This is a genomic window from Comamonas sp. MYb396, from assembly GCF_037479555.1.
In the GTDB taxonomy this organism is placed as follows: Bacteria; Pseudomonadota; Gammaproteobacteria; order Burkholderiales; family Burkholderiaceae_C; genus Comamonas.
Genome location: NZ_JBBGYU010000004.1, coordinates 113,146 through 159,269 on the forward strand (window position 1 = coordinate 113,146; position 46,124 = coordinate 159,269).

Here is a 46,124-nt window from a genome sequence, read left to right on the forward strand (position 1 = left end):
GTGGCGGTGCACCGTAGGCGCAGCCAGCGCTGATCTGCACGGGCCGCTGTGGGTGCGAGCCTGCACTGCAAGTGCAAGCTTGCGCAAGCCCAGCCAAACCGCATGGCTTCCCCGCGGCCCGCTTGCGGCAGGTGCAAGCACCTGTTGGTGGCGAGATTGCGCGATGCTGCTTTGTTGATACAGCACAAAGACTCGCCATTGCGCTTGGCAACTGCGTAGCCCAAAAAAATGCCGCCCCAGTGGGGCGGCAGTGCATTCAAGAAGAAAGCCGATCCTGAAAAACAGGGTGTCCATGCAAATCAAGAGAGGGAGGGAGGGTACGCATGAACTCGGCGAAAGCGATGGTCAAATTCTAGGACGGCTATCGCGGCTCAATGGGCTAACGCATGGCGCAATCGTCAGCAATTGACAAAAAAAAGAGCCCGCATGACTGCGGGCTCCAAGGTCGTTTTCCTTTTCTTCTACTTCTACCTCCCTCCAGAGGAATCGAGATCATATGTCAAAACTATGACTAGCTGATAATCATAAATTCAACAAATGTCAGCTTCTTGAAAGCTAGAGAATTTCAAGCAGAAATTCACCAATCTAATGCTAAATGCTATCAACCTGTCAAATTGATAAATGCTGCAGTGGTTGCCTGTGCGGCAGCCGGATTTTCCATAAACAGCGGCGTCGAATCAGCAGGTTGCACGCGCCGCTAGTTGGTGTCAATCGTTACCGGATGCATTGCTGTTTAGCATGCACTGGGCGCAACTGATTGTTGACCGTGCAATATTATGTACTAATTTTGATAGCGAAAAGCCGCAGCTTGCCGAGCGCGTGACAGCATGAAGAAGCGCGTTGGTGCGGCGGGGCGGGCTTGACGGCGGCATGGAGGGCCAGCGAAGCAGGCCAGCCCTACCAGAGGGCTGGCGTCAAAGGCAGATTGCGTCTTTGAACAGACTCTTAGGCCACCGGCTTGCGGCCCACCGTGCGGATCAGCTCACCCACGCGCAGCATGTACTGGTCAAAGGCCTGGTTGGCAGCAGCCTGGCTGCCGGTGGGCTGGGCAACGGTGCGGCCTTCGGCCTCCAGGCGGGCGCGAATCTCGGGGTTTTGCAGTGCCGCGCCAATGGCATTGCGCAACAGGCTGACCCGCTCGGCCGGGCAGCCTTGCTTGACAAAGTAGCCGCCGCTGATGGTGTAGGCAAAGTCAGGCAACTGCTGGCTTTGGCTGATCAGCGGGATATGGGCCAGGGGGGTGGGCAGTTCCTTGGAAAAGCTGGTGACCACCTTGAGCCGGCCCTGGGCCTGCATCGCATCAAAGCTGGTCTGGTAAGGCAGGATCGCCAGGTCCACCTCGCCACCAGCCACGCCTTGCAAGGCGGGGGCGCCGCCCTTGTAGGGCACATGCAGCAAGGGCGCGCCCACACGCGTTGCCAAGGCCTCGCCCATCAGGTGGTAGATGGAATCAATGCCGACAGTGGCGTAGGTGAGCGGCTTGGCGCTGCTTTGCTTGGCCAGCGCAATCACCTTGTCCAGCGAATCGGCCTGCAGGCCATTGCGGGCCAGCAGCACGATATGCGCTTCGCTGATTGGCGCGACCAGGCTGAAATCCTTGGGTGCGTAGCGGGCCGAGGGGTTGAGCATGGGCGCCAGAAACACCTCGTTGATCGAGCCATGGAAGAACGTATAGGCATCGGCCTGCGCGCTCAAGACCTTGTTGGCGCCGATGAGGCCGGTGCCGCCGCCGTAGTTCTCCACCACGACCTGCTGCTTGAGCGTCTTGCCAATGGATTCGCCAAAGATGCGGGCGGCGGTATCGCTGGCGCCGCCTGCTGGGTAGGGCACCACCAGCGACAAGGGCTTGCTGGGGTAGCCATCGGCGGCCCAGGCCGGTTGTGTGGCCAGCCACGGGGCGCCTGCCAGCAGGCTGGCGTATTGAAGGAACTGGCGGCGATGGGTTGCGGTCATGGTGCTCTCGCTAGGTGGGGGTTATTGCAGATAGCTGTGTGCCAGGCTGGCCCAGAAGGCCGCGCCGATGGGCAGGGCCTTGTCATTGAAGTCATACAGCGGGTTGTGCACCATGCAGCCGCCGTCCTGCCCCAGGCCATTGCCCAGCCGCACATAGGCGCCGGGGCGGTGCTCCAGCATGTAGGCAAAGTCCTCGCTGCCCATGACCGGGCCGCGCGTGACCACGTTGTCGGCGCCCAGCAGTTTTGCGGCCACTTCGCGGGCACGCTCGGTTTGCGCGGCATGGTTGACCAGCACCGGGTACTTGCGCTCATACAGCAGATCGGCCTGGAGCTGGTAGCTCTGCGCCTGGGCGCTGACAAAGTCGCGCAGCCGGGTTTCAATCTGGTTGCGCACCTCGGGGTTGAGCGCGCGGATGCCGATCTTGATCGTCGCGATCTCGGGCACGATGTTGTAGGTAGCGCCCGCCTGGATGGAGCCCACGGTGATGACGGCCGATTTGAGCGCATCGACCTCGCGGCTGACCAGCGACTGCAGGCCCAGCACGATGCTGGCAGCCGCCTGCATCACATCGATGCCATGGTGGGGCATGGCGCCGTGCGCCGAGCGGCCGGTCAGGGTGACGGTGGCGCGGTCAAACGAGGCCATCGCCGGCCCGGTGATCATGCCGATCTGGCCCACCGGCAGGCCTGGCGTGTTGTGCAGCGCATAGATTTCATCGCAGGGGAACTGCTCGAACAGGCCGTCATCGACCATGCGCAAGGCGCCGCCTTCGTTCTCTTCCGCTGGCTGAAAAATCAGGTTCAGGGTGCCGCTGTAGTCCACCGATTCGGCCAGGTAGCGCGCTGCGCACAGCAAGATGGCCGTGTGGCCATCGTGGCCGCAGGCATGCATCTTGCCGCTCAGGGTGCTGGCATAGGGCAGGCCGGTTTTTTCCTGGATCGGCAGCGCGTCCATGTCGGCACGAATGCCCAGGCTGCGGCTGCCCTGGCCTTTTTTGAGGCGGCCCACCACGCCGGTGCTGCCCAGGCCCCGGTGCACTTCATAGCCCCAGGACTGCAGGCGCTCGGCCACCAGGTCGCTGGTGCGCAGCTCTTCAAACGCCAGCTCGGGGAATGCATGGATCTGGTGGCGGATGCCGACAAACTCAGGCGCAAGGGCCAGTACGGCGGATAGCAAGGAGGGTTTGATGGGTGCGTTCATGGTGGGGCCGTCACAAAAAAGTCAAACCATTATCGAAAGCGCCATCCGTCGCGTCCATGACAACGCCGGCAATCAAACGTTGCAACAATCGCAACAATGGGCGGAGGCAAGCGATGTTGAACCTGGGGATGGACGATGTGCTGGACCGCAAGCGGGCGCTGTGCCTGCTGCAGATCCTAGAGACCGGCTCGGTGCGGGGTGCGGCCGATGTGCTGGCGGTCGACCCGTCGATGGTCAGCCGCACGGTGGCCCGGCTGGAGCAGGACACGGGTCTGGTTCTGCTGGAGCGGCGCGGCCGGGGCGTGGTGGTGACCGATGCCGGACGCATGCTGGCACTGTTTGCCCGCCGCCAGCAGGACCTGCACGACACCTTTGTCGCCGAGGTCAACAGCCTCAAGAACGCGCAATCGGGCCATCTGGACTTGGTGCTGGGCGAGGGTACCTTGGACATGGTGATGGGCCCGGTGCTGCAGGATTTTGTGCGGGCCCATGGCGAGGTGCGCTACCACATCAAGGTGGCGGGCACCGAAGAGGCCGTGCAGTGCATTCTGGAGGACCGTGCGCATATCGGCATCGTGTTCCAGCCGCCGGCCGATGCGCGCCTGCGTTCCCACCATGCCCGGCTGGCCCCCGTGCGGGTGTATGTGCGCAAGGGCCATCCGCTGGCCAGCCACCAGGGCCCGCTGAGCCTGGCCGATCTGGCCCCTTACCCGGGCGCGGCGCTGGAAGAATCCTTTGGCGTGCGCAAGCACATCCAGGCCGCCGAGCTGGAGGAGAACATCCGCCTGCAGCCGATGCTGACCACCAACTCCTTCAAGGTGCTGTGGGATTTTGCGGTCATGGGCCTGGGCTACATCATGACGCCGCGCTCCATTCCGCTCCAAGGCGTGGCGCTCGATACCTTGGTGTCGCTGCCACTGGCCAGCCCGGTGCTCAACCACAGCCAGCTGCATGTGGTCACCCGCAGCGGTCGGCCGCTGTCGCCGGTGGCGTCGCAATTGCTGCGCCATATGCTGGCGGCGTTTTCGGCGGCTTGATGTGGCGCCGCGACGGGACGGGCGGTGCAACGGGGCAGCGCAAGCGGGCGGCCTACCGGCCGCAAGCCTCGGCTCTGAGCCTTAGCCTGGCCGCCGTGCCAAGAGCGCCCAGACCCCGGCGGCCGACAGCAGGCCACCTCCCGCCATGTTGAACCAGCGCAGCGACCTGGGTGAGGACAGCAGCTTTCTGGCAGACGATGCAAAGGCGGCATAGAGCGTGGCGTTGAGGGTGGCCATCACGACAAAGGTCAGGGCCAGAATCCAGAGCTGGCGCGCAAGCGGTGCCTCGGCGCTGATGAACTGCGGCAAAAATGCCACGAAGAACACAATGCCTTTGGGGTTGAGCGCCGTGACCAGGTAGGTATTGGCAAACAGCTTCCAGCGGGAGCTGGAGGCAGGCGCGGCAGCCAGCTCGGACGGCGAGATGCCCGCGCGCAAGAGCTTGATGCCCAGGTAGAGCAGGTAGAGCCCGCCTGCCCATTTGACGACGGTGAACCACCAGGCCGACGCCGCCAAGAGCGCCCCCAGCCCCAACAGCGACACCACCAGCGCCGTCGAATCGCCCAGCGCCACTGCTGCGACAAGCGGTACATTGGCGCGGCGCCCCTGGGCCATCGAATAGCTGATGACCGTGAGAATCGTCGGTCCCGGAATGATGAGCAGCACGGCAGATGCTGCGACAAAGGCAAACCACAGTTCGATCGGCATGGAGGCTCCTGGTGGCGGCGTGGCAAAGGGGGATGGGGCGGGAGTCACGCGCCGGGTACTGGCGACTATGTTGGTGAGCGGGCCCTGGCGCTGTGCCATGGTACGGCGAATCGCCCCCGGGCGCTGTCTGTCGTGCGTCCCTGCCTGCGCAACCAACCATCCACTACCAAATATCCTGGGCTGGTGTGCCCTGGTGGTAGCGCAGCTGCCAATGGCCATCTGTCAGCAACCAGATCGACGAGCGCAGCGTGTGCTTGCTGCGCAGGCCCTGCGCATCGCGCTGCGCGCTGCGGTAAGTGAGCAGCGCCACGCCGGGTGCCAGCTCGGACGCCGCATAGCTGTCTGCCACGATCTCGGCGGCGTCCAATTCGTTGCGCAGCGCCTCCAGCACCCGCTCTCGGGTATAGCGCTGGCCGGAGCGGCCTGTCTCTTCAAACGCCGGGTGCAGCAGCTGCGACACGCGCCCGGGCTGGTTGCGGATCTCCGGGTGCTGGAGCAGGGCCTCCTGTTGTGAAAGCTGCTGTGTCAGGGTGGGGTCCATGCGCGCGTGCCTGTAGGTGTTGCTGGTGTGGATTGCCCGCGAGGGGGCAGCAGGCATCCTAGCAGGCGCGCCATGCCAACCCACCAGCACCAGCACTGGCACGAGGACCAGAACTAGCCAAACGTAAACGCATAGCCCTGCGCACCTGCATCCAGAAACTCGATCTCCAGCGTGCGTTGCTTCACCGGGCCCTGCTGGCGCACCAGTTGGTAGAGCCGCGTGGCATCGACCTGGCCGTAGCCCTGGGCATCGACATCGCTGCCGTGGTGGATGCCTGGGGGCTGGCCGTCGATGCTGAGGCGAAAGCGCAGCGGGCCAGCACCGGCAGCGCCCAGCACCAGGTTGGCATCGCGGGCCTCAAAGCGCAGCGCCAGGCGGCCGCCGGCGTTATTGGCTTGTACCCACTCGGGCTTCAAGGTCCAGTTGCCCTGCAAGGTCCAGGTGTTGAGGCGCAGCGACGCGGGCTGGTAGTCCGCTGCCTTGTCGGGGACGGGGCGGCCTGCCAGGCGCAGGCTGCCGCCTTTGTCATAGCCCAGGTAGAGCTCCGGGCTGCGCAGGCTGGCGGTGTCGGCGGCCATGCCCAGGCCTTGGGTGTCAGGGACCGTGTTTGCAGTAGGCGCAGGTGCCGTTGCAGCCGATGGCGCCTGGGCTTCGCGCAGCAGCTCGTTGAGCGCACGCTCGGTAGCCGCATAGCCGCCTTCGCCAAACTGGTGGTGGCGCACCCGCCCTTGCGCGTCGACCAGGTAGAGGGCCGGCCAGTACTGGTTGTTGAAGGCGCGCCAGATGCGGAACCCGTTGTCCTGCACGACGGGGTAGCTGATCTTGAGCTGCTGCAAGGCCTTCTCGACATTGCGGCGGTCCTTCTCGAAAGCGAACTCGGGCGCATGCACCCCCACCACGACCAGGCCGCTATCGGCATACTTTTGCGCCCAGGCCTTGACATACGGCAGCGTGCGCAGGCAGTTGACGCAGGAGTAGGTCCAGAAATTGACCAGCACCACCTTGCCGCGCAGCGCGGGGATGGACTGCGGCTCGGCGTTCAGCCATTGCGTGCCGCCGTCCAGGCTGGGGCGGGTCGATTCCACCGGCAGCGGGCTGGTGTAGGGGGCGCCATCACCCAGCTGTGCTGCGGTACTGCCCGCCCGCTCGGCCGCTTGGGCCGAAGGCATGGCCGCTTGCAGCAGGCTGCTTTCCAGCCCGTTGCTGCCCAAGCCGTTCAATGCGCCTGATTGTGCGAGCAGGCGGCTGTCCAGCCCGGTGGCAACGGCCAGCACCGCCGCCAGCATCGCGGCGCCTGCGGCGCGCCGGCTGCGCTCGCCCGGCAGCCAATGGGCCCGCAGGCGTGCCATCGTGCCGGCGCTGATGCGCAGGGCCGCCCACAGGGCCAGGCCGGCACCGGCCGCATAGCTCAGCAGCAGCAGGCTGGTGGCGGTGCCCGGCCCCGCCAGCGCAGCACCCGACAGCAGCAGGCCCAGCACCGGGCCGGCGCAGGGCGACCAGATGAGGCCCGTGGCCAGGCCCAGCAGCGCGGAATGCAGCCAGCGGTTCTGGGTTTGCTGGGCGGCCAGCTTTACACCCATCTGCACCAGCGGCCGGCTCCACCAGGCGGCCAGGCCGGGGAACAGCAGGGAGGCGGCAAACACGCCCAGCGCCAGCAGCGCCAGGCCCCGGCCAAATTGGCTCAATTGCACTGCCCAGGCGCCAGCGGCAGCGGCCAGCGATGCGGCGGCGGCAAAGGCCAGCGCCATGCCGATCAAGAGCGGCAGGCTGCCGTGGCGGCTGGGTTGGCCCTGGCGTGCAAAGACAAAGGGCAGAACGGGCAGGATGCAGGGGCTCAGCACGCTGAGCACCCCGGCGGCAAAGGCAACAAGGTACAAGGCCATGGCAGCTCCATTGGTGGCTGGTTAAGGACGGGCTTACAAGCGGGTGACGTCGATCACGGCCTGGGCAAAGGCCGCCGGCGCCTCTTGGGGCAGGTTGTGGCCAATGCCGCCCTCCAGGTTGCGGTGCTGGTAGGGGCCGCTGAACTTGGCGGCATAGGCAGCAGGCGCGGGGTGTGGCGCGCCATTGGCATCGCCCTCCATCGTGATGCTGGGCACGGCGATGCGGGGCGCACTGGCCAGCCGGGCCTCCAGCGCATCAAAGCGCGATTCGCCCGGTGCCAGGGCAATGCGCCAGCGGTAGTTGTGCACCACGATGGCGACATGGTCGGGGTTGTCAAAGGCCTGGGCGCTGCGCTGGTAGGTGGCATCGTCAAACTGCCATTGGGGCGAGGCCTGCTGCCAGATAAAGCGGTTGAAGGCGGCGGGGTTGGCGGCATAGCCGTCGCGGCCCCGGTCGGTGGCGAGGTAGGACTGGTACCACCAGGCGTATTCGGCAGCAGGCGCCTGGGGCTTGGCATTGGCCTGGGGGTTGCCGATCAGGTAGCCGCTCACCGACACCAGACCACTGACCCGCTCGGGCCAGATCGCCGCCATGATGCAGGCGGTGCGCGCACCCCAGTCAAAGGCGCCCACGACCGCCTGGCGCACGCCCAGCGCATCCATCAGCGCAATGATGTCCTGCGCAACTGCGCCCTGCTGGCCATTGCGTACGGTGCTGGCCGACAGAAAACGCGTGCCGCCGTAGCCGCGCAAGTAGGGCACGATGACGCGGTAGCCCGCAGCCGCCAGGCGCGGTGCCACATCGACAAAGGCATGGATGTCATAAGGCCAGCCATGCAGCAGGATCGCCACGGGGCCGTTGGCGGGGCCCGCTTCGGCGTATTCCACCCGCAGGTCGCCGGCATCGATCTGCTTGAGCGGGCCAAAACCCGTGGCGCCGCTGGGGCTGGCTGCATGCGCGCTGCTGGCCAGCAAGCTGCCCATGGGCGCCAGGACCAGGCCCAGGGCGGCATGGCCCAAGAAGCTGCGGCGGGAGGAGGTGGTGATCGGGTTCATGGAGGGCCTTTGCATGATGAAGGTGGTTGGGGTGCTGGGTGCCGAAACTTGTGTGTCTTGGCTGTTAGCTAGTAGACCGCCGTCATGTATGTGGCATGTGTCATGCGCACCCCCCAAATGCATGGCCGTGTAGCGCCTGGGCCGGGCTGGTACACAGCGATACAAAGCGATGATTGCGAGCCCCGAAAACGCCACCGCCACCTCAAAGGTGGCGGTGTTGGGGGTGGCGGGGGTTGCTCGGGCGTTTTAAGCGCGGGGCCCGCGCTTGCGCAGTGGGGTGCTGCTGCTGGCCAAGGGGCAGGGGCGGCCTGCGGGTGAGGCTATTTCAGCAGCCGCACAGCCCAGCAAGAACATGCAGGCATACAGCCATCTGCGAACCCTAAACATCCTGGGCCTCCACCTGGCTGGCAAACACATAGCCCTCGCTGCGGACGGTCTTGATATAGCGCGGCTCGCGGGCATCGTCGTTCAGGCATTTGCGCAGGCGGCTGATCATCAGGTCGATGGAGCGCTCAAACAGCTCGGCCTCGCGCCCCTGGGTGATGGACAGGATCTGGTCGCGGCTGAGCACCTTTTGCGGGTGGTCCACCAGCACGCGCAGTAGCCGGTATTCGGCGCCGCTCAGCGACACCATCACACCTTCCCGGTCCAGCAGCACGCGCTCGGCGGTGTCGAGCCGCCAGTCGCCAAAGGCCAGAAAGCGCGCCTCCTCGCTGCTGCGCATATTGGGCGGCAGCATGCGGGTGCGCCGCAGCACGGACTTGATGCGCGCGAGCAGCTCCCGCGCGGCAAAGGGCTTGGGCATATAGTCATCGGCGCCCATCTCCAGGCCCAGCACCCGGTCGGTCTCGTCGCCGCGTGCGGTCAGCATGATGATGGGCGTGGTCTTGAACTTGGCGGCGCGCAGGTCGCGGCACAGGGTGAGCCCGTCTTCGCCGGGCAGCATCAGATCCAGAATGATGAGGTCAAACGGGCCGGCCGTCTCCAGCAGCTGCCGCATATGCCGGCCCGTCGGTGCGGTGGTCACGCGCAGGCCATTTTTTTGCAGGTAGGCGCTGACCAGGTCGCGGATATCCCGGTCGTCATCCACCAAAAGAACGTGGTCGCTGGCAGGGGAGGTGCTTGTCATGGCAGAAGGGGGTGGTGGTGTCAGTGGATGTCGGTGGGTTTCAGAGGGTTTCAGCTGGTAGCCGGCAGCTGCAGGCTGGCGCGAAGGCCGCCTTCGGGGCGGTTGTGCAGGCGCAGCGTGCCGCCCAGCGACAGTGCCAGCTGGTGGGCAATGGCCAGACCCAGGCCCGAGCCGCCGGTGTCGCGGTTGCGTGAGGCCTCGACCCGGTAAAAAGGCTGCAGCACGGCTGCAAGCTGCTCCTCGGGGATGCCGGGCCCGGCATCGCAGACATCGATGCACAGATGGCCCGCTTGCAGGTGCAGATGCACATCGGCGCGCTGGCCGTATTTCAAGGCGTTGTCGATCAGGTTGCCCAGAATGCGGCGCAGCGCATGGGGGCGGGTGTGGATGGGCTGGCCCGCAGCGCCATCGAGCGTGACCGGGCTGCCGGTGTCGGCATAGTCGTTGACGATGCTGCGCAGCAGCGCATCCAGGTCCAGGCGCCGCACTTTCTCGTCGGAGCCTTGCAGGGTCTTGGCGTAGTTGACGCCTTCGTGCACCAGGCTGCGCATGGCCTCGAGGTCCTGGCGAAACTTGTCGGCATCGGGCATGTCGTCCATCAGGTCCACCCGCAGGCGCATGCGCGTGATGGGGGTCTGCAGATCGTGCGAGATGGCAGCGAGGATCTGCATGCGCTCGTTCAGGTAGCCGGCAATGCGCTGCTGCATGGCGTTAAAGGCACGCGCTGCGCGCACCACCTCGGCCGGGCCCGCTTCGGCGACAACGACGGGCTGCAGGTCCGGGCCCAGCTGGTCGGCCGCCGTTGCGAGCCTCTCCAAAGGGCGAGTGACCAGGCGTACCGCCAGCCAGGCCAGGCCCGCCAGCACCAGCAGCTGGCCCACGAGCAGCCAGGTGACCCAGCCCGACACGGGCATAGGCACGCGGCGCGCGACGATGTAGAGCGGCGAGCCATCGCTCAGCCGCAGCTGCATGCGCACGGCATCGGGCCGGTCGCCGAGCTGCCCCATCGCCAGCACCGGAAAGGGCTGCAAGGCATCGGCCACCACCTGCGCAAAGCGGGCCAGCGCCGGGTCGGTGGGCGCAGCGTTGCTGACCGCACCTTCCAGAGAAAAGCTGTAGTTGGGCCGCTCCAGCTTGGGGAACCAGTCCTGGCGCTCGCCGGCCGGCAGCCGGTCGATCAGCGCGACCGAGCTGGCGATATCGCGCTCGACCCCGCTGACCATCAGCCGCATCAGCGCTTGCTCACGCTCATGGCGAATGGCCATATAGGTAAGCAGCTGGGCGACACCCATGCCCAGCACCACCAGCAAGGCGACGCGCGCCAGCAGGGTGGAAGGGACAAGCCGTTGAAGAATGCTGCGCATGGGGGTCAAGCCGGGTGGGGAGCCAAGGGGCGATCAGGCCACGGAAAGATCAACCTGGATATTGCCGCGTGTTGCCTTGGAATATGGGCAGAGTTGGTGCGCCGCCTGCACCACGGCCAGTGCCTGGTCATGCGCCACGCCGGGCACCTTGACGTTCAGGCGCGCGGCCAGTGCAAAGCCCTCGGCGTTTTGCACCAGGTCCACCTCGGCATCGACCGCCAGGTCTGCTGGCAGCTTGACGCCCAGCGGCTGCGCCGCCCGGGCCATCGCCCCCATAAAGCAGGCCGACCAGCCTGCCGCAAACAGCTGCTCGGGGTTGGTACCCGTGCCTGCCGTGCCAAACTGGGTCAGGCGAATATCCAGATGTCCGTCATCGCTGCGCGATGCGCCGGAGCGGCCGCCGGTGGTGGTTGTGCGGCCGGTGTAGAGAACCTTGTCTTGTGCTGCGCTCATGGTCAAATCCTTGTGGAGCTGTTGTTTTGTCAAACTGACGGAGCGATTGTTCAAGCCAGCGGCGCTTTGGCAAAGGGGTTTTCTGACCGAATGTAGCGCTGCGAGAGGCAGTGTACAAAACTATACAAAACGCCTGGGCTTGGGTGGCGGGTGGCGATGTATCCGCCTGGCAGGGCCTAGCAAAAAGCTCGCCTGCGGCTGCTGGAGTGGCGCGGCAGCTTGCCTGGTGGCAGCGCCGATGGACGCGATCCACCAGCAAGAAAGCGCCCGACCTGTGCCGATGCACCAAGGGCCTGAGCGCTGCGCCTGGCGCAGGCGAAGGCAGCCATCACAGCGCACACCAGCGCCTCTAGGGGCCAGGATGGCATTGGCACAGGCAGAGCAAGGAGTCACTGGCGGATAGCCAGTACCAGCGCGAGCGCAGCGCACAGCGTCACCACGATGACCAGTAGCTCGGCCCATACCAGCCGGCGCTCCTGGCGCGTGTCCTCGGTTTGCAGCTTGGAGAAGCGAGACGATGGATCGGTCATTCGAGAATCCGGCCTTTTCCAGTTTTGATGGTCTTGTCCCAACGGCGATCCGCTCCCTTGGCTTCTGCCAGGATGGCAGCGAAGGCGACGGCACCGTTGAGTGCGCCGTATCCGATGGTCATGACCAGCAGGTTGCGCAGCCAATGGGGCAGCAATCCACGCTTTTCTGCGACATAGAGTGCCCATATCGCCACCATGCTGAGGCTGCTCCAGCTATAGGCAAGGAACATCAGGCTAGCCGTATAGGGCCCGGTGCTGTGGCGGCTGAACTCAACGATGGACGCCCACATGAAAAACAGGCTGATGAGTCCCGGATAGGTCAAACCCTGCAGCCAAGTCCGTCGCCCCGTGGGTGGGTCGATCAGCATGGCGAAAAGCGTAATAAAGAAGTAGATCAACGCGCTGACCATCCAGAAGTGCCTGAGCGTGCTGCCCGCCAGGCCCGGATTGACAAAATGCAGAGCCCACAAACCCAGTGACGACAGGATCGCCAGCAAAGGCACGGCCACCGTTGACATCCAGACTATGCCAAACCATGGCCCACCCAGGCGCGGATGCACGGAAGGGCGAAACCACAGCTTGCGGTAGGTTCGGGTCAGTTGAAGGTTGCCCCGGGCCCAGCGCAAGCGTTGCTTCCACAGGGACTCCAGGCTTCCCGGCTCTTCGGCCCAGACGACGGCGTTGCCATCGAACACGGCCTTGCGCCCGTTCAACTGCGTTCTGAGGGTGGTGTCCGTGTCCTCGGCGAGCGAGGAGGTATCGATGCGGCCACCCATGTCCAGGAGGTTCTGCCGCGTGTGCAGCTGAGCGCCCCCGGCCATGCACAGCAGCGCGCCGGTCACATTCTGCGAGCGCCTGGCAGCCGCCTGTGCGGCAATGTATTCAAACGCGATGAACCGCGTCAGAAGATTGCCCGGCCGGCTGCCTTCCTTGATGTAGGCCGTCACAGCACCTACTTCGGGATCGGCCAGATGCCGGGCCATGCGCCGCAGCGTCAATGGCGGGAACAGCACATCGGCATCCATGATGACGATGGCTTCTGCCCAGGGCTCCTGCAGCACCGTCTCCAGCCCGAAATTCAAGGTATGGGCTTTGCCTTGCCCGCCATTTTCCCGCCGCAGATGAAACACCCGGCCCGCAAACTCGCGCTGGGCCTGTTGCAAGATCTCAGGGGTGTCGTCGGTGCTGGCGTCATCGACCACCATTACCCGTATGCACTGCACCGGATAGTCCAGCCGCATCAGGCATTCGATGGTGGCGCGAATGCTGGCGCCTTCATTCCATGCAGGCACGATGAATGCGACATTGGGGGTGGTGTCTTGGCAGCGTGCATAGGGCTTGCCAAGCCCATGCAGGCCTACCAGCACAAACTGAATGAAGGAGACGAGCAAGGGAACGGTGCCGGCAAACACCCACGCTATCAACAACCATTCAACACCAGGTCTCATCAGTTCCATGTCGTTGGCACTTCAGCTCTGAACCAGAATAAGATAGTACTTTTTGCAAGCTCCATTCGCTCATGAAAATCTTGATCACCGGTGCTGGTGGACCTTCGGCCATCAGCGTTTGGAAGAGCCTCCACAGCGATCATCAACTGTTCATGGCGGATATGGATCCGTGCGCAACGGGGCTCTATCTGGTACCCGCTGCGCAACGTCTGATTGTGCCTCGCGGCGATGATCCTTTTTTCTCGCAGCGTCTTTTGGCGCTGTGCCAGCAGCACCACATTGAACTGGTGATTGCCACGGTCGACGCGGAATTGGTTCCGCTGGCCATGAAAAGCCAGGAGTTCCAGGCCCAGGGGATCCAGGTGCCCTTGTCGCCGCTCAAGGCGCTGGCGCTGTGCGCCGATAAGCTGGCGCTTCTGCAAGCCGCGCAAGCTGTTGTGGCCGTGCCGCAATTTGAGCCTTTTGTGGGTGCCTCGGGCCTCTTGCAGTCGGCCACTGCTCCGCTGTTTATCAAGCCGCGCCGAGGGGCCGGCGGGCGGGGGGCGCAGATCGTCAGAGGTCCGCAGGATCTGGCCGCCATCCCTCGCGATGGCTCGTATCTGCTGCAGGAATGGCTACCCGGCAATGAGTACTCGGTGGACGTGTACCTCCGCGCCGATGGCGTGGCCATCGCTGCAGTGCCCAGGCTCCGCATGAAAATTGACTCCGGCATTGCCATGGCGGCACGCACGCAGCACTTGCCGGCATTGTCCCAAGTCGCGATCGATGTGGCCCAGGCCATGGGGGTACGGTTTGCGGTCAATGTGCAGTTTCGGGAGGATGCAGACGGCGTGCCCAAGCTTTTGGAGATCAACCCGCGCTTTCCTGGCACGCTGCCACTGACCCAGGCCGCGGGCGTGGACATGCCCGCCTTGCTGGTCGCGGAGATGCAAGGGCAGCCCATGCCCGATGGGCTGCAGCCGTTCAAGGAAGTCATGGCGGTGCGTTATCTGGTAGAGCAACTCGTGGAAATCAAGGAATGGGAAACACTGAACAAGGCCTGAAGCTGTGGATCGTGCGCCACGGTCAAAGCACGGTCAATGCAGGGGCGGTGGCGCATCCGGACGCACCGCTGACTGCGCTGGGCCATGCCCAGGCCCAAGCCCTGGTCGAGCGCTTTAGCAGCGCCCCCGATCTGGTGATCACGTCGCCGCTGCTGCGCGCAAGACAGACGGCTGCCCCCTTGCTCGGCCACTGGCCGCGCACGCCAGCGGAGGTCTGGCCCATTGAGGAGTTCTGCTACCTGAGCCCATCGCGTTGCGCAGGCTCCACGGTCGAGACCCGCCGCCCCTGGGTCAGCGCCTACTGGGACCGCTGCAGCCCCGACTACGCCGACGGAGCGGATGCCGAGTCCTTTGCTGATTTCATGGCGCGTGTCAGCGCATTCCACCAACGCTTGATGGCGCGGGGCTCCGGCTTTGTCGTGGTGGTCGGCCATGGGCAGTTTTTGCGTGCCTACCAATTGGCGCTGACCCATGGCTTCGCCGCCAGTGCCGATGCCATGCGCCGCTTTCGCCAGAATGAAACGACCCATCCGTTAAGGAATGCCGAGATCGTCGATCTTGGCAGCGTTCTTAACGATCGAGCTGCCGAATGATCTCCAGGGGCTCCACCAGCCCATAGCCAGCATGGCGCCCCCAATAGCGGGCCGTTGCAGAAATGTACGCAGAATCGAGCCCAGCGTGCTTTGCCACCTGGCTGTGGTACTTCTGGATCATCTGCACCTTCTTGTCCATGTGATGCGTGATGTCCACGAACAGGTTGGGGCGGAAGTCCGTCGTCGATGAGGGCGATTGGTAGCAATAAAGGTTCGGTGTGTGCCTGGCCGCTACCAAGGTGGCCAGGTGCGCATTGCGGTGGTCCTGGTGCGAGTCATGCGAGGAGTGGGTGTAGATATGGGTCGGTGCGATTTCACGCACGACGCGCTCGATCAGCTCAATCGTCTGGGCCCCTTCTGGAACCTGCGAGTCTGGCAGATCCCCCACCTTCAGCGTCGCATTGAGCAGCATCGATGCCTGTTGCGCCTCCTCCAGGCGCAGATTGACATCCCCCCCTTTGGCGCCACGGCTCAGTATCAGCACGACAACCTCATGGCCCATGGCGCGTTTTTTCAGCAACGTGCCGCCGCAGCCGATCTCCACATCGTCCGGGTGGGCACCCACGGCAAGCGTGACCTGGCGCTGGCGTGCACGCTGCTCGCGCTTTTCATGGACGAGGGTGTAGATCTGATCGAGTAGTTCAGTGCAGGAGTAGGTTCTGAGCAGGACATTGTCCACTTGCTGGCTCAGCGCTGCGCGGATGTTCATGACCCCGAGTTGGCGCACGATGCCAAGAACAGGCACGCCCCAGCCACCCAAGCGCGGCAAAGCGGTCGGCAGCGCCGCCAGCGCAACCTCATCGAGGTTGGCAATGATCAAGTCCCAGGGGTCTGCGTACAGCACACGCTGCAAGTCTGCGCCCGGCGCGCAGCAAGTCAGTTGCATGTCTGCGCGGTCCGCAAGCCATGCCGATACCTGGCGGGCATGCAGTTCATCACAATCGATCAGCAAGATGCGGAACTGGGCCGCTGCCGGCGGGGTGAACTGCGCCTCGCCTAATTCCAGTATTTGCGCCACCCTAGCTCCACCTGCGTTTCACGGTTGAGGGAAAGGTGCCGAATCGTTGCCAGAATGGCACCTTGCTGACCAACGGGGAGTACCGCTCGCCCATACACATCCGTTGCATTGGGAGAGGTCCCATGGCTGGTTCCAAGCACCCAGAGCATGTGACCGGGTCCTTGCCGTACCGCCTCCAGCGCCAAGGCGCGGCGGTGGCTGTCCTGGTCGATGTTGTGCTCCGAGTAGAGGCGCACCACCGCTTGCCAGCCCGCGCCCAGGCCAATGCCCAAGCCCAGATGGCGCAATTGCGACCGCCAACCAGAACCAAAGCTCTGCCGCAGCCCTCCGGACAAGAGCAGCCCCTCGGTGATCTGGTACTCGCCTTCCACGCCCAGGCGTCGCTGCGTTGCAGTGTCATCGCGCTCAATGTGCTCTGCGCTCAGCCGGATGCTGTAGTACGACGGCACCTGCCACCGGTAGCCGACGGCGACCGAGGTCGAGGGTAGCAAGCGGCTGTCTGTCGGCTGGTCCAGAAGCCCGACATCGACGCTGTTGCGGCGTAGGTCCACATCCAGAACCTGTCTCGCATCGATGGTGGTGGAAAAGCCCAGGCTGCCACCCCAGAGCTTGCCGACATCGTTGCGGAGATAGCTGCCTTTGGCATCCAGTTGGTAGCGGAACACGTTGTCGGACTGCGCAAGCCCTGCGAGGGCTTCTGCATTGTGCGGATGGGCCTCGAGCGTTTGCCCAAAACCTTGCCGGGCCTGCGCAACGTCATAGTCCGCCAGCAGCACCCAGGCCATTCCATTTTTCGCCTCCGGGTCCGCGGGATCCTCGGCGAGGATTTGTGCGTAGATGCCGCGCGCCTGCGAAAGCTGGCTCTGCGCCCTGGCCACCCGCGCAAGCCCCAAGAGCGCCGCACGCTTGTCGCCCGGATTGCTGGAGGCTGCACTCTCGCTATAGATCTCGCGTGCAAGCTCGAACTGGCCGGAGTGCTCCAAATTCTGCGCCCGCTCAAGGGCTGGCTGTTGCGCTGGTGCTGCAAAAACGCTGGCTGCAGCAAGGGCGATGGATCCAGCCAACAGGGGTTTGAGGAACATGGCGAAGGCGCGGTAGGTCAGAAATCGAAGTGCAAAAAATTATTTCAGAAAATATGAGAATTGTTCATTTCTTTACAATTTTCTATGGACTGAATGGTGAACAATTCTTTCCTGCACTGCAGCATCGCTGCCAGCGCTGGGCCCAGGCCTGCCATCCCGGCGAATGGGATGTCAGCCGGAATGGCGAGGTGTGAGGCTGGGCAGCATCCGGCTTGGCCCTGCTGCGCAAACAGGGGCTACGAGCGACTGCGATCGGCCGCTGCAGAGGCTCCCTCGCCCCGCTTCTTTCTGCGGACAAACCCCGCTGCGCCGGCCACCAGGCCTGTGAGCAACAGGGCGCCCAGGCCACCGAGTGCAGGCACGGGTGTGGCGGCGCGCGGCCCGGAGGGTGATACCACCGCATTGACGACCACCGTCACCTGGGCAGTGGCACAGGTCCGGATCGGCTCTTCCTGGCAAACCTCGTAGCTGAAGCTATCCGTGCCGGTAAATCCAGCATGGGGGGTGTAGACGGCAAGCCCAGAGCCATTGATGGTGACCGTGCCATTGGCTGGCTGCTGCACGATGCTGGGATCGGTCAAGCCAGTTGCTGGCGAGGCGGCGCTGTCATTGGCTCGCAGGTCGATCGTGACTGGCTGGCCCTGCGCAGTGCTGGCGCTGTCATTGACTGGTGCAGGGCTGGGGGCCGCTGTGCAGTCGGCCGACCAGGGCGTACTCCTCGTCGCACTGTCCCAGACCAGGTCATTCGCCGAGCCCGTAGACGGAGAGAGAAAATTCGGACATACCGCGCTGTTTGGCTCGAAGTAAGTCGCAAATGACGGGTTCGATGGTGCAACAGGAATGCTTCCGCTCAAGCGGTTGTAGCCCACACGGAAACTTACCAGCTCAACCGCATCGGCAAAAGAGGGGATCGCGCCTGTCAGCTGGTTGTATTCAGCCGAGAAAATGCGCAAGCTGGCAAGTCCAGGCCCCGTTAATTCTGGCAGTGGACCCGTCAACTGGTTATTGGCGACGTTGAAGGTGTTCCATGCCGTTTGCCCCGTCAGCACAGGAATGCTGCCCGTCAGCTGGTTGCCGGCAACATTGAATACCTCCAAGTCGGGAAACCCTGTTAATGGCGGAATGGTGCCGGACAACTGGTTGTTTTCAGCTGTAAATCCCCGCAGCTTGCTGTTTGGCCCGAATGCAGGAATGCTGCCCGTCAATTGATTGCCGGACACATAGACTTGCTCAAGATTGGGAAAGCTATCCAAGGAGGGCAGGGTCCCCGTCAAATTATTCCCTGCCAGGTAGATCCCTCTCACCGATGTTCTATCGCTAGTGCATAAGATCGAGTACCAGTTATTGTCACAGGGGTCACCGACCAGCCATGTCCCTTGAAAGTCCCAGCCGGGGCCTCCAGTACTGTTGTACAGATCAATCAGCGCTGCACGTTCAGCCGGGTTCATTGCCGCCTGCGCCACCGCAGGTAACGCCCCGGCTGCCATGAGGCACAGCGCTGCGATGGCCTGTTTGGCCCCTGCAGCCCCGTCTTTTGACACCCGCTCAGATGTGCATCGCTGCACGCTTGCGAACCAATCAGGAATACGCATGGCCTCATCTCCAATCTCAAATTTATACACAAGGACACGCGGTGCTGAGACAGACGTGCCAACCATGCCATCGCACAGCGACTTGGATACCATTGCTTACATTGGGAAATAATAGCCATTAAGCGGTGGATTTTGTTCAAGCCCCTTTTTGTTAACGGTTTTTCAACATTGGCGTTGTATTTTGTGAGTTTTATAGTTAATTGCTTATTAAGCAATAATATTTTTATAAAAACAAAGAACCATTTTTGCAGTTGTGCTAGCTGATTTTTATAAGGCTGCGTTTATGAAAATAGGTCGCCTGCCATGGGCGGTGATATATCAGCTCTTTAGTGATTTTCAACTGGGCGCGGCCTTTGCAAGAGGGGGTGCTGCATATTCAAGCGCAGGTCAGATTGCGTATGCGCAGACGACATGGATTTTTTCTTTTCGCTCTGCGACGCTGCCCTTGAAGATGCAGAACTAATGGCGCTGAAACTGGCGCTGGCGCCCGTTACACCGGGGCCACCCGCGAGCAGGGCAGCAGCTTGTCTCTGCCCGGCTATGTGCTGTTCGATGCGATGGTCAGCTACACCACGGGGCCCTGGAAGCTGGCCCTGAACATGAAGAACCTGGCGGACAAGCGCTATGTCACCTCCTGCTCGTACCACAGCTGCTTCCTGGGCGAGCCGCGCACGGTGATCCTGTCTGCGGCGTACCGCTGGTAGCGGATGCCCGGGCCGCCTGGCCACAGCGATGTGGCCGGCGGTCTGTGAAGGATGCCTATTTTGGCCTCTGCTAGATAAGATGAATTCTCATTTGCATTTATAATGCTCGGCTTACCGTCTCGCTACGCGCTACAGATCCAGCGGCCGCCACATCTTGCTTGCCACCTGACGGGCAATACCAATGCAAGGGATGGGGCTCGATTCGCTGTGGCTGCGCATGCTTACTACAAAGAACTGCTGAACTTCTGCGCCCGCACTTTGAAAAACCGCGACTCGGCGGCCGATCTGGTGCAGGAGGCCTATGTGCGCCTTTTTGGCGTGCAGCAGTCGGGCACCCAGGTGGCAGATCCGCGCGCGCTGCTGTTCCGCACGGCGCGCAATCTGCTGACGGACGAGTACCGGCGCGAGCAGGTGCGCAGCCACCAAAGCCTGGAAGCGCTGGACGAAGCGCAGCAGCCGCTGGCGCCCAGGCACCTGCAACCCGAGGAAGTGCTGGCCTTCAGCCAGTATGCGAGGGCCGTTTACGTGGCGATTGAGAGCCTGCCACCGCGCTGCCGTGAAGCCTTTGTGTTGAACCGCTTCGATGGCCTGTCGCACCAGCAAGTGGCCGAGCACATGGGCATCTCCCGCAATATGGTGGCCCAGCATGTGATCCGTGCGGTCTTGGTCTGCAAGGCCTGTGATGACCGTTTCCATGGCCGTGCCACCGCAGCAGCGCACGCTGGCCATGGCGCCGATACAAAGGTTCAGCGCCCATGAACCAGCCAGAGCTCCACCACCGCTACAGCGCGCCCAGCCCATCCTTGCCAGCTTCCCCCCAGGAGGCGGCGGATGCGCGCGACTATGCCGAGTTCATTGCCGGCCAGCATCCGCTGGAGGTCGAGGCCATCGGCTGGATGGTGCGCCGCCAGGACGGGCTGACCGCCGACGAAGAGGCCGAGTTGCAAGAATGGCTGGAGCGCGACCCCGAGCACGCCAAGGCCTTGGAGCAGGCCGAAGGCGTGTGGGGCCGCATGGATGAGTTGCCAGAAGAGGGCGTGGATGCGCTGAAGGCGGGCTTGCCACCCAGCGCTGAAGGCCCAGCAGCCTTGGCGCTGCCACCGATAGCGCACCGTGCCGCTGCGGGCGAGAGTCGCCGCCCATTGGGTGCACCAAGCTCGCCCGGCCGCCGCGCCTGGTTGGCCAACCTGGGCTGGCTGCTGCCCCAGGCTGGCGTGGCCGCTGTCGCGCTGGGTGTGGTGGGCAGCGGCTGGTATGGCTGGAATATCTGGCAGCAGCAGCCCAGCTTTACGCAAAGTTTGGCGACCGCCCGTGGCGAGCAGCGGCAGCTGGCGCTGCCCGATGGCAGCACCCTGTGGCTGGACACCGCTACGCAGGTGGAGGTGAGCCTGTACCGCCAGCGCCGCGAGGTGCGGCTGCTGGAGGGGCAGGCCTTCTTTACCGTGCAGCCCAACAGCGCCCAGCCTTTTGATGTGCTGGCGGGTGCCACCCGTGTCACCGTCGTGGGCACACGCTTTTCCGTGCGCAACACGCGCAGCGGGCTGGGGGAGGAGGGGCGCGTCAGCGTGGCGGTGGAGCAGGGCCGTGTGCGTGTGGCCAGCCGCCAGAGCACGCAGGAGCTGGCGGGTACAGCGGTGGAGCTGGTCGCAGGCCAGTCCGTCAGCACCGATGCCAGCGGTCTGCCCGGGCCGGTGCAGCACGAGGCCGCACCTGCGGCCAACTGGCGCGAAGGCCGGGTCAGCTTTAACGGCAGCACGCTGGCCCAGGCAGTGGCCGAGTTTGAACGCTATGGCGATACCGGTCTGGTCATCCGCGATCCGGCCGTCGGCGCGCTCAAGGTGCATGGCAGTTTTGAGCTGCGGCAGCTGGCAGCCTTTGCCCGGGCCTTGCCCCGGGTGCTGCCGGTGCGCCTGGTGCCCAAGGATGGCAAGACGGAAATCACCGCTGCACGCGGTGGTTGAGGCGGTGGAGGCGGCGATTGAGACAGCGTTGGATGCAGCGGGAACAGGGCAAATGCACGGTATGGCAGGGCTTGCAGCAAGGATGCAAAAAATTTTCAAAAAATTTGCTTGGCGACCTCAACACCTGGGCCCCTCATGCGTCAGCACAGCTAGGAACCTAACTTTCTACTGTGGAGATCGTATTCATGCCGCAACCGCGCTTTCAACTCGCGCCCCTCGCTCTGGCCACCGTGCTCACTCTGCCGTTGCTGGCGCTCAGCGCCTTGCCCGCCCATGCCCAGGCAGCGGCCAACTTGGCCATCTCCTTGCCAGCGCAGCCGCTGGGCACGGCCTTGAACGAGCTGGCGCGCCAGGCCCGCTTGCAGCTGATGGTGCATCCTGACCTGGTCGCCGGCAAGCAGGCTCCGGCCGTGGCGGGCAACCTGACGCCCCGGCAGGCGCTGGACCGGGTGCTACTGGGCAGCGGCCTGGTTGCGGAGCTGCAGGGCGCCGAGGTGATCGTCAAAAAAGCGCCTACCGCCGATCCCCGCGATGCGGCTACCTTGTCGACGGTGACGGTCACGGCCCAGTCCGATGCGAGTGGCGTGACCGAGGGCACGGGCGCCTACACCACCCACAAGGTCCGCACGGCCACCAAGATGGATCTGTCCATCCGCGAGACGCCGCAGTCGGTCAGCGTGGTGACGCAGCAGCAGATGCGCGACGCCAATATGCAGTCGCTCGATGATGTGACCGACGCGCTGCCCGGGGTGACCTACAGCAAGCTGGGCACCGAGCGCTCGTATTTCTATTCGCGCGGCTTCCAGATCACCGACCTGCAGATCGACGGCCTGTCCACCAGTATGGCCGAGAGTTTTTCCGCGGATGCCATGTCGCTCAACAACATGGCGATCTATGACCGGGTCGAGGTGGTGCGCGGCGCCAATGGTCTGCTGCAGGGCTCGGGCAATCCGTCGGCCGTCATCAATCTGGTGCGCAAGCGGCCTACGCGCGAGTTCCAGATGAGCGCCGAGCTGGGCGCGGGCTCCTGGGCGGACTACCGAGCGCAGCTCGATGTGTCCGGCCCGCTCAACGCTGCGGGCAGCGTGCGCGGCCGTGCCGTGGTTTTCGACAACCGGGCCAACAGCTTCAAGCAGGGGGCCGAAGCCGACAACCGCATGCTCTACGCCATCGTAGAGGCCGATTTGGGCAGCGCAACCACGGCCAGCCTGGGCTTTAGCGCCCAGCGCGACAACCACCAGGGCTATGACTGGGGCGGCTTCAACACACGGGCCGATGGCACCTTTTACGATCTGGACCGCTCGGCCTCGCTGTCTGGCGCGGGCGCGCACCTCAACCGCGACAACTACAGCGTCTTTGGCGACATCAAGCACCGCCTGGGCAATGGCTGGAACCTGACCGCCGCCTTCAATGCCGTGCGCTCCGACGCCAGCTTTGTCGCCAACTACCCGGCGCGCGTCTCTGACACCGGCCAGACCCTGTCCTGGGTGGATGCGGAGTACCAGGACAAGCAAGTCGCCTTTGACCTGCATGCCACTGGCCCCTACACGCTGTTGGGCCGTGAGCACCAGCTGATGCTGAGCCTGAGCCGCCGCCGGGACAATTTTGACTACGACATCTTTGCGGCCCAGGGCTCGCAGACGATCGATATCAGCAGTTTTGACTTCTCGTCGATCCGGGTGCCGGGCTTTAGCAGCACACCCACCACCTATGCGCTGGAGCGCAACGAGAAGGGCGCTGCCGTGGCCACGCGCCTGCGCGCCACGGATGCGCTGAGCTTTATCATCGGCAGCCGCCTCAGCTGGTCGGACTATGCATCGCGCAGCCCCTACACCAACGCGTCATTCGACTCGGGCCGGCAGGTGATTCCGTATGCCGGCGCGGTCTATGACCTGAGCGCTGCGCATGCGCTCTACGCCAGCTACACCGACATCTACTCGATCCAGCAGTACTACAGCCCCAACGGCCTGCTGGCGCCGGTCAAGGGCAAGAACTACGAAGTCGGGATGAAGAGCCAGTTCTTCGACGGCCGCCTGCAGACGGCCGTGGCCCTGTTCCAGACCGACCAGCTGAACCTGCCAGTCGCCCTGAACATGGCCTCGACCTGCGGTCTGACCGGTGCCACCCGTTGCTACACCGAAGGCGCCAAGGTGCGCAACCGGGGCATTGATCTGGAGGTGTCGGGCTCGCCCACCCCCGGCTGGAACCTGGCCGCCGGCTTTACCTACAGCGATCCGAAATACGTGGCCGGCCCCAATAACGGCCTGCCCTACAACACCACCTTGCCGCGCAGGATCTTCAAGGTATCGACCGACTACCGCCTGCCCGGCGGGAAGTGGCGCCTGGGCGGCAATGTGCAGGCGCAAAGCGCCATGTCGTACAGCGGCAGCGGCTATCGCATCCAGCAAGGCGGCTATGCGCTGCTCAACCTGCATGCGGCCTACCAGTTCAACAACCATCTGCGCCTGCAGCTGAACGTGCGCAACGCGCTGGACAAGCACTACTACCAGTCGATCCCTACCAACAACAACTACGGCGGCGTGTTTGTGGGCACGCCGCGCAGCTTTGCGATGACCTTGCGCTATGACTACTGAGCGACTGCCAGAGACTGCGATCCCAGCGGCTGAGGCGGGCCCCGGCACCAGCACCAGCACCAGCACCAGCACCAGCACCAGCACCAGCACCAGCACCTGGAGGCACCGTTGCCCCCACCGCTGATCGAACTGCGCGGCATCCGCAAACGCTATGGCGGTGGCAGCACGGGCCGGCCTGAGGTGGAGGTGCTGCATGGCATTGACCTGTCCATCCTGCCGGGCGAGTTTGTCGCCATCGTCGGCCAATCGGGCTCGGGCAAATCGACGCTGATGCACCTGCTCGGCTGCCTGGACCGGGCCAGTGCTGGCAGTTACCACTTCAACGGCCAGGATGTGGCGGCGCTGGATGCCGATGCGCTGGCCTGGCTGCGGCGCGAGGCCTTTGGCTTTGTGTTCCAGGGCTACCACCTGATAGCGACGGATTCGGCCCAAGAGAATGTGGAGATGCCCGCCATCTATGCCGGCAGCGCAAGGCCCGCGCGGGCATCGCGTGCACAGGCCTTGCTTGGCCGGCTGGGGCTGGCAGACAAACGGCATCTGCGGCCCAACCAACTATCGGGCGGGCAGCAGCAACGCGTATCGATTGCGCGGGCCTTGATGAACGGCGGCCGCATCATCCTGGCCGACGAACCCACCGGCGCGCTCGACAGCCAAAGCGGCGCCGAGGTGATCGCCCTGCTGCACGAGCTGGCCGATGCCGGCCACACCATCGTCTTGATCACCCATGACCGCAAGGTAGCGGCGCAGGCCCGCCGCGTGATCGAAATCCGGGACGGCTACATCGTCAGCGACAGCGAGCCGAGCCCTGGCACAGCGCCTTCGCAGGCCGCCTTGCCGCCGCCGGACATGGACGAGGCAATGCAGAAGTGTGGCAGCCAACCCCTTGCCGACCTGCGCGAAGCGCTGCGCTCGGCCTGGCGATCCATGCGCATCCACCGCGCCCGCACGGCCTTGACCCTGCTGGGCATCGTCATCGGTGTGGCCTCGGTCATCGTGATGCTGGCCGTCGGCATGGGCGCCCGCCGGGAGGTGGTGGCACGCATGGGCGCGATGGGGGCGACGGTGATGTACATCAACAACCGCCAACCGCCGCAAGGCGGGCCCACCGGCGTGACCACCTTGGCGGACCTGGAGGCAGTAGAACAGCTGCCCGAGGTGGCCCATGCCATGCCGGTAGCGCGTGACCCGGCCACCGTGCGCTACGGCAATGTGGCCTGGCAGGGCGACACCATCGCCGCCACCAGCGCCTGGCCCGCCATCCACAACTGGCCCGTGGCGCAAGGGCGCTTTTTTACCGACGCCGAGGATGCGGAACTGGCCCCCGTCGTGGTGATTGGCAAGAAGGTGCATGAGCGCTTTTTTGAAGGCCGCAAAGCGCTGGGCGAGCTGCTGCTGATTGGCACCACGCCTTTTCAGGTGGTGGGTGTCATGTCAGAAAAAGGCGCAGGCGATGGCGGCCAGAGCCAGGACGACCTGGTCGTTGTTCCTTACCGCTCGGGCATCTTGCGCATCTTCCCCAACGGCAAAAGTTTTGATCCGCACTACACCGTTATCCAGGCCCGCGACTCCCAAAGCGTGCTGCCCGCGCAGGCAGCCATCGAAAACCTGCTGCGCCTGCGCCACGGCCGCGAGGACTTCTATGTGGCCAACGCCGCCGCACGCCTGCAGGCTGCAGCCCAGGCCAAGGATTCCATGACCACCATGCTCAGCCTGATCGCCGCCGTCTCGCTGCTGGTCGGCGGCATCGGCGTGATGAACGTGATGCTGATGGCCGTGAAAGAGCGCACCCGCGAGATCGGCATCCGCATGGCGACCGGCGCACGCCAGTGGGATATTCAGCGCCAGTTCATGACCGAGGCGGTGCTGGTGACCATGGTGGGCGGGACCGTGGGTGTGTTGCTTGGGGTGTTGATTGGCGCGGTGCTGGTCTTTTTGGGGGGCGCTGTTGTGCTTTCGGTCAGCGCGATGTTGCTGGCTTTTGGCTGCGCGGTGGTGACCGGCTTGGTGTTTGGCTGGATGCCGGCGCGGCAGGCGGCGCGGTTGGAGCCGGTGGTGGCTTTGGGTGGTTAGGGGGAGGGGGCGAGCTTCTACCGCAGCGGTGGCAGTCACTGCCCGTCCCTGCTTTCCGACCCAGCCAGGCCGCTACCGCTTCACTGAGGAGGGCCGAAAGGCTCGGGCAGGGAGAAGACGGAAGGGAAGGGAAGGGAAGGGAAGGGAAGGGAAGGGGTTCAATAATGCGCCACCCCCAAGTACTTCCATTCCTGCCGTGCTACAGTTACGCCGCTGCGCCAGTCAAGCGCAGTCGGGATTGGCGTCCCGTTGAATCTCCACGACGTAAGCCGTGGTCTCTATTTCGCAGAGTCTGCGGCTTCCTTGTCTGTGCCCCGGTTTATGGTGGCTCGGATGGGGGAGCGCAAGCTCCGCCGGTTCTCGCAGGAGGTTCCCGGTACGCCAACCTGTTCGAGCCACCGCCTTCCATTGGCGTGGGAGGCGGTGGTTTTAGCAAACCGAACCACCTGGAGTCGATCATGGCTCAGTCACCCCTCGCGCGCATCTCTGCGTCCACTTCCTGCCTGGGCGAAAGCGCCCTGATCCAACTCTATCCCGACGCGCACAACGCGTTGCACATGGCCGTACAGGCACTGCCTCCACTGCGCGACCTGTCCCGGAGTCAGGAGGCGTCATCATGAACAGCAAGCCCCAAGCTGCCCGCGCGGCAGCAAAACCCGCTGCATCTGTGGATTCCAGCTCAGATAACTCGTCCAGCCTGGATACCGCTTATGCCGATGCCATCCAGGCCATCGCGGGCCATTGCGACCAGACTTTAGACATTCACGACATCTGCAGGCTCCGCAGGGCTGGCGGCTTTACGGACGACCTGGCGCTGACGGAGTGCGAAGCCCAAGCGATCAACACGCGGCTGTATGGCTTGCGTGCTATATCGGCTCTGCTGATGGGTGCGGATGATGGCGGGGCGTTCAAGCTGAGCAAGTGGCTGCAAGGCGGTCTGCACAGTGCTTTGTATGCCTTGACCGAAGATGCGCAGGCGGTGTTGCATCGGGCCAATGAGAAGGCTGCTGAGGGGAAGAAGGGTGGCGGAGTGTGAATCACAGCAATTGCCCTGCGTAAGGGCGAGCAGAGAGCCACCAGGCGGTGCGGTTGGAGTCGATGGTGACTTTAGGTGAGGAGCTGTTGTTGGACTATGGCTTTTGCTTTGTTGGTGTGACGGTGGAATGGCAAGGCATCAGTATGTGTTTTCTAAGTCGCATCTGTAGGTGATGCGGATTTGCCGCGCCTATAACGCGACAGACATTCGCTGAGCGTATGAGCATTCATACCATTGAAGACGTTTTGACACAACGGTGGCCAACGAGGTGATGATTCAGCAGCGCCTACGCATGCAGAAGTCGAACTCCAAAGCAAATAGGATTACTTGTACTTGTTTCTGGATCTGATACTTTTGCTTGCATAATGCCAAGTCGAAATAACGATAGCTTGAGACTGCCAGTGAGTAACTTCGATTTTCTGAGTGCGCATTCCAAACCATTGGCTTCGCTTGGCTTGGCGGCCGAGAAGATTTTCCCTCACGACCCTCCTAGCTGCGTAGCCAAGCTGCGTTTGCTGGCGGAAGCCATCGCCAAGGACGTCGCCAACCGAATAGGCCTGCAGCTGTTGCAAAGCACCCAGGTTGAGCTGATTCGGGCCATTGACAATCGCCTGGGGCTCGATCCGCAGCTGCGCCAGATGTTTCACCTGCTGCGCACACGTGGAAATGATGCGGTGCATGAGGCAGGCTCCGCTATTGGCTACCGTGAAGCTTTGGAGTCACTGAAAGTTGCGCGCGAGGTCGCACTCTGGTTTCATCGCACGTTTGGCAGCAACCCGCATTTCAAGCCCGGTCCATTTCTGTTGCCAGATGACCCTAGTGAGAAACTGAATGTGCTGCAAAAGCAGATAGAGGTTTTGAATGCAAGTCTGAGCAGTGCAGAGGCATTGAGCTCTGACCGGGAAGCCATGCAGGAGTTGTTGCGGCAACAGGCGGAGCAAGAGAAGAAGTTGGCTGCGCAGGCGCTGGAAGAGCGGGATATTTACGAGCAACTGGCAACCGAGGCAAGCGCTACGGTCGAACAACTTACGGCAGAGCTGGCCATCGCCCAGGCAGCCGCAGCGACTGCCCAGGCCCCTAGCATTGAAACGGTGCGCTCATGGAGCGAGCGCTCCCGCAAGGCGGCGAGCCTGGTACACATCGATGAGGCTGCTACCCGACTCATCATTGATCAGATGTTGCGGGATGCTGGCTGGCAGGCGGACACGGTCGCACTGACCCATGCCAAGGGGGTACGCCCTGTTCGCGGTAAGAACATCGCTATCTCCGAATGGCCAACGCAAGGCATGCAAAGTGCAGATTACGTACTGTTTGCCGGCCTGACACCGGTAGCCGTGGTGGAAGCCAAGCGCCTGAACCAGAATGTTGCGGGAAAAATCGGCCAAGCCGAGCGCTATGCGCGCGGCTTCATGCTGACAGATGAATTGGATGCGGCCTGGAAAAGCGAGCAGCCTGCCCAGCCCTGGAACGATGGGCAAGGTGCGGTTTTTCAGATTCCGTTCGCATACTCTTGCAATGGTCGCCCCTATATCAAGCAGCATGAGCAGTCCAGCGGAACGTGGTTTCGTGACCTGCGTCACACCGCCAATCTGTCCAAACCGCTGCAAGGCTTTCACTCGCCGGAGGGGCTGAAAGATTTGCTCCAGCGCGATATTGCCCTGGCGCAGCAAAAGCTGCAAACCGAGGCCTCTGCCTATCTGGCGCTGCGAGGTTACCAACTCGATGCCATCAGCGCAGTTGAGCACAGTCTGGGCCAGGGACAGTCCAGCAGCCTGCTGGCCATGGCCACCGGCACCGGCAAGACGCGCACCATCATCGGTCTGATTTACCGCTTGCTGAAAGCCGAGCGCTTTAAACGCATTTTGTTTCTGGTAGACCGCACGGCCTTGGGCGAACAGTCGCTGGAAGCCTTTGACGAAATGCTGCTGGAGCAGAACATGCCCCTGTCCAAGCTCTACAACATTGCGGCCTTGGGAGACATGGCTGCAGAGGCAGAAGACCGCGTGCAAGTGGCTACCGTGCAGGCAATGGTCAAGCGCGTCTTTGGCAGCGACTGCCCGCCGCCCGTCGACATGTTCGACTGCGTCATCGTCGACGAGGCGCACCGGGGCTATACCCTGGACCAGGAAATGACTGAGGGTGAACAGGAGGTGCGAGATGCTTCCCAGTACCTCTCCACTTACCGCCGCGTACTGGATTACTTTGATGCCTTCAAAGTGGGCCTTACTGCTACACCTGCCAAGCACACTAGCGATATCTTTGGCGCTCCCATCTATACCTACAGTTACCGGGATGCGGTAGCCGATGACTGGTTGATCGACCACGAACCTCCCATCCGTTACACCACGCTGCTCAGCGAAAAAGGTATCCACTTTGACAAAGGTGCAGCGGTGGAAAGCATCCATCTGCACACGGGTGAGATCGATACGGCGGAGCTGGAGGACGAGCTGCATTTTGATGTGGCCAGCTTCAACAAGGGTGTTCTCAATGACAACTTCAACCGGGTCATTTGCGAGCAGCTGGCGCAGGAGCTGGACCCATTCAGTGATGAGAAGACCATGATCTTCTGCGCCACCGACACCCATGCAGACACCGTGGTGCGCATGCTGGGTCAGGCCTTCAAGGATTTGCATGGTGATGCCTACAACCAAGCAACGGTCACCAAGATCACCGGCAAGACTGACAAAGTCAGCCAGATGATCCGCAATTACAAGAACGAAGCTTATCCCAAGGTGGCAGTTACAGTGGATTTGCTGACCACCGGCATTGACGTGCCGCGTATTTGCAATCTGGTCTTCATGCGGCGTGTGCGTTCGCGTATCTTGTACGAGCAGATGATTGGGCGAGCCACCCGTCGCTGTGACGATATCGGTAAAACGGTCTTCCGCATCTATGACCCGGTCGACCTCTACGCCACGCTGCAGGAGGTGAACACCATGCAGCCGCTGGTCAAAAATCCCAATATCACCATCGACCAGTTGATGGACGAGCTGCACAATCCGGCATCCTATGAAGCGCCAGGCAGCACGTCAGAGCGCAAACATGCTGATGACGTGCTGGATCAACTTAACCAGAAGCTCATGCGTGTCCTCCGCAAAGCAGAGCACATGGCTGAAAAGAAGCCTGTGCTGCAAGAGCGCCTGAAGCAGTTGGAGCAAGACTGGGGCGTCCCCCCCGCCGAATTGCACAAGCACTTGCATGAGATGGCTCAAAAGCAGGGCACACGCGCAGCAGCCGAGTTCCTGCGTGACAAGACCCGGCTGTTGCAGCAACTGGGCGAAGTGCAGGAGCTGATGGGCACCGCTTACCGACCTGTGCTGTCTGACCACCACGATGAATTGCTGACGCGCGAACAGAGTTGGGGCTATTACGCCAAGCCAGAAGATTACCTGGATGGTTTCGCGCGCTTTATCAAAGAGCAGCTCAACGAATCGGTTGCACTTTCGGTGGTGGTCAGTCGCCCCAAAGATCTGACGCGTGAGCAACTGCGCGAAGTCCGCCTGTTGCTGGATGGTGCGGGCTTCTCAGAAGCGGCGCTCAAAGCTGCATGGCGCAACCAGAGCAACCAGGACATTGCCGCTGGCATCGTCGCCCATATCCGCAAAGCTGCTTTGGGTGAGGCACTTCAGCCTTTTGAAGAGCGGGTGAACCGAGCGATGCAGTGCATCTACAGCCTGCGCAGCTGGACCACGGCGCAGCGCAGCTGGCTGGACCGCATTGCCAAGCAGCTCAAACATGAGACCGTCGTGGACAGCAGCTTCCTCAATGAGGCCTTCCGCCAGCAGGGGGGCACCAAACAAGTCGACAAGGTACTGGGCGGCCAGCTTGATGCAGTAGTCAGCCATTTGGTGGAGGCTTTGTGGCAAAAGGCGGCCTGAGGCAGGGCGGCTTGCCGCTATGCTCTCCACCCTGAATTACAGAAGTCATTCCATTCGCCTGCATCCCAAAAAGTAGCGTGCATCGCAAGATGCATGTCGATTCTTGGTGCGAACAATGCGAAAACCGAACAGCATCTAGCGCTAGCCGCTATTTCCCCAAAAGAGAAAATTTTCTTTTCATGACCACCTCTGACATCGTCCAGAAACTCTGGAACCTCTGCGACGTCCTGCGCGACGACGGCATCAACTACAGCGACTACGTCACCGAGCTGGTGCTGCTGCTCTTTATCAAGATGGAGCACGAAAACCTTGAATCCGGCGTCATCAAAGCGCCGCTGCTGCCGGAGTACGCCCGCTGGAACCAGCTGCGCGGCCTCTCTGGCATCAACCTGCTCAACACCTACCGCCGCACGCTGCAGCAACTGTCAGAGTCCACCAGCCCGCGCATTGCTGCCGTGTACGCCAATGCCCAAACCAGCCTGAGCGAGCCGCGCCATCTGGAGCAGCTCATTCGCGACCTGGACCGCATTGACTGGTTTGACACCGACAAGGACGGTCTGGGCGATTTGTACGAAGGTCTGCTCGAGAAAAACGCCAGCGAGACGAAGAGCGGCGCGGGCCAGTACTTCACCCCGCGCCCGCTGATTGACGCGATGATTGCCGTCATGCGCCCGCAGGTGGGTGAAACTATTCAAGACCCCGCCGCTGGCACCGCTGGTTTTTTGATTGCGGCCGACCGCGCCATTCGCGCCCAGACCGATGACCTGCTGGATTTGACCGAGCCCCAGCGCGCCTTCCAGATTCGCAAGGCCTACACCGGCATGGAGCTGGTGCCCAACACCCGGCGCCTTGCGCTGATGAACTGCCTGTTGCACGGCATTGAAGGTGACCAGGAAGGCGCCATTCACCTGGGCAACACCCTTGGCACTGCCGGCCAGCGCCTGCCCAAAAGCGACATCATCCTCAGCAACCCACCCTTTGGCACGGCCAAGGGCGGTGGCGGTGCCACGCGGGATGACCTGACCTACACCACCAGCAACAAGCAACTGGCCTTTGTGCAGCACATCGTCAAACATCTCAAGGACGGTGGCCGCGCCGCTGTGGTGCTCCCGGACAACGTGTTGTTTGAAGCCGGCGTAGGCGCCGACATTCGCCGCGCCCTGATGGACAAATGCCGCCTGCACACCATCCTGCGTTTGCCCACCGGCATCTTCTATGCCCAGGGCGTCAAAACCAATGTGCTGTTCTTTGAGAAGCGGGGCGAAGCCGCCAAGGGCAGCACCAAAGAGGTGTGGGTGTACGACATGCGCGCCAACGCCCCCAAGTTTGGCAAACGCACCCCCCTGACCGGTGCGCACTTTGCCGAGTTCATTGCCGCCTATGGCGAAGACGTGAACGGCAAGAGCGAGCGCACGGATGGCGGCGAACAAAGCCGCTGGCGCTGCTTTTCGCGTGATTGGATTCGCGATGAGAAGCAGGACAGCTTGGACATTGCCTGGCTCAAAGATGACAGCGTGGAAGACGCGGCTGAATTGCCTGAGCCTGCGGTGCTGGCGCGGGAGATTACGGACGAGCTGAATGCGGCGTTGGAGGAATTGGAGGGGATATTGGCGGAGTTGGGAGAGGCTGCAGAATGAGTACGTTGCCAACAGGTTGGGTAATCGCAACTATTCCGGAAGTTGCGGAAGTTCTCGATTCGTTACGTGTTCCGCTAAATGCAAATGAGCGAGCGTTGAAGGTTAATGGGAAAAACGTTGCTGAATTGATTCCATATTTCGGTGCAACTGGCCAAGTTGGCTACACCGATAGCTATTTATTCAATGAAGATATAGTGCTTTTAGGCGAAGACGGTGTGCCATTTTTAGATGTATTTAAGAAAAAGGCATATCGAGTAAGCGGTAAAAGTTGGGTAAATAACCATGCACATGTGCTGAGGGCGAAAATATTGGACTGGCGTCTTTTGGAGAGCCAGCTCAATTGCTTGAGCTACGTCGGCTATGTGTCAGGTAGTACTCGATTGAAACTTACACAGGCATCAATGAACAAGCTGCCAGTTATAGTCCCGCCGCAAAATGAACAACTCCGCATCGCCGACAAACTCGACACCGTCCTGACCCGTGTCGATGCCCTGAACGACCGCCTCGCCCGTATCACCCCCTTGCTCAAACGCTTCCGCCAGTCCGTCTTGGCCGCCGCCACTTCGGGGCGGTTGACGGAGGATTGGCGCGAAGAGACGCAATTGACAACTGCGTGGCCCTTGATATCGCTTAGTGAAGTTGCTAAAGATTTTTCGTATGGCTCTGCTGCGAAATCGTCGAAAGTAGGTGATATCCCTGTGCTGCGCATGGGAAATATCAAAAATGGCTCTCTTGACTGGCAAGACTTGGTTTACACCAGTGATGAGCTGGAAATTAATAAATATCGTTTATGCGTTGGTGATGTTTTATTTAATAGAACCAATAGCCCTGATTTGGTTGGTAAAACTGCAGTTTTTAAAGGTGAGCGAGAGGCTGTTTATGCTGGATATTTGATTCGGGTGAAGTGTTCTGAAAAATTGGACGCAGATTTTTTGAATTATTGCTTGGGAAGTCCTGCTGGTCGTGATTACTGCTGGAAAGTGAAGTCTGACGGAGTTAGTCAATCAAATATCAATGCTAAAAAGCTTGCTGCTTTTGAATTTGAGCTTCCATCAATAGAAGAACAAACCGAAATCGTCCGCCGCGTAGAAATCCTCTTTGCCTATGCCGACCGGCTGGAAGCCCGCCTGCAAACTGCTCGCACCGCCGCCGACCGCCTCACGCCCGCACTGCTGGCCAAGGCCTTTCGCGGCGAGCTGGTGCCGCAAGACCCGAACGACGAACCAGCCACAGAGCTGCTGCGCCGCCTGCGCGAGGCGCGTGCCGCAGAGGCCCCCGCCAAAAAAACGCGTGGCCGTAAAGCAGTGGTGTGATTTTTGGCAAGTTATCTATTAGAAAGCAAAGAGAGCAATGCAAAAGACCGTGAAATGCGATGTAGAACTGTTGGCTTTGCTTAAGCAAAGCGACGCAAAGGAAGTTGATTTCCTTGTTGATGTATTGACTGACAACGGTGCTGGACGTGTGGCGCTGTCTTCGTCCATTAAAGACTTGCTGTTACACCAGAAGGCGGAGGAGAGATACACCGAAGATGGTCTCCGGAACTTGTTGCATGAACTGCAGGAGTTTGGTGGCCACTCCGTGTTGAATTTATTCAGAAATGAGCCGATTGCGTATGAAGAGCTACTGACGGATGTTCACAGAAAGCTTAATGGCAAAGATAGCAAAACCAAAAATATCTGGCAAAAAGAGCGTGAAATTGTTTTGAGCCTTTTTGGTGATAGCTGGCGAACGATGGCTGATCATGAGCGCTGGGAACGTTGCAGTGAAACCAAAGTGGTGAGTGGTTTTTTTAACATGCACGAGAACTTGAATGTGGATGAAAAAGGTACAGTCTTTGGTTTATCCGCTGCAGCAAGTGCCGCTGCGTTTGTGGCGCTGAGAATGTTTCCACCTGCAGCCATTGCAAGCACTTTAGGCATGGCAGTCCAGTCTATGAGCGAGGCTTACCGCATCACCATTCCATTTGTTGTGCAGATTGCGCGGATAAAAATGATGGGGATAAAGGCTATTTAAAATCATTAAAAAATATCAACTGTATAAAATTAAAAATGAATGCCAGTGATAAAAGTGTTCCTGCTGTAGTGGCGTTGGATTTGCAGGATGAAAAAGGCCGTTCTTTGGTGGAAATTCGCCATTTCGATGAACGGGAAATTAACTTTGAAGGCCAGGGGCAAAAACTTGATTCAAAGAGCGTTTCACAATTCAACCATTGGCTAGGATTGGTTCCATCTTCTGCATCGGCTGCGGCAGGTCACTCTAAGCAGTTGATGACTTGCTCATTTGAGTACAGCAAGCTGATACAGGCTAAAGATGGTAGTGGCGCTATTGGTGCGGTATACAAAGAAGGTTCAACCCAGCTTGGTGCGCAGGCACGCTTTCAAGAAGCGAAAAGTCTTCAGTCTGTAGTGAATACGGGTCTGATAGTGAACATTGCTTCGCAGGTGCTTGCTCAAAAGCATCTTGCAGACATCAATGAACGCCTTGAGGCCATTGAGCGGCAAGTCAAAGGATTGCAGGAGCATCTTGAACGATCTAGGTTTGCAAAAATCCAGACCTTCCAAGAGCATTTGCGTCGTGTCGGAAATTTGCTTGAGCAAGGTGAGGATGTGTTGCCGAGCACATTTCAGATTTTGGGGCAAAAAGCTCAAGATGTTCGCGCAGAGGTTATACATCTCCGCCATGATCTAGAGGATGCGCATAAGCAAGTACGTGATTTTGATCCCAGTAGCTGGTTTGGGTCCAACGACTTGCGTCTTGAGCTTCAAGAAAAAATTAAACGCGTCAATCATTTGCAGCGTGAGTATTTGTTGGGTATGCAGTGTTTGCTAGTAGCGAATTTAATTCTATTTATCAAGCACGATGGCAATAAAGAATTTTTGGTTGCTGGCAATCAATATCGGGTCGAGCTTGAAAATGAGCAAGGCTTATTGAATCAATGGGAGGCAACCAAACGCCACGTAGCTGTGCATCTGAGCAAAATGAAACCCGTATTCGAGTTGAAGAAAAGCACTCAGGCCAACGCGCAGATGGTCGAAAGCACATTAGAAAAAGTGCAGTTCTTCATTGCGCAAGATGCAGAGCAAGTATTCCAATTGCAGCAACGTTTAGAGGATGCTCAGACTCCGTGCGTATTGCTCGAAGTCGACGGCGGCGTAGTAGTTCGAGGGAACTACTTATCATAGTCAATTTGCGTTAAGTCTTATATTGCCTGTTCATCCGAATCTGCCGTGAATAGAGACACGGCCAGGTAAGTTTTTGATCTCTGAAAGCTATCTATGCCCAGTATGTTGACAGCGAAAGAGCAACCGCTCTTCAAGATTTTTTGCAACGACTACAAGTTCAGCATCCCACATTACCAGCGGCCTTATTCCTGGGGCGTAGCTCAGGCCCGTGAGTTGCTGAGTGATTTGCGTGGTGCGCTGGAGGATGCTCCGGCGCAGATTGCAGAGGCCAATCCATACTTCCTGGGCAGCATTGTGCTGATCAAGAAGGAAGGGCTATCAGACGCTGAGGTAGTGGATGGCCAGCAGCGCCTGACGACGCTGACACTGCTGATGTCTGCTATTCGCGCCAGCATTGAGGATGTCAATCTGCAAAACGGCATTACCAGCTTGCTGTATGCCAAAGCAGACTTTTTAACGGGTGTCAGCGCCAGTTACCGCCTGAATTTGCGGGCGCGGGATCGCGACTTTTTTCGCGACCATGTGCAGCACGAGAATGCCTTGCCAAATTTGTTAGCGATCAAGAGCGTGCTCAAGGATGCCCAGAAGCGCTTGCAGGAAAATGCCCAGGCCTTGATGGAAGGGCTGGCCGGTATGAGTCAGGCTGACCTAGCCCGCCTGGCGCAGTTCATCACCACGCGTTGTTATCTGGTGGTCGTATCTACGCCGGATCTGGATTCGGCTTTTCGCATCTTCGGCGTGATGAATAGCCGGGGTCTTGATTTAACGGCGACGGATATTTTAAAGGCCGAGATTCTCAGCGCACTTGACAGCCGCGACGAGGTGGCTTACTCCAATATCTGGGAAACGCTGGAAGCGGATATGGGACAGGATGAGTTCGGAACTTTGTTCGGACATATCCGCATGATCTATCGAAAAGCTAAACCTCAGGGTACGTTGCTCAAAGAGTTTAAGGAGCACGTACTCAAGCAAATGACAGCTGAAGAGTTCATGGTTGAGGTTTTGCAGCCGATGGCGAAAGCATTCGATTGCATTATGAATGCTGACTATGCGAGCACCCAATATGCAGAACAGATCAATGAACGCTTGAGGTGGCTCAACAAGCTTGAGTTTAAGGATTGGGTGCCGCCCGCGTTGGCCTTCTTTGTGCGCTACGAGCAAGAGCCGGAAGCGCTGCTGCAATTTTTGACCGATTTGGAGCGTCTCGCATATTCGATGCTGGTGCGAAAATTCTGGGTGAATGAGCGTATGGACCGCTTTTCAAAATTGACTGCATTCATCGAGCAAGCAGGAAATTTGAAGTCCGAGGATTCACCGTTGCAGTTGTCGGTACATGAGCAGCGTCATTGCTATGACGTTCTGCAGGGCCCGCTGTATGACAGTCACTCGGCAAGAGCGTTGTCAATACTGTTGTTGAGGTTGGATAGTTTGCTATCAGATGGGTCGGTGGTCTATGAGCATGGAAAACTAACTGTAGAACATGTGCTTCCTCAAAATCCGCCGCATGACAGTAGTTGGGCTCCTTGGCTTGAAAGCAGAGAGACTCATCAGCATTGGGTGCATCGACTGGGTAATCTGGCTCTTCTTAATCGCCAAAAGAATAGTGCAGCCAGCAATTACAGTTTCGAAAAAAAGAAGGCCGCTTATTTCGCTAAAGGAGGCGTCTGCACGTTTGCCATTACCACGCAAGTCTTGCAGCATAGCGATTGGACAGAGGCTGTCATCAAGGTGCGCCAAGATGAGATGTTGCGAGCGCTGGAGTTGCACTGGCGACTAGGCGGACGTTCAAGCGCAGCTTAGTCTTTAAAGGCGTGTGGGCTCAGAATCAACCGGTAGCTCGCCCAATCTGTTGATTCTGAGTAACGATCTCCGCATGGACACAAGCAACTCCGCTGTCACTCACGAGACTAGGCGCATCAGGCGCTTGGGTAGTAGGTTGCTTGTCGTTTTTGGGTCTGGAGTGAGGAACCAACTCTCGCTTGAATGGAGATCATAGGGTGCTGCCCAAACAATAACGAAAAAGCCCGCTATCCAAAAGATAGCGGGCTTTTTACTGACTTGGTGCCGGAGAGATGAATCGAACACCCGACCTTCTCATTACGAATGAGCTGCTCTACCGACTGAGCTACACCGGCGTTAGAGAGAAATTATAGCGTGAAATTTTGGCTCTCAGACCAAATTGCGGAATTTATGCTTCCGTGTGGTAACGGGTGATGCGCTCGACCTCGTTCTTCGAGCCCAGCACCACGCTGACGCGCTCGTGCAGCTTGGTGGGTTGGATGTCGAGGATGCGTTCGCGGCCGTTGGTGGCGGCGCCGCCGGCTTGTTCTACCAGCCAGCTCATGGGGTTGGCTTCGTACATCAGGCGCAGTTTGCCGGGCTTGTTGGGTTCGCGCTTGTCCCAGGGGTACATGAAGACGCCGCCACGGGTGAGGATGCGGTGTACGTCGGCCACCATCGAGGCGATCCAGCGCATGTTGAAGTCCTTGTTGCGGGGGCCTTCCACGCCGGCCAGGCATTCGTCCACATAGCGCTTGACGGGGGCATCCCAGTGGCGCATGTTGCTCATGTTGATCGCGAATTCCTTGGTGTCCTCGGGGATGCGCACGTTCTCCTGGGTCAGTACAAAGCTGCCTTGCTCGCGGTCCAGCGTGAACATGGCGACACCGTCGCCAAAGGTCAGCACCAGGGTGGTTTGTGGGCCGTAGACGCAGTAGCCGGCGGCCACTTGCTGGGCGCCTGCCTGCAGGAAGTCGTCTTCGGTCACGCCAGGGTGGCCTTCGGGCTTTTTGAGCACGCTGAAAATGGTGCCGATGGACACGTTCACATCGATGTTGGACGAGCCGTCGAGCGGGTCGAACATCAGCAGGTATTCGCCTTGCGGGTAGCGGTTGGGCACCAGGTAGATGCTGTCCATCTCTTCGGAGGCCATCGCAGCCAGGTGGCCACCCCATTCATTGGCTTCGATCAGCACTTCGTTGGCGATGATGTCGAGCTTTTTCTGCACTTCGCCTTGCACGTTCTCGCTGCCTGCTGTGCCCAGCACATCGCCCAGCGCGCCTTTGTTGACGCTGTGGCTGATGCGCTTGCAGGCGCGGGCCACCACTTCGATCAGCAGGCGCAGCTGGGCGGGGATGAGGCCGTCTACGCGTTGCTGCTCGACAAGGTAGCGGCTGAGGGTGATGTTTTTCTTCATGGGTGGAACTCCTTCAAACTGGGTCAATCTGGGTGGGCTCAGCGCTTGGGCTGGCGCGGTGGCTGTGGGGCTGGCGGTTGGGCCGGCTGTTGCGGCGGGGGCGCCGCTTCGCGGCCGTTCAGCTCGTCGCGCAGCTGCTCGGCGCGGGCCAGTTGGTCGCTGTGGCCCTGGGCGCGGGCATATTGCGCATAGGCGCTGAGCCACTGCCGCGCTTGCTGCGGGTCGTTTTGCTCATGGGCCAGCACCATCAGCTGGAAATAGCTGTCGTACACGGTGGCGTGGTCGCCTGCGCTGATGGCAATCTGCAGGCGCTCTTGCAGGTAGTTGCGGGCGGCGTCCACCTGGCCGATCATGTAGCTGTTCTGCGCCAGGTTGGCCAGCAGGCCGCGCAGGCGCGGGGTCTCGCCCAGCGCTAGCAGGCGCTCGCGCGCCACAGGCAGCAGCTGCTGGTTGGCCTGCAGCGCCTGGCGGTACTGGCCTTGCTCGTGCAGCACATAGCCCAGGTCTTCGTACACGCCCAGTATCTGCAGCTGGGTAGGGTAGTCGGCCGCCTGCGGGATGGGGGTGCTGTTGTCCCAGCGCATCTGCGCGGGCAGCCTGGCAATCTCTTGCAGCGGGTAGCGGGTGATAAGCGTTTGCGCCTGTTTGAGCGCGGCCTCATAACGCCCGCCTTCGGCCAGCCAGCGGATGCTGGCAATGCTCAGCTCCAGATGCTGGTAGGCCCATTGCGGATCGCTGGGCTTGGGCATGGCCACCAAGGCCTTTTGTGCCACCTGGCCTGCCTCGGCAGGCATGGCGCGGCGGCTGAAGATGGTGGCCTGCGTGTAGTAGAGGCGGAAAAAATCCAGCGCCGGCGCCTTGGTTCGCTTAAGGATCGGCTCAAGCGCCTGCAAATCCGCGCTCATCGCGCTGCCGCTGAAACGGCCGCCTTCGCTGAACACGGCGGCATAGAGCGGCGCAAAGCGTTTTTCAAAATTGTTGCTGGGCGTGATCGCCAGGCCTTCGGGCGCGGTGGTGGCCACCGCCCCGGCACTGCGGCCGGTTTGGGCGCTGGCCAGCAGGGGCATGGCGGCAGCCAGGCTGGCCAGGGCGGCAATGCCCTGGGCCAGCAGCTGTTGGCGCATGCCCTGGCGCATCAGTCCGCCATCGCGCGCGTGATCACCTCGCGCACATCGTTGCTGAGCTTGGGCTTGGCAGCGACCTTGGCAATCGCGTCGCCCGCCGCGCTGCGGTAGGGCTCGGGCAGCTTCTTCCAGCGGTCCAGCGCGCGGGCCAGGCGGGCAGCGACTTGCGGGTTGAAGGCATCGAGCGCCACCACCTGTTCGGCCCAGAAGGCGTAGCCAGCACCATCGGCGCGGTGGAAGCCACCGGGGTTGCCGTTGCAGTAGCTGAAGATCACGCTGCGGGCGCGGTTGGGGTTCTTGATGTTGAAGTCGGGCTGCTTCATCAGCGCGCGCACGACGGGCAGGGCGCTGCCGTTCAGGTCGGGTGCGCTGGCTTGCAAGGCAAACCACTTGTCCAGCACCAGCTCGTCGTTCTTGAACATCTGGTGGAAGCTCTGGATCGCCGCGTCGGCCAGCGGGCTGCCGCTCACCACCAGCGCGCTCAAGGCGTTGTAGCGGTCGGTCATATTGCCCGCATCCTTGTAGCGCTGCAAGGTCTTGCCAGGCCAGACCTTGTCGCCCGATTCACGGGCGGCCACGCAGAGCATCAAGAGCGCATGGCCGGCCAGTGCGCGCTTGCCGGCGCTCACCGCATCGGGCACATAGGCGCCGGTGTGGCTGCATTCGTCGTAAGCCCAGGCCCAGTCGGCGGCCAGCTCGGTGGCCAGTTGCTGGCGCATGGCTTCGCGCACGGCGTGCACGGTTTGCGGGTCAACCTGGTCGAGCTGTTCGCTGATATAGCCCTCGGACGGCAAGGTCAGCGCCAGGTCCTTGAAGGCGGCGTCCAGCTGCGGATCGCGCAGCACCTCGCGCATCGCTTGCACAAACGAGGCGGGCAGCAGATTGGCTTGCGGTGCAGCGGCATCGGCACCGGCGGCGCTGCGTGCAGCAATCGCTTGCAGCGCAAAGCGCAGGCCCAGGCGTTGGCCCGCTTCCCAGCGGTTGAAGGCGTCTTCGTCGTGGGCCAGCAGGTGCAGGAGGGCGTCGTCGCTCTCTTCGATCTGCAGCACCACCGGGGCGCTGAAGTTGCGCAGCAGCGATGGGGCAGGGGCTTGCTCGACACCGTCGAAGACGATGGTGTGGGATTCCTCGGTCAGCACCACGGTGTGGTTGGTGGCGCTGTGGGCGATGCTGCTGAGCGCCTGGCTGGGGCGAATGTTCAGCGGCAGGCTGCGGCCATCGGCTGCCAGCAGGCCCAAGGTGACGGGGATCACAAAGGGCTCCTTGCCTGGCTGGCCCGGGGTGGCTGGGCAGGACTGGGTCAGGGTCAGGGTGTAGGTCTGCGCTTCTGCGTCGTACACACCTTGCGCTGCCACGCGGGGCGTGCCCGACTGGCTGTACCAGCGCTTGAACTGCGGCAGGTGCTGGGCCAGCGGCGAGCCGGGGTTGGCATCGGCAATGGCCTGGGCAAAGTCGTCGCAGGTCACGGCCTGGCCGTCATGGCGCTCAAAGTAGAGCTTCATGCCCTTGGCAAAGCCTTCGCGGCCCACCAGGGTGGACTGCATGCGCACCACTTCCGAGCCTTTTTCGTAAATGGTGACGGTGTAGAAGTTGTTGATTTCGAGGTAGCTGTCCGGGCGCACGGGGTGGGCCATGGGGCCGGCGTCCTCAGGGAACTGCACGGTGCGCAGCACGCGCACATCGTCAATGCGCTTGACGGCGCGGGCCGAGGCGCTGCCGGCCATGTCCATGCTGAACTCCTGGTCGCGGAAGACGGTCAGGCCCTCCTTGAGCGAGAGCTGGAACCAGTCGCGGCAGGTGACGCGGTCACCCGTCCAGTTGTGGAAGTACTCGTGGCCCACCACCGACTCGATATTGGCGTAGTCGGCATCGGTCGCGGTGGCCTGGCTGGCCAGCACGTACTTGGTGTTGAAGATGTTGAGGCCCTTGTTCTCCATCGCGCCCATGTTGAAGTCGCTGGTGGCGACGATCATGAAGCGGTCCAGGTCCAGGCTCAGGCCAAAGCGGGCTTCGTCCCAGGCGATGGAGGCCATCAGCGAGTTCATCGCGTGCTCGGTCTTCTCCAGGTCGCCCGGGCGCACAAAGACCTGCAGCAGGTGCTCGTTGCCCGCGCGGCTCTTGATCTTCTGCTCGCGGGCAACGAGGTTGCCGGCCACCAGTGCAAACAGGTAGCAGGGCTTTTTGTGCGGATCGACCCACTTGGCAAAGTGGCGGCCTTCGTTGCCAGGCCCTTGCAAGTCGCCTTGCTCGACCAGGTTGCCGTTGGACAGCAGCACCGGGAACTGGGCCTTGTTGGCGCGCAGGGTCACGGTGTACATGGCCATCACATCGGGACGGTCGAGGAAATAGGTGATGCGGCGAAAGCCTTCGGCCTCGCACTGCGTGAAGAACGATCCATTGCTGGTGTACAAGCCCATCAGCTTGGTGTTCTTCTCGGGCATGCAGGTGGTGAAGATCTCCAGGTCGACCGGGTCGCTGCCCTCGGGCAGGTTCTCCAGCACCAGGTCCGAGCCGTCCATCTTGAACGAGGACGCTGCGCCATTGACCATCACGCGGGCCAGGTTCAGCTCGTCGCCATTGAGGTGCAGCGGCTGGGCTGGCACATCGGGGTTGCGGCGCACGCGCATCTTGTTGAGCACGCGCGTCTTGGCCGGGTCCAGATCGAATGTCAGGTCGACCGTATCAATCCACCATGCCGGGGCCTGGTAGTCGGCGCGGTACACGGTGTGTGCTTGTCCTTCACGCATCATGGAGCTTCTCCAAAAATTGGTTGTTGAGCAGGGTCGAAAAATCGGGCGCCCATGCCAGAACATGGGGGCCGCTGAGTTGCTGGGCATCGTGCGTGGTGCCAATGCCCACCGCACGCATGCCGGCGCGCCGCGCCGCTTCAATGCCGTGCGGCGCATCTTCAAACACGATGCAGGCGGCCGGGTCTATCGCCAGGCGCTCGGCCGCCTTCAGAAAAATATCGGGGTGGGGCTTGCCGGGCAAGCCCTCGTCGCCACGCGCAATCGCCTGGGCCGGGGGCTGCATCTGCAGGTTGTCCAGCACAAAGCGTACATTGTCCTGGTCTCCCGCAGTGCCAATGGCCACTTTGAGGCCCATGTCTCGCGCCTGGGCATGAAAGCGGTCAAAGCCATCGACCGCGCAGAAATGGGCGGCAAACAGCTCGCGGTAAATGCCTTCTTTTTCTGCGGTGATGCGCTCGCTCTCTTCGGGGCTCACCGTGCGGCCCATCAGCGCGCAGGCGCATTCAAAGGCGTTCTTGCCGGTGGTCTGCGCCATGAAGGCGGGCACATCCAGATCCATGGCGTGGCGGCGTGCGTATTCCACCCAGGCCTGGGTGTGCCAGGGCATGGAGTGAACCATGGTGCCGTCCATGTCAAAAATCAGCGCTTCGATCGCAGGCATTGGGCTTGTCTTCAGGTCCGTATCGGCTGGGAGGCCCAGCCAATCGATAGAGGGGCTGAGGCACCCCGCATGCACCGCTGCAAAGGTGCGCTGCATGGGGAGTGCCACAGGTTTTTAAACGCCTTGCTTGAGCGAGGCTTCAATGAACACGTCCAGGTCGCCGTCCAGCACCTTTTGGGTGGCGGAGACTTCGACGTTGGTACGCAGGTCCTTGATACGGCTGTTGTCCAGCACGTAGCTGCGGATCTGGTGGCCCCAGCCCACATCGGTCTTGGTGTCTTCGAGCTTTTGCTGCTCTTCCATGCGCTTGCGCATTTCAAAGTCATACAGTTTGGAGCGCAGGCGCTGCCAGGCCACATCGCGGTTGCTGTGCTGGCTACGGCCATCCTGGCACTGCACGACGATGCCGGTCGGGATGTGGGTCAGGCGCACGGCCGAGTCGGTCTTGTTGATGTGCTGACCGCCAGCGCCCGAGGCACGGTAGGTGTCGGTACGCACATCCGAGGGGTTGATGTTGATCTCGATGGAATCATCAATCTCGGGGTAGACGAACAGCGACGAGAAGCTGGTGTGGCGGCCGCCCGAGGAGTCGAACGGGCTCTTGCGCACCAGGCGGTGCACACCGGTTTCGGTGCGCAGCAGGCCAAAGGCGTACTCGCCCTCAATCTTGATCGTGGCGCTCTTGATGCCGGCGACGTCGCCCGGGGTTTCTTCTTCGACGGTGGCCTTGAAGCCCTTGCGCTCGGCGTACTTGAGGTACTGGCGCAGCAGCATGCTGGCCCAGTCGCAAGCCTCGGTGCCACCGGCGCCAGCCTGGATGTCGACAAAGCAGTTGAGCGGGTCGGCCTCGTTGCGGAACATGCGGCGGAACTCGAGCTCCTCGATCAGCGGGCGCAGCTTGGCAGCCTCGGCTTCGATGGTCTCCAGCCCGGCGTCATCGCCTTCTTCCTTGCTCATCTCAAAGAGCTCGGTGTTGTCGGCCAGCTCACTGCTCAGCTTTTGCAAGGTCAGCACGACGGAGTCGAGGGCCTTCTTTTCCTTGCCCAGCTCCTGGGCCTTCTTGGGATCGTTCCAGACGCTGGGGTCTTCCAGCGAGGCGTTTACCGTGCGCAGTCGTTCGTACTTTGCATCGTAGTCAAAGATACCTCCGAAGCTCTTCTGTCCGGCTGGACAGGTCTTCGAGGGTGTTGCCGATTTGGTTGATGCGTTCTGCTTCCATGTCACTGTGTCCTATTATTGCGGTCTAGCCCGTTATTGTCGCATGCTGGCAGCGCTTGGCCGGCCAGTGGTGCTTTAGGGCATATGCTTGATTTAATAATGTTTTTGCTCCCGCTGCGCAGCGTTTGCGGCGCTGGGCGAGGCGAGGCTCACTTCCAGGCAAACCGGGGCTGGTCAAAATGCGCGACGCGGGTGGTATGCCCGAGCAGGCAAACCTCGCGAAACTGGTACAAAAATGCGGCCGTGGGCGCGGCCACCCAGCTCTTGCCCATGGGCATGCGCAGCACCGGGTGGGGCGAGGCATCGGTGTGCTCGAGCATCGGCGCATCGCTGCGCAGCAGCTCGGCCAGCGGGATGCGGTGCACGCTGGCCACTTCATCGGGGTTGGGTTGCAGCTGGGCCGTGGCACCGGCCCAGACCACCACCGGGGTGATGACAAAGCCCGAACGCGTGGCGTAGTCATCGAGGCAACCGAGCACCTGGCTGGGCGCCAGCAACAGGCCCGCCTCTTCATGCAGCTCGCGCAAGGCGGCTTGCTCGGCGGTCTCGCCTGCCTCGATGCGGCCGCCGGGCAGTGCCCATTGGCCGGGGTGGTTGCGCAAGTGCAGGGCGCGGCGCGTCAGCAGCAGTGCGGCCTCGTTGCTCCACTGCGCGGGTGCGGGCATGCCTTCGAGCCCGGCGCCAGGGCCTTCGTCCAGCAGCACCAGCGCGACGGCTGCCTGGGACTGGCCGGCGCCGCCCATGCGCTGCACCTCAAAATGCTGCAGGCTGTGGTGGATGCGCGATCGCAGGGCGTCGCTCAGGGGCGTGGCATGGGTCATAGGGCTGCTGCATTGTAGAAGCGGCCCGGCCAGCTACCGCGCGCCAGAGAGACAGCGGGCGGTGTTTGGGACTTTAAGGATTCAGCTGGAGCGGCTCTTGTGGCGCAGGCAGACCTGGAACATCAATCCAAAGGCTGCATCGGGGCCGAACTGGGCGGGCAGGGGCGCGCCCAGGGCCGGCAGCAGGCGGCCATGCATCACGCCGGTGTCGCTGGGGTGGGAGGTCACCACAATCTCGGGCCCGCAGCCACCGGGCAGCAACACCTGCAGGATCTGGCCCTGGTGGCAGTGCAGCGGGGCTTGGGGTTCAAAGATCAGCCGCACGGTGCCATGTGCATGCCCGCTGGCGTCGCACAGCATGCACTGGACGATGCCAGGGGGGCTGCCCTGGGACCAGCAGGGCACATGGCCGATGAAAGGATCCTTGGGCGGCTGCGCATATGGCGCCCTGCCGCTGGAGGCTCTTGCCTGCCTGCCATGGGGGGCGCACGGGGGGCAATGGGTCTCGGTGCAGGGCGTGGGCAGGCTTTTTCCGCCCTCGGGCCTGGAGTCGCGCGGCTTGTCTGGGCGGGGGGGGGGGGGGGGGGGGGGGGGGGGGGTGGGGGGCGGGGACATAGGGGGGGGTTGGGATAAATGTATTTATCGGATTAATTAATTAG

Annotated in this window: 39 protein-coding genes and 1 tRNA gene (1 of these 40 running past the window's edge); 18 read left to right on the forward strand and 22 right to left on the reverse strand. The window is 61.6% G+C overall.

The features are described 5' to 3' along the window. Positions 1-33 carry the end of a hypothetical protein gene (locus WH265_RS10790; protein ID WP_339519498.1) on the forward strand. It extends 1,623 nt beyond the left edge of the window, so 33 of the gene's 1,656 nt are visible here — the last part of the coding sequence; the start codon falls outside the window, past its left edge; its stop codon occupies positions 31-33. A 912-nt stretch (positions 34-945) separates the two neighbouring features. On the opposite strand, the gene WH265_RS10795 is transcribed toward WH265_RS10790, so the two are convergent. Both WH265_RS10795 and WH265_RS10800 read right to left on the reverse strand, forming a co-directional pair. After that, on the reverse strand, positions 946-1,953 hold the full coding sequence (locus WH265_RS10795) for a Bug family tripartite tricarboxylate transporter substrate binding protein (protein WP_339537735.1): 1,008 nt from the start codon (positions 1,951-1,953) through the stop codon (positions 946-948). A 21-nt stretch (positions 1,954-1,974) separates the two neighbouring features. Beyond that, the gene (locus WH265_RS10800; RefSeq protein ID WP_339558283.1) at positions 1,975-3,156 is read right to left on the reverse strand and encodes a M20 aminoacylase family protein; all 1,182 of its coding nucleotides are present in this window, start codon (positions 3,154-3,156) and stop codon (positions 1,975-1,977) included. Positions 3,157-3,284: 128 nt separating this feature from the next. On the opposite strand from WH265_RS10800, the gene WH265_RS10805 reads away from it, so the two are divergent. Then, positions 3,285-4,193, forward strand: coding sequence for a LysR family transcriptional regulator (locus WH265_RS10805; protein WP_339558496.1), 909 nt, complete (start codon positions 3,285-3,287; stop codon positions 4,191-4,193). An 81-nt stretch (positions 4,194-4,274) separates the two neighbouring features. On the opposite strand, the gene WH265_RS10810 is transcribed toward WH265_RS10805, so the two are convergent. The 9 genes from WH265_RS10810 to WH265_RS10850 all read right to left on the reverse strand — a co-directional run bounded on the left by WH265_RS10810 (position 4,275) and on the right by WH265_RS10850 (position 13,314). Beyond that, on the reverse strand, positions 4,275-4,901 hold the full coding sequence (locus tag WH265_RS10810; protein WP_339558284.1) for a LysE family translocator: 627 nt from the start codon (positions 4,899-4,901) through the stop codon (positions 4,275-4,277). A gap of 163 nt (positions 4,902-5,064) precedes the next feature. Beyond that, on the reverse strand, positions 5,065-5,442 hold the full coding sequence (locus WH265_RS10815; protein ID WP_339558285.1) for a nuclear transport factor 2 family protein: 378 nt from the start codon (positions 5,440-5,442) through the stop codon (positions 5,065-5,067). Positions 5,443-5,555: 113 nt separating this feature from the next. Beyond that, positions 5,556-7,325 carry a cytochrome c biogenesis protein DipZ gene (locus WH265_RS10820; protein ID WP_339558286.1) on the reverse strand — a complete coding sequence of 590 codons (1,770 nt, stop codon included), beginning with the start codon at positions 7,323-7,325 and terminating at the stop codon, positions 5,556-5,558. A 33-nt stretch (positions 7,326-7,358) separates the two neighbouring features. After that, positions 7,359-8,381 carry an alpha/beta fold hydrolase gene (locus tag WH265_RS10825; RefSeq protein WP_339558287.1) on the reverse strand — a complete coding sequence of 341 codons (1,023 nt, stop codon included), beginning with the start codon at positions 8,379-8,381 and terminating at the stop codon, positions 7,359-7,361. Positions 8,382-8,760: 379 nt separating this feature from the next. Further along, the gene (locus tag WH265_RS10830; protein WP_339558288.1) at positions 8,761-9,510 is read right to left on the reverse strand and encodes a response regulator; all 750 of its coding nucleotides are present in this window, start codon (positions 9,508-9,510) and stop codon (positions 8,761-8,763) included. A gap of 50 nt (positions 9,511-9,560) precedes the next feature. Beyond that, complete coding sequence (locus WH265_RS10835; protein ID WP_339558289.1) at positions 9,561-10,874, reverse strand: ATP-binding protein; 1,314 nt, start codon at positions 10,872-10,874, stop codon at positions 9,561-9,563. Between the two features lie 33 nt (positions 10,875-10,907). Further along, a complete protein-coding gene (locus tag WH265_RS10840; protein WP_339558290.1) occupies positions 10,908-11,327 on the reverse strand; it encodes an Ohr family peroxiredoxin in 420 nt (139 codons plus the stop codon). Between the two features lie 389 nt (positions 11,328-11,716). Further along, positions 11,717-11,857 carry a hypothetical protein gene (locus WH265_RS10845; protein ID WP_339537727.1) on the reverse strand — a complete coding sequence of 47 codons (141 nt, stop codon included), beginning with the start codon at positions 11,855-11,857 and terminating at the stop codon, positions 11,717-11,719. Next, entirely contained in the window at positions 11,854-13,314 is a 1,461-nt protein-coding gene (locus WH265_RS10850) for a glycosyltransferase (protein ID WP_339537726.1), read from the reverse strand. Before WH265_RS10850 ends, WH265_RS10845 begins: the two co-directional genes overlap by 4 nt. A 62-nt stretch (positions 13,315-13,376) precedes the next feature. On the opposite strand from WH265_RS10850, the gene WH265_RS10855 reads away from it, so the two are divergent. Both WH265_RS10855 and WH265_RS10860 read left to right on the forward strand, forming a co-directional pair. Further along, positions 13,377-14,348 carry an ATP-grasp domain-containing protein gene (locus tag WH265_RS10855; protein ID WP_339558291.1) on the forward strand — a complete coding sequence of 324 codons (972 nt, stop codon included), beginning with the start codon at positions 13,377-13,379 and terminating at the stop codon, positions 14,346-14,348. Beyond that, positions 14,324-14,941, forward strand: a complete 618-nt coding sequence (locus WH265_RS10860; protein ID WP_339558292.1) for a histidine phosphatase family protein — start codon at positions 14,324-14,326, stop codon at positions 14,939-14,941. The genes WH265_RS10855 and WH265_RS10860 overlap by 25 nt, the downstream gene beginning before the upstream one ends. On the opposite strand, the gene WH265_RS10865 is transcribed toward WH265_RS10860, so the two are convergent. Continuing rightward, positions 14,919-15,959 (reverse strand): PIG-L deacetylase family protein, encoded by a 1,041-nt coding sequence (locus WH265_RS10865; protein WP_339558293.1) that lies wholly within the window; start codon positions 15,957-15,959, stop codon positions 14,919-14,921. The two genes, WH265_RS10860 and WH265_RS10865, sit on opposite strands and share 23 nt — an antisense overlap. Then, complete coding sequence (locus tag WH265_RS10870; protein ID WP_339558294.1) at positions 15,938-17,041, reverse strand: tetratricopeptide repeat protein; 1,104 nt, start codon at positions 17,039-17,041, stop codon at positions 15,938-15,940. Before WH265_RS10870 ends, WH265_RS10865 begins: the two co-directional genes overlap by 22 nt. A 29-nt stretch (positions 17,042-17,070) precedes the next feature. Here WH265_RS10870 and WH265_RS10875 point away from each other — a divergent pair, with 29 nt between their 5' ends. Continuing rightward, complete coding sequence (locus WH265_RS10875) at positions 17,071-17,235, forward strand: hypothetical protein (RefSeq protein WP_339537721.1); 165 nt, start codon at positions 17,071-17,073, stop codon at positions 17,233-17,235. A gap of 42 nt (positions 17,236-17,277) precedes the next feature. On the opposite strand, the gene WH265_RS10880 is transcribed toward WH265_RS10875, so the two are convergent. Further along, positions 17,278-18,633: an Ig-like domain-containing protein gene (locus tag WH265_RS10880; RefSeq protein WP_339558295.1), complete on the reverse strand. Its 1,356-nt coding sequence runs from the start codon at positions 18,631-18,633 to the stop codon at positions 17,278-17,280. A gap of 283 nt (positions 18,634-18,916) precedes the next feature. Here WH265_RS10880 and WH265_RS10885 point away from each other — a divergent pair, with 283 nt between their 5' ends. From WH265_RS10885 to WH265_RS10945, 13 genes are all read left to right on the forward strand, one after another. Continuing rightward, positions 18,917-19,096: a hypothetical protein gene (locus WH265_RS10885; protein WP_339558296.1), complete on the forward strand. Its 180-nt coding sequence runs from the start codon at positions 18,917-18,919 to the stop codon at positions 19,094-19,096. Between the two features lie 61 nt (positions 19,097-19,157). Further along, positions 19,158-19,337, forward strand: a complete 180-nt coding sequence (locus tag WH265_RS10890; RefSeq protein ID WP_339558297.1) for a hypothetical protein — start codon at positions 19,158-19,160, stop codon at positions 19,335-19,337. Positions 19,338-19,595: 258 nt separating this feature from the next. Further along, positions 19,596-20,096, forward strand: a complete 501-nt coding sequence (locus WH265_RS10895; RefSeq protein WP_339558298.1) for a sigma-70 family RNA polymerase sigma factor — start codon at positions 19,596-19,598, stop codon at positions 20,094-20,096. Then, positions 20,093-21,298: a FecR family protein gene (locus WH265_RS10900; protein WP_339558299.1), complete on the forward strand. Its 1,206-nt coding sequence runs from the start codon at positions 20,093-20,095 to the stop codon at positions 21,296-21,298. The genes WH265_RS10895 and WH265_RS10900 overlap by 4 nt, the downstream gene beginning before the upstream one ends. Positions 21,299-21,483: 185 nt before the next feature. After that, a complete protein-coding gene (locus WH265_RS10905; RefSeq protein WP_339558300.1) occupies positions 21,484-23,892 on the forward strand; it encodes a TonB-dependent siderophore receptor in 2,409 nt (802 codons plus the stop codon). Between the two features lie 108 nt (positions 23,893-24,000). Beyond that, on the forward strand, positions 24,001-25,962 hold the full coding sequence (locus tag WH265_RS10910) for an ABC transporter permease (protein WP_339558301.1): 1,962 nt from the start codon (positions 24,001-24,003) through the stop codon (positions 25,960-25,962). Between the two features lie 616 nt (positions 25,963-26,578). Continuing rightward, positions 26,579-26,998, forward strand: coding sequence for a hypothetical protein (locus WH265_RS10915; RefSeq protein ID WP_339558302.1), 420 nt, complete (start codon positions 26,579-26,581; stop codon positions 26,996-26,998). Positions 26,999-27,399: 401 nt separating this feature from the next. Continuing rightward, the gene (hsdR, locus tag WH265_RS10920) at positions 27,400-30,876 is read left to right on the forward strand and encodes a type I restriction-modification system endonuclease (RefSeq protein WP_339558303.1); all 3,477 of its coding nucleotides are present in this window, start codon (positions 27,400-27,402) and stop codon (positions 30,874-30,876) included. A 179-nt stretch (positions 30,877-31,055) separates the two neighbouring features. Then, positions 31,056-32,513 carry a class I SAM-dependent DNA methyltransferase gene (locus tag WH265_RS10925; RefSeq protein WP_339558304.1) on the forward strand — a complete coding sequence of 486 codons (1,458 nt, stop codon included), beginning with the start codon at positions 31,056-31,058 and terminating at the stop codon, positions 32,511-32,513. Next, a complete protein-coding gene (locus WH265_RS10930) occupies positions 32,510-33,826 on the forward strand; it encodes a restriction endonuclease subunit S (protein WP_339558305.1) in 1,317 nt (438 codons plus the stop codon). Before WH265_RS10925 ends, WH265_RS10930 begins: the two co-directional genes overlap by 4 nt. A gap of 37 nt (positions 33,827-33,863) precedes the next feature. Further along, positions 33,864-34,526 carry a hypothetical protein gene (locus tag WH265_RS10935; RefSeq protein ID WP_339558306.1) on the forward strand — a complete coding sequence of 221 codons (663 nt, stop codon included), beginning with the start codon at positions 33,864-33,866 and terminating at the stop codon, positions 34,524-34,526. Between the two features lie 35 nt (positions 34,527-34,561). Next, a complete protein-coding gene (locus WH265_RS10940; RefSeq protein WP_339558307.1) occupies positions 34,562-35,695 on the forward strand; it encodes a hypothetical protein in 1,134 nt (377 codons plus the stop codon). A gap of 102 nt (positions 35,696-35,797) precedes the next feature. Next, on the forward strand, positions 35,798-37,495 hold the full coding sequence (locus WH265_RS10945; RefSeq protein ID WP_339558308.1) for a DUF262 domain-containing protein: 1,698 nt from the start codon (positions 35,798-35,800) through the stop codon (positions 37,493-37,495). Positions 37,496-37,754: 259 nt separating this feature from the next. Here WH265_RS10945 and WH265_RS10950 read toward each other — a convergent pair. The 8 genes from WH265_RS10950 to WH265_RS10985 all read right to left on the reverse strand — a co-directional run bounded on the left by WH265_RS10950 (position 37,755) and on the right by WH265_RS10985 (position 45,870). Next, positions 37,755-37,830 (reverse strand) — tRNA-Thr (locus WH265_RS10950). Between the two features lie 53 nt (positions 37,831-37,883). Beyond that, entirely contained in the window at positions 37,884-38,891 is a 1,008-nt protein-coding gene (locus tag WH265_RS10955; RefSeq protein WP_260719392.1) for a class 1 fructose-bisphosphatase, read from the reverse strand. A 38-nt stretch (positions 38,892-38,929) separates the two neighbouring features. Continuing rightward, positions 38,930-40,015, reverse strand: a complete 1,086-nt coding sequence (locus tag WH265_RS10960) for a hypothetical protein (RefSeq protein WP_339558309.1) — start codon at positions 40,013-40,015, stop codon at positions 38,930-38,932. An 11-nt stretch (positions 40,016-40,026) separates the two neighbouring features. Beyond that, positions 40,027-42,765: an aminopeptidase N gene (pepN, locus tag WH265_RS10965; protein ID WP_339558310.1), complete on the reverse strand. Its 2,739-nt coding sequence runs from the start codon at positions 42,763-42,765 to the stop codon at positions 40,027-40,029. Beyond that, entirely contained in the window at positions 42,755-43,426 is a 672-nt protein-coding gene (locus WH265_RS10970) for an HAD family hydrolase (RefSeq protein WP_182340774.1), read from the reverse strand. The genes pepN and WH265_RS10970 overlap by 11 nt, the downstream gene beginning before the upstream one ends. 114 nt (positions 43,427-43,540) lie before the next feature. Then, a protein-coding gene (gene prfB / locus WH265_RS10975; RefSeq protein WP_133857164.1) for a peptide chain release factor 2 occupies positions 43,541-44,645 on the reverse strand; the annotation gives its coding sequence in 2 pieces (ribosomal slippage) (positions 43,541-44,563 and positions 44,565-44,645; 1,104 coding nt in all). Between the two features lie 148 nt (positions 44,646-44,793). Next, positions 44,794-45,465 carry an NUDIX hydrolase gene (locus WH265_RS10980; RefSeq protein WP_339558311.1) on the reverse strand — a complete coding sequence of 224 codons (672 nt, stop codon included), beginning with the start codon at positions 45,463-45,465 and terminating at the stop codon, positions 44,794-44,796. 81 nt (positions 45,466-45,546) lie between these two features. Next, positions 45,547-45,870 (reverse strand): hypothetical protein, encoded by a 324-nt coding sequence (locus WH265_RS10985; protein WP_339558312.1) that lies wholly within the window; start codon positions 45,868-45,870, stop codon positions 45,547-45,549. Positions 45,871-46,124: the final 254 nt, after the last annotated feature.

Coding starts and splice junctions, on each gene's coding strand:
- WH265_RS10795 (WP_339537735.1), bottom strand. CDS start 1,953: ATGACCGCAACCCATCGCCGCCAGTTCCTTCAATACGCCAGCCTGCTG.
- WH265_RS10800 (WP_339558283.1), bottom strand. CDS start 3,156: ATGAACGCACCCATCAAACCCTCCTTGCTATCCGCCGTACTGGCCCTT.
- WH265_RS10805 (WP_339558496.1), top strand. CDS start 3,285: ATGGACGATGTGCTGGACCGCAAGCGGGCGCTGTGCCTGCTGCAGATC.
- WH265_RS10810 (WP_339558284.1), bottom strand. CDS start 4,901: ATGCCGATCGAACTGTGGTTTGCCTTTGTCGCAGCATCTGCCGTGCTG.
- WH265_RS10815 (WP_339558285.1), bottom strand. CDS start 5,442: ATGGACCCCACCCTGACACAGCAGCTTTCACAACAGGAGGCCCTGCTC.
- WH265_RS10820 (WP_339558286.1), bottom strand. CDS start 7,325: ATGGCCTTGTACCTTGTTGCCTTTGCCGCCGGGGTGCTCAGCGTGCTG.
- WH265_RS10825 (WP_339558287.1), bottom strand. CDS start 8,381: ATGAACCCGATCACCACCTCCTCCCGCCGCAGCTTCTTGGGCCATGCC.
- WH265_RS10830 (WP_339558288.1), bottom strand. CDS start 9,510: ATGACAAGCACCTCCCCTGCCAGCGACCACGTTCTTTTGGTGGATGAC.
- WH265_RS10835 (WP_339558289.1), bottom strand. CDS start 10,874: ATGCGCAGCATTCTTCAACGGCTTGTCCCTTCCACCCTGCTGGCGCGC.
- WH265_RS10840 (WP_339558290.1), bottom strand. CDS start 11,327: ATGAGCGCAGCACAAGACAAGGTTCTCTACACCGGCCGCACAACCACC.
- WH265_RS10845 (WP_339537727.1), bottom strand. CDS start 11,857: ATGACCGATCCATCGTCTCGCTTCTCCAAGCTGCAAACCGAGGACACG.
- WH265_RS10850 (WP_339537726.1), bottom strand. CDS start 13,314: ATGGAACTGATGAGACCTGGTGTTGAATGGTTGTTGATAGCGTGGGTG.
- WH265_RS10855 (WP_339558291.1), top strand. CDS start 13,377: ATGAAAATCTTGATCACCGGTGCTGGTGGACCTTCGGCCATCAGCGTT.
- WH265_RS10860 (WP_339558292.1), top strand. CDS start 14,324: ATGGGAAACACTGAACAAGGCCTGAAGCTGTGGATCGTGCGCCACGGT.
- WH265_RS10870 (WP_339558294.1), bottom strand. CDS start 17,041: ATGTTCCTCAAACCCCTGTTGGCTGGATCCATCGCCCTTGCTGCAGCC.
- WH265_RS10880 (WP_339558295.1), bottom strand. CDS start 18,633: ATGCGTATTCCTGATTGGTTCGCAAGCGTGCAGCGATGCACATCTGAG.
- WH265_RS10885 (WP_339558296.1), top strand. CDS start 18,917: ATGAAAATAGGTCGCCTGCCATGGGCGGTGATATATCAGCTCTTTAGT.
- WH265_RS10900 (WP_339558299.1), top strand. CDS start 20,093: ATGAACCAGCCAGAGCTCCACCACCGCTACAGCGCGCCCAGCCCATCC.
- WH265_RS10905 (WP_339558300.1), top strand. CDS start 21,484: ATGCCGCAACCGCGCTTTCAACTCGCGCCCCTCGCTCTGGCCACCGTG.
- WH265_RS10915 (WP_339558302.1), top strand. CDS start 26,579: ATGAACAGCAAGCCCCAAGCTGCCCGCGCGGCAGCAAAACCCGCTGCA.
- WH265_RS10925 (WP_339558304.1), top strand. CDS start 31,056: ATGACCACCTCTGACATCGTCCAGAAACTCTGGAACCTCTGCGACGTC.
- WH265_RS10930 (WP_339558305.1), top strand. CDS start 32,510: ATGAGTACGTTGCCAACAGGTTGGGTAATCGCAACTATTCCGGAAGTT.
- WH265_RS10935 (WP_339558306.1), top strand. CDS start 33,864: ATGCAAAAGACCGTGAAATGCGATGTAGAACTGTTGGCTTTGCTTAAG.
- WH265_RS10940 (WP_339558307.1), top strand. CDS start 34,562: ATGAATGCCAGTGATAAAAGTGTTCCTGCTGTAGTGGCGTTGGATTTG.
- WH265_RS10945 (WP_339558308.1), top strand. CDS start 35,798: ATGTTGACAGCGAAAGAGCAACCGCTCTTCAAGATTTTTTGCAACGAC.
- WH265_RS10955 (WP_260719392.1), bottom strand. CDS start 38,891: ATGAAGAAAAACATCACCCTCAGCCGCTACCTTGTCGAGCAGCAACGC.
- WH265_RS10960 (WP_339558309.1), bottom strand. CDS start 40,015: ATGCGCCAACAGCTGCTGGCCCAGGGCATTGCCGCCCTGGCCAGCCTG.
- pepN (WP_339558310.1), bottom strand. CDS start 42,765: ATGATGCGTGAAGGACAAGCACACACCGTGTACCGCGCCGACTACCAG.
- WH265_RS10970 (WP_182340774.1), bottom strand. CDS start 43,426: ATGCCTGCGATCGAAGCGCTGATTTTTGACATGGACGGCACCATGGTT.
- WH265_RS10980 (WP_339558311.1), bottom strand. CDS start 45,465: ATGACCCATGCCACGCCCCTGAGCGACGCCCTGCGATCGCGCATCCAC.